Source organism: Serratia sp. X10 (assembly GCF_017811775.1).
In the GTDB taxonomy this organism is placed as follows: Bacteria; Pseudomonadota; Gammaproteobacteria; order Enterobacterales; family Enterobacteriaceae; genus Serratia; species Serratia ureilytica.
Genome location: NZ_JAEIOH010000004.1, coordinates 400,471 through 458,141 on the forward strand (window position 1 = coordinate 400,471; position 57,671 = coordinate 458,141).

Sequence of the window (57,671 nt, forward strand, 5' to 3'; positions counted from 1 at the left end):
GATTATTCGTACTGCCAAAAAGGGCAAAAAAACCTTCATTTTGCATGACGGCCCTCCGTATGCGAACGGCAGCATTCACATTGGTCACTCGGTTAACAAGATTCTCAAAGACATTATCATCAAGTCGAAAGGGATGGCCGGCTTCGACTCGCCTTATGTGCCGGGTTGGGATTGCCACGGCCTGCCTATCGAACTGAAGGTTGAGCAGCTGTACGGCAAACCGGGCGAGAAGCTGACGGCGGCCGAGTTTCGCCAGAAGTGCCGCGAATACGCGGCCGAGCAGGTTGAAGGCCAGAAGAAGGACTTCATCCGCCTGGGCGTGCTGGGCGATTGGGATCGTCCCTACCTGACCATGGACTTCAAAACCGAAGCCAACATCATCCGCGCGCTGGGCAAGATCATCAGCAACGGGCACCTGCTGAAAGGCGCCAAGCCGGTTCACTGGTGCACCGACTGCGGCTCGTCGCTGGCGGAAGCGGAAGTGGAGTATTACGACAAGACTTCGCCGTCGATCGACGTGTCCTTCCATGCGGCCGACGCGGCTGCCGTGGCGGCCAAGTTCGGCGTGAGCCACTTCAACGGCGCCATTTCGCTGGTTATCTGGACCACCACGCCGTGGACCTTGCCGGCCAACCGCGCGATCTCGCTGCACCCGGACTTCACCTATCAACTGGTGCAGGTTGACGGCCAGTGCCTGATCCTGGCGGCCGAACTGGTGGAAAGCGTGATGAAACGCGCCGGCATCACCGAGTGGACGGTGCTGGGCAGCTGCAAAGGCGCCGATCTGGAGCTGCTGCGCTTCAAACACCCGTTCATGGACTTCGACGTGCCGGCAATCCTCGGCGAGCATGTGACCCTGGACGCCGGTACCGGTGCGGTGCACACTGCGCCGGGCCACGGTCCGGACGACTTCGTGATCGGCCAGAAATACGGCCTGGAAGTGGCCAACCCGGTAGGGCCGAACGGCTGCTACCTGACCGGCACCTACCCGCTGCTGGACGGCAAGTTCGTCTTCAAGGCCAACGATCTGATCGTCGATCTGCTGCGCGAGAAAGGCGCGCTGCTGCACGTCGAGAAGTTCCTGCACAGCTATCCGTGCTGCTGGCGCCACAAGACGCCAATCATCTTCCGCGCCACGCCGCAATGGTTCATCAGCATGGATCAGAAAGGCCTGCGTCAGCAGTCGCTGGAAGAGATCAAGGGCGTGCAGTGGATCCCGGATTGGGGCCAGGCGCGCATCGAAATGATGGTCGCCAACCGCCCGGACTGGTGCATCTCGCGTCAGCGCACCTGGGGCGTGCCGATGTCGCTGTTCGTGCACAAAGAGACCGAGCAGCTGCACCCGCGCAGCGTTGAGCTGATGGAAGAAGTGGCCAAGCGCGTCGAGCAAGACGGCATTCAGGCCTGGTGGGATCTGGACGCGGCCGACATCCTCGGCGCGGAAGCCGCCGACTACGTGAAAGTGCCGGATACGCTGGACGTGTGGTTCGATTCCGGTTCTACCCACGCCTCCGTTGTCGACGTGCGCCCTGAATTCAACGGCCACGGCGCTGACATGTATCTGGAAGGCTCCGACCAACACCGCGGCTGGTTCATGTCATCGCTGATGATTTCCACCGCGATGAAGGGCAAGGCGCCGTACAAGGAAGTGCTGACCCACGGCTTCACCGTCGACGGCCAGGGCCGCAAGATGTCCAAGTCGATCGGCAACACCGTCAGCCCGCAGGACGTGATGAACAAGCTGGGCGGCGACATTCTGCGTCTGTGGGTGGCGTCGACCGATTACACCGGCGAGATCGCGGTGTCCGACGAGATCCTCAAGCGTTCCGCCGACTCTTACCGCCGCATCCGCAACACCGCGCGCTTCCTGCTGGCCAACCTGAACGGGTTCGAGCCAAGCACCGATTGCGTGGCGCCGGAAGACATGGTGGTGCTGGATCGCTGGGCGGTCGGCCGCGCGCTGGCGGCGCAGCAGGATATCGAGCAGGCTTATGCCAACTACGATTTCCACGAAGTGGTGCAGCGCCTGATGCAGTTCTGTTCGGTCGAGATGGGCTCCTTCTACCTGGATATCATCAAGGATCGTCAGTACACCGCCAAGAGCGACAGCGTCGCCCGCCGCAGCTGCCAGACCGCGCTGTATCACATCGTCGAAGCGCTGGTGCGCTGGATGGCGCCGATCATGTCGTTCACCGCAGATGAGATCTGGGGCTTCATGCCGGGCAAACGCGCGCAGTACGTGTTCACCGAAGAGTGGTACGACGGCCTGTTCGGGCTGGCGGAAGGCGAGCCGATGAACGACGCTTTCTGGGCTGAGCTGCTGAAAGTGCGCGGCGAAGTGAACAAGGTGCTGGAGCAGGCGCGTGCGGACAAACGCCTCGGCGGTTCGCTGGAAGCGGCGGTGACGCTGTATGCCGACAGCGAGTTGGCGGCGCGTCTGAACAGCCTGCAGGATGAGCTGCGCTTTGTGCTGCTGACCTCTGCGGCAAGCGTTGCGCCATTGGCGGAGGCGCCGGCCGACGCGCAGGCCTCCGAGCTGCTGAAAGGGCTGAAGATCGCCTTCAGCACGGCGCCGGGTGAGAAGTGCCCGCGCTGCTGGCATTACACCACCGATATCGGCCTGGTGGCGGAGCATGCAGACATCTGCGGCCGCTGTGTGAGCAACGTCGCCGGTGACGGCGAGAAGCGTAACTTTGCCTGAGAACTTGCGCCTGATGAGTAAACCAATTTGTTCGACCGGCCTGCGTTGGCTGTGGGTTGTAGTGGCGGTGCTGGCGCTGGATTTCGGCAGCAAACAGTGGATCCTCGCTAACTTTACGCTGGGCCAGTCCCAGCCGTTGATCCCGTCGTTCAACCTGTTTTACGCGCGCAACTACGGCGCCGCGTTCAGCTTCCTGGCCGACCATGGCGGCTGGCAGCGCTGGTTCTTCGCCGGCATCGCCATCGCCATTGTCGCGGTGCTGCTGGTGATGATGTACCGCAGCGCGGCGCAGCAGAAGCTGAACAACATCGCCTACGCCTTTATCATCGGCGGGGCGTTGGGCAACCTGTTCGATCGCCTGTGGCACGGTTTCGTGGTCGATTTCATCGACTTTTACGTCGGTGACTGGCACTACCCGACCTTCAATCTGGCGGACAGCTTTATCTGCGTGGGCGCGGCGATGATCGTGCTGGAAGGTTTCCTGTCGCCGGCGAACAAAGGCGCAAAGAGCAAAGGTGAGTAATATGACGGCTCAGGTTATCAGTGACAGCGCGGTGCTGGTTCACTTTACGCTGAAACTGGAAGACGGTTCGACCGCTGAATCCACCCGCAGCAGCGGCAAACCGGCGCTGTTCCGCCTGGGTGACGGCAGCCTGTCGGCGCCGCTGGAAGAGCAGCTGCTCGGCCTGCGCGCGGGCGACAAGCGCGCCTTTACCCTGCAGCCGGAAGCGGCGTTCGGCGCGGAGAACCCGGATCTGGTCCAGTTCTTCTCGCGCCGCGACTTCGCGGAAACCGGCGTGCCGGACGTGGGCACCATCATGCTGTTTACCGCGATTGACGGCAGCGAAATGCCGGGCGTGGTGCGCGCGGTGGCGGAAGATTCGATCACCGTCGATTTCAACCATCCGCTGGCGGGCCATCCGGTGACCTTCGACATCGAAGTGCTGGAAATCGATCCGCAGCAGGAGGAGACGCATGCAAATATTGCTGGCTAACCCGCGCGGCTTCTGCGCCGGGGTTGATCGTGCGATCAGCATCGTGGAACGCGCGCTGGAGCTGTATGGCGCGCCGATCTACGTACGGCATGAAGTGGTGCACAACCGCTACGTGGTCGACAGCCTGCGTGAGCGTGGCGCCGTGTTTATCGAAGAGATCGCCGAAGTGCCGGACGGCTCTATCCTGATCTTCTCGGCGCACGGCGTGTCTCAAGCCGTGCGCGCCGAAGCCAAGGCGCGCGATCTGACCATGCTGTTCGACGCCACCTGTCCGCTGGTGACCAAGGTGCATATGGAAGTGGCGCGCGCCAGCCGCCGCGGCACCGAAGCGATTCTGATCGGCCATGCCGGGCACCCGGAGGTGGAAGGCACCATGGGCCAGTACAGCAACCCGCAGGGCGGCATGTACCTGGTCGAATCGCCGGAAGACGTGTGGAAGCTGCAGGTGAAAGACGAAAACAACCTGTGCTTCATGACGCAGACCACGCTGTCGGTTGATGATACCTCGGACGTGATCGACGCGCTGCGTCAGCGCTTCCCGAGCATTATCGGTCCGCGCAAGGATGACATTTGCTACGCCACCACCAACCGTCAGGAAGCGGTGCGTAACCTGGCCGGCGATGCGGACGTGGTGCTGGTGGTGGGGTCGAAGAACTCTTCCAACTCCAACCGTCTGGCCGAACTGGCGCAGCGCGTGGGCAAACCGGCTTATCTGATCGATTCGGCGGCGGATATTCAGGAAAGTTGGCTGAGCGAAGCGCGCAACATCGGCGTCACCGCCGGCGCTTCGGCGCCGGACGTGCTGGTGCAGGAGGTGATCTCTCGCCTGAAAGCGCTGGGCGGCGTCGACGTGCATGAAATCAGCGGGCGTGAAGAGAACATCGTGTTCGAAGTGCCGAAAGAGCTGCGCGTGGACGTCCGGCAGATTGACTGAGGTGCGTGAGTGAATGACAACGGGGAGCTTAGGCTTCCCGTTTTTTTTGGAATGCCAACGGCATTAAAAATAAAATGCTGAGCATATTCAAATTTTCTGCTAACTAAAGCCAAATTTATTCTGAGTATTTGAAATAGCGGTGGCGTTATTAATTATATAGGCTGAATGAAGTCATTAAATAGAATATCATTAGTCTGCAATCTAAATAGGGCCTGGTGTCGTTAACGTGATTACAATAATTACAATAGTGGTCTTGCAGATGTTTCTTATTTTATTCTTGTCGAATCTGTTCTAGGTCGTTTAATCCTTTCTCCTTTAAATAGAGCTTCATATGCTCCAGCAATCGCCGGACTTTTAATGGCTGGATCTCCCGTCGCGGCATAATGGCATAGCAATTAATTTCCGGTAATCGCCAGTCGGGCAATATTTCAATCAGCTCGCCGCTGCGCAACTCTCGCTCGACGTTGGCGAAGAAATTGCGAATGATGCCTTTGCCGGTCAGCGCCAGCTCCTTCATCGCCATGCCGCTGTTGGTGAACAGTCGCCCGGTCATGCGCATGCGGTGCTCGCCGCCGTCGCGATGGATCAGGCGAACAAACTGCGGATTGCCGAGCGGCGTAAAGGTGACCCAGTGATGTTGCGTCAGCGCCTGCGGCGAATCCGGCACTCCGTAGTTCGCCAGGTAGGCCGGGGAGGCGCACAGCACTTCGCGGCAGCGCGCCAGCCGCGTGGAGACGTAGCTGGAGTCAGCCAGCGCGCCGCCGCGTATCGCCAGATCGATGCGTTGCGCGATGAGGTCTATTCTCTCATCGTGGATTTCCAACCGCAGCGTGATGCGCGGGTGTTCGTCGAGGAAGCTCTGCAGCGCCGGCACCAGATAATGGGTGGCGAATTCGGTCGAGGTGGCGACGCGCAGTTCACCGACCAGCTCACCGCGCAGCGCGGCGATCCGCTGTTGCCCGCGCTCGGCGGCGTGGATCATCAGCAGACAATCTTCATAAAAGCACAATCCGGCTTCGGTCAGGCTCAATGAGCGCGTCGACCGCAACAGTAATTGAATACCCAGATGTTCCTCCAGCTGGCGAATATGCTGGCTGACGGCCGATGTTGTCATGCCCAATTCTTTTGCCGCCATGCTGAATGCGCCACAATCGACCACTTTTGAGAAAATGGCCATGCGTTTTAAAATATTGCTCATAGTTTGTTAAGCACAACTTAACCTAGATTGTGAGTTATACGGGCTAATAATATAGCACCATCTTTCCTATATTGCCTGAAGCATATAAACGCCGGGCTGATTATTATTTTGCATGCGCTTTATCTCTTTTTGATAAATCTTATTGCGCTTGCCAATAATACACCCGCGCCACATCGCAACAGGAGCTCATTGTGGATAGCGCACAGAAAAAAGAAGAAATAGCATTAAAAATCCTACGTGAATTATTGCAATATCGACGTCGCCTCATCGCCGACGATGCTTCTCTGGCTGAAGAGGAGCGGCAGGTCACTCAGGTGCAATTGCCGCGCATTCGGGCATTCATTGAAAACGACCAGCGCATCGAATTCGTGCTGCCGGCTTTTCCGACCAAGTCACCCAACACCAACAAGGTGATCGGTGCGGTGCCGGATATGGCGGAGCGGCTGTCGCTGATCTTCCTCAACTCGCTGTGCCAGCGCATTCAACTCTATTACCCGCCGGGCGCGCATATCGTTATCTGTTCCGACGGCCATGTGTTCGGCGATCTGATCCGCGTCAGCGACGAAGCGATCAACCATTATCAACGCGAGATTGAAAGCCTGCTGCATGAAGTGGGCGCAACCCACCTGAGCGTGTTCAACCTCGGCGATGTCAAAGGCCTGGCGGAGCATACCGATGACTACGATCTGCTGCGCCGGCTGTTGGTGGACGGTTATGCCGAATCGGAAGAGGCGATCAAGCGCCAGCTGATGCAGGACGAGCAGGGATTAATGCTGTATCGCGCCATCACGCGCTTCTTGTATGAAGACAGCCTCCTACCGGGCTACAGCGGTTCCAACGCCGCGCTGCAAAAAGACGCCAAACGGCGCGCCTGTGGCGTTATCCAGCGCAGCTGGGCCTGGGGCAACCTGCTGGCCCAGCATTTCCCGGCGGCGATCCGCCTGTCGATTCACCCGCAGCCGGCCGACAGCCTGAAGATAGGCATCCACATGATGCCGACCAAAGACGACTGGCTGACGCCGTGGCATGGCGTGGCGGCCAACGTGAACGGCCAGTTCGTGCTGATGAAGCGTAAAGACGCGCAGAGCCTGGACGGCGAGCTGGTTGAGATCCGCGGCACGCCGAGCCATTACCTGATCGAACAACCTCAGATGGCCTGAGGCCGCTGCAGGCCTTGCGCCCGAAATTCTGACGGGCGCCTTTTTGACGGCACGTTGCCGTGTGAGCAGCACATTCGATGCAAGGAGAATCACCATGAACAACCAACCGCTTAATTGCCACATTCAACCGAACACCCCGTTCGGCGCGATCCTGACGCCGCAGCATCCGGGGCAAAAGGTCAGCGAGCTGCCGGTGGCGGCGCTGCGAGCGCTGGCGCAGGAGCACCACTTGCTGGTGCTGCGCGGATTCGACTCCGGTTTCAGCGAGCCGGAAGTCCTGACTCGCTATGCCGAACAGTGGGGCGAGATCATGATGTGGCCGTTCGGTGCGGTGCTGGACGTGAAGGAACATCCGGACGCCAAGGATCATATCTTCGACAGCAGCTATGTCCCGCTACATTGGGATGGCATGTATAAGCCGACCATCCCCGAGTTCCAGTTATTCCACTGCGTGGCGGCGCCGGCGTCGGACGAAGGCGGATGCACCACCTTCGTCGACACCACGCGCTTGCTGGCCAATGCGGACGAAGCGTTGCTGGAGCAGTGGCTGTCGGTGTCTATCACCTACCGCATCAAGCAGGTGGTGCATTACGGCGGCGAAGTCTGTTCGCCGCTGGTGGTACAGCACCCGAACGGCAGAGGATTGATCATGCGCTACAATGAACCGCCGACGGAGGGAAAAAAATTCCTCAACCAGCACGCGCTGGAATATCACGGCGTGCCGGCGCAGCAGCAGGAACAGTTCCACCGTACTCTGCAGCAGCACCTGTACGATCCGCGTCACTATTATGCCCACCAGTGGCAACAGGGTGACGTGGTGGTCGCGGACAACTTCTCGCTGCTGCACGGTCGCGAGGGCTTTACCGCCCGTTCCGCGCGTCATTTGCAGCGCGTGCATATTCAAAGCAATCCGGTGTGCGCCAATCTGGCGCTGAAGCCGGCCAACGCAGAAGCTTAAAAGGAGCATTATGGCAAGGATACTGATGGCGGCGGTCGCCACTCCGGGGCACGTCTACCCGATGTTAGCCATCGCTCGCCACCTGATCGCCCAAGGGCATCAGGTGAGGGTGATGACCGGCGCGCTGTTCCGCGAACGCGCCGCAGCGGCTGGGGCGAGCTTCGTGCCGTTCGACGCGCAGGTGGACTTCGACTATCGCCACCTGGAGGCGCATTTCCCCGAGCGCGCCGCGCTGCCGCCGGGCAATGCGCAGATGGCGCTGGCGCTGAAAGATTTCTTCGCCGCGCCGATCCCACTGTTGGATCGTCAGCTGCGTGCGGCCATAGCCGCCGAAAAGACCGATCTGCTGATGGTGGAGAACTGCTTCTACGGCGTGCTGCCGCTGCTGCAGTCCGCCGAACGGCCGCCGGTCTTCGGGATCGGCGTCACGCCGCTGTCGTATTCTTCGCGCGACGCCATTTTCTATGGCCCGCGCATCCCGCCGGCGCTGCTGCCGCGGGCGCTGACCCGCGAGCAATTGGTGGATGAAGTGACGCGGGTGTTGCTTGATGAGGTGCAGCAAAGCTTTGATGCCGCGCTGGTGCAAGCGGGCGGGCGGCCGCTGAATCGCCCGTTTACCGATGCGCTGATCGGCGGCTGCGAGCGTTTCCTGCAGTTGGCCACCACGGCGCTGGAATATGAGCGCGACGACCTGCCGAGCGGCGTGCGCTTCGTAGGGCCGCTGCGCAGCGGTGGTCAACCGGCCGCAGAAGAGGCGCTGTGGGAGGAGGACGATCGTCGGCCGCTGGTGATCGTGTCTCAGGGCACGCTGGCCAATGTCGATCTGCATCAGCTGATCGTGCCGACGCTGCAGGCATTGGCGCATCTGCCGGTGCGGGTGTTGGCCACCACCGGCGGGCGGGCGACCGAAGGGCTGATGGACGCGTTGCCGGACAACGCCCGAGTGCGGGCGTTCATCTCCTTCGAACACTGGTTGCCGCAGGCGGCGCTCTTGATCACCAACGGCGGTTACGGCTCGATCAACTATGCGCTGGACAGCGGCGTGCCGCTGATTGTCGCCGGCACCGGCGAGGACAAGCTGGAGGCGGCCGCGCGCGTGGTGGCCGCCGGTTGCGGCATCAGCCTGCATACCAGCACGCCAAGCGCGGAACAAATACTGGCGGCAGCGACGCGCATTCTGCAACAGCCGATCTATCGCCGGCGCGCGGCGCTGGTGCAGGAGGACTATGCTCGCCACGATGCGCTGACGGCGATAGCCAACGAAGTGGCCGCCATTACCGCTTGACCCCGCCGCACTCCGTTCCTCAGGCGCCGTTTTCGGCGCCTTTTTTCTGCATTTTCTTGCAATGAAAACTGCATGATTATGTACAATCGTCACAGGCCGCCAAATCGGTTGAATGTTAATCTCACGACAGCGCCGCTGATGAAAGAAGCGCAATATCATAATTTTCTAATTATGAAATGAATCCTCTGGCGGCGCCGCAGCGGGGCAGTTACCCTGAATCGATAGGTTAATGGGATACGCGTTACATCAAGAAGAGAGCAAGCATGAAAGATTCACAAATCCGCATTGCGATTGCGGGCACCGGCGGCCGGATGGGCCGTCAATTGATCCAGGCGGTGCAGCAGGCGGAAGGCGTGGTGTTGGGGGCGGCGCTGTCGCGCCCGGGATCGAGCCTGGTCGGCGTTGATGCCGGCGAGCTGGCGGGCATCGGCGCGCTGGGCGTCAAAGTGAGTGACAGTCTGGATAAAGTGGCGAGCGAGTTCGATATTTTGATCGACTTCACCCGCCCTGAAAGCACCCTGGGCTACCTGGAATTTTGCGTGGCGCACCATAAGGCGATGGTGATCGGCACCACCGGCTTTGATGACGCCGGCAAACAGGCGATCCGCGATGCGGCGCAGCATATCGGCATCGTGTTCGCCGCCAACTTCAGCGTCGGCGTCAATCTGGTGCTGAAACTGCTGGAGAAGGCCGCGCAGGTCATGGGCGACTATACCGATATCGAAATCGTTGAGGCGCACCACCGGCACAAAGTGGATGCGCCGTCGGGCACGGCGTTGGCCATGGGCGAAGCGATTGCCGGCGCGCTGGGGCGCGATCTGAAAAGCTGCGCGGTCTATGCGCGCGAAGGCCATACCGGCGAGCGCGATCCGAAGAGCATCGGCTTTGCCACCATTCGCGCCGGCGACATCGTCGGCGAGCACACCGCGATGTTCGCCGACATCGGCGAGCGGGTGGAAATCACCCACAAGGCCTCCAGCCGCATGACTTTCGCCAGCGGCGCGGTGCGCGCGGCTTCCTGGCTGCAGAGTCGGGATAAAGGTCTGTTTGATATGCGTGACGTGCTGAGTTTGGACCGGATATAACTAAACTGAATACCATCGTGATGTGGTTGTGTTGATCATAATGCTATGATAATAGGGCAATAATTTTATTGTCCTTTTTTTTAACATGATAAATATCGGTTTGATGTTGTTTCCTTGTCAAAGCTGGTGTTTGTTTGTGTTTATCTTGCTAATTATCTGCTTTTTTTCCACCGCCGGCTTTTTTAGCGTCTTTTTTGGCTCATTCCGACGCCGTTTTCCGTCATTCCTCCCCGCAACCGTTTTCCAGCCCCGGTTTTCTGTGTTTTTATAGCCGCTCAAGCCGCTTGGGCATCGAGAACTGCAAAAATAAAACAAAAAATGGCGGTTTGGGTAGACAAGCGGAACACTCATCATTAAAATGCGCCCAATTTGCCAAAAATTGGCCTCGCGGACGGTTTTTGCATTGATTTAGATCGCGATATCTGAATTAATATGCAAATATTGTGATTGATTATTCCTCGGAGGATGTTTTGATAAAGTCAGCGCTATTGGTTCTGGAAGACGGAACCCAATTCCACGGTCGGGCCATCGGGGCAGAGGGAACGGCAGTGGGGGAAGTGGTCTTCAATACGTCGATGACCGGTTATCAAGAAATCCTCACTGATCCTTCCTATTCCCGCCAGATCGTTACTCTTACTTATCCTCATATCGGCAATGTCGGCACCAATGCTTCCGACGAAGAATCCTCCGCAGTACACGCCCAAGGCCTCGTCATTCGTGACCTCCCGCTGATCGCCAGCAACTACCGCAGTGAAGAAAGCCTGTCCGACTACCTCAAGCGTCACAACATCGTGGCGATCGCCGATATCGATACTCGTAAATTGACCCGCCTGCTGCGCGAGAAGGGCGCCCAGAACGGCTGCATCGTCGCCGCCGATACGCCGGACGCCGCGCTGGCTCTGGCCAAGGCGCAAGGTTTCCCGGGGTTGAAGGGCATGGATCTGGCGAAAGAAGTCACCACTCAAGAGGCCTACAGCTGGCAGCAAGGCAGCTGGACGCTTGAAGGCGATCTGCCGGAAGCCAAGACCGCCGCGGAACTGCCGTTCCACGTGGTGGCTTACGACTACGGCGCCAAGCGCAACATCCTGCGCATGCTGGTGGATCGCGGCTGCCGCCTGACCGTGGTGCCGGCGCAGACCCCGGCCGACGAGGTGCTGAAAATGAATCCGGACGGCATCTTCCTGTCCAACGGCCCGGGCGACCCGGAGCCGTGCGACTACGCCATCGCCGCCATCAAACAGTTCCTGGAAACCGACATTCCGGTGTTCGGCATCTGTCTGGGTCACCAGCTGCTGGCGCTGGCCAGCGGGGCGAAAACCATGAAGATGAAGCTCGGCCACCACGGCGGCAACCACCCGGTGAAGGATCTGGACAACAACACGGTGATGATCACCGCGCAGAACCACGGCTTCGCCGTCGATGAAAACGACCTGCCGGCGAATCTGCGCGTGACGCACAAATCGCTGTTCGACCACACGGTGCAGGGCATTCACCGCACCGACAAGGCGGCGTTCAGCTTCCAGGGGCACCCGGAAGCCAGCCCAGGCCCGCACGACGCCGCGCCGCTGTTCGATCACTTTATCGAACTGATTGAGACTTACCGTTCTAACGCCAAATAATCAGGAGCAGTAAAAAATGCCAAAACGTACAGACATAAAAAGCATCCTGATCCTCGGCGCTGGCCCGATTGTTATCGGCCAGGCATGTGAGTTCGACTACTCGGGCGCCCAGGCGTGTAAAGCGCTGCGCGAAGAGGGCTACCGCGTCATTCTGGTCAACTCCAACCCGGCGACCATCATGACCGACCCGGAAATGGCCGATGCGACCTACATTGAGCCGATCCACTGGGAAGTGGTGCGCAAGATCATCGAAAAAGAGCGTCCGGATGCGGTGTTGCCGACCATGGGCGGCCAGACGGCGCTGAACTGCGCGCTGGAGCTGGAGCGTCAGGGCGTGCTGGCCGAGTTCGGCGTCACCATGATCGGCGCCACCGCCGATGCCATCGACAAGGCCGAAGACCGCCGCCGTTTCGATGTGGCGATGAAGAAAATCGGTTTGGATACCGCGCGTTCCGGCATCGCGCACACCATGGAAGAAGCGCTGGCGGTAGCCGCTGACGTCGGCTTCCCGTGCATCATCCGTCCTTCCTTTACCATGGGCGGCACCGGCGGCGGCATCGCCTACAACCGCGAAGAGTTCGAAGAGATCTGCGAACGCGGTCTGGACCTGTCGCCGACCAACGAGCTGCTGATCGACGAATCGCTGATCGGTTGGAAAGAGTACGAGATGGAAGTGGTGCGTGATAAGAACGACAACTGCATCATCGTCTGCTCCATCGAAAACTTCGACGCCATGGGCATCCACACCGGCGACTCGATCACCGTTGCGCCGGCTCAGACCCTGACCGACAAGGAATACCAAATCATGCGCAACGCCTCGATGGCGGTGCTGCGTGAGATCGGCGTTGAAACCGGCGGCTCCAACGTGCAGTTCTCGGTTAACCCGAAAACCGGCCGCCTGATCGTCATCGAGATGAACCCGCGCGTGTCGCGCTCTTCGGCGCTGGCGTCGAAAGCCACCGGCTTCCCGATCGCCAAGATCGCCGCTAAACTGGCGGTGGGCTATACCCTCGATGAGCTGATGAACGACATCACCGGCGGCCGCACCCCGGCGTCGTTCGAGCCGTCCATCGACTACGTCGTGACCAAGATCCCGCGCTTCAACTTCGAGAAGTTCGCCGGCGCCAACGATCGCCTGACCACCCAGATGAAGTCGGTCGGCGAAGTGATGGCCATCGGCCGCACCCAACAGGAGTCGCTGCAGAAAGCGCTGCGCGGCCTGGAAGTGGGCGCCACCGGCTTCGATCCGAAAGTGAGCCTGGACGATCCGGAAGCGCTGACCAAAATCCGCCGCGAGCTGAAAGACGCCGGTTCCGATCGCATCTGGTACATCGCCGACGCCTTCCGCGCCGGTCTGTCGGTCGACGGCGTCTTCAACCTGACCAACGTCGATCGCTGGTTCCTGGTGCAGATTGAAGAGCTGGTGCGCCTGGAAGAGCAGGTAGCCGAAGCGGGCATCAACGGCCTGGACAAAGACTTCCTGCGCACTCTGAAGCGCAAAGGCTTCGCCGATGCACGTCTGGCCAAGCTGGCCGGCGTCGCCGAGAGCGAAATTCGCAAGCTGCGCCACAGCCACGGCCTGCACCCGGTGTACAAGCGCGTGGATACCTGCGCGGCGGAATTCGCTACCGACACCGCCTACATGTACTCCACCTATGAAGAAGAGTGCGAGTCCAACCCGACCAACGACCGGCCGAAAGTGATGGTGCTGGGCGGTGGGCCGAACCGTATCGGTCAGGGCATCGAGTTCGACTACTGCTGCGTGCACGCTTCGCTGGCGCTGCGTGAAGACGGCTACGAGACCATCATGGTCAACTGCAACCCGGAAACCGTCTCCACCGACTACGACACCTCGGACCGCCTGTACTTTGAGCCGGTGACCCTGGAAGACGTGCTGGAAATCGTGCGCATCGAGAAACCGAAAGGCGTTATCGTGCAGTACGGCGGCCAGACCCCGCTGAAGCTGGCGCGCGAGCTGGAAGCCGCAGGCGTGCCGATCATCGGCACCAGCCCGGACGCCATCGACCGTGCCGAAGACCGCGAACGCTTCCAGCAGGCGGTCAACCGCCTGGGCCTGAAGCAGCCGGCCAACGCCACCGTCACCGCCATCGAGCAGGCGGTCGAGAAGGCGGCGGGCATCGGTTATCCGCTGGTGGTGCGTCCTTCCTACGTGCTGGGCGGCCGGGCGATGGAAATCGTCTATGACGAAACCGACCTGCGCCGCTATTTCCAGACCGCGGTCAGCGTGTCCAACGATGCGCCGGTGTTGCTGGATCGCTTCCTGGACGATGCGGTGGAAGTGGACGTCGATGCTATCTGCGACGGCGAGCGCGTGCTGATTGGCGGCATCATGGAGCACATCGAGCAGGCGGGCGTGCACTCCGGCGACTCCGCGTGTTCGCTGCCGGCGTATACCCTGAGCCAGGAAATTCAGGACGTGATGCGTCGCCAGGTGGAGAAACTGGCGTTCGAGCTGCAGGTGCGCGGCCTGATGAACGTGCAGTTCGCGGTGAAGGACAACGAAGTTTACCTGATTGAAGTCAACCCGCGCGCCGCGCGTACCGTGCCGTTCGTGTCCAAAGCGACCGGCGTGCCGCTGGCCAAAGTGGCCGCGCGCGTGATGGCGGGCAAAACGCTGGTTGAACAGGGCGTGACCGAAGAGATCATCCCGCCGTACTACTCGGTGAAAGAAGTGGTGCTGCCGTTCAACAAATTCCCGGGCGTCGACCCGATTTTGGGGCCGGAAATGCGCTCTACCGGGGAAGTGATGGGCGTGGGCCGCACCTTCGCGGAAGCCTTCTCCAAAGCGATGCTGGGCAGCAACTCGGGCATGAAGAAACAGGGCCGCGCGCTGCTGTCGGTGCGCGAAGGCGACAAGGCTCGCGTGGTCGATTTGGCCGCCAGTCTGCTGAAGCAGGGCTTCGAGCTGGACGCGACCCACGGCACAGCGGTGGTGCTGGGCGAAGCGGGCATCAACCCGCGCCTGGTCAACAAAGTGCACGAAGGGCGTCCGCACATTCAGGATCGTATCAAGAACGGCGAGTACACTTACATCGTCAACACCACGGCAGGCCGTCAGGCGATTGAGGACTCCAAGCTGATTCGCCGCAGCGCCCTGCAGTACAAGGTGCACTACGACACCACGCTGAACGGCGGCTTCGCCACCGCGATGGCGCTGAAAGCGGATCCGACCGAGCAGGTTACATCGGTGCAGGAAATGCACGCGCGTATCGGTAAGTAACCGCGCGAGAATGCCTACGCCAGGGCGCTGCAGATGCAGCGCCCTTTTTTATTCAGTGAATTTGTAGGCTGGCGTTAAAAATTTCCGCTATCAATCAGTGGGCAAACTGTCACTCTGTGTGATTGGTATATGCTTGGTGTATTGGCAAGGAACGAAGGAACGACGATAACAATGATTCTGATAATTTATGCTCACCCGTATCCCCGGCATTCGCATGCCAATCACCGCCTGCTGCAGGCGGTGAGGGATCTTCCCGAGGTGGAGGTGCGCTCGCTGTATGAGCTGTACCCCGATTTCAATATCGATATCAACGCCGAACAACAGGCGCTGGAGCGCGCCGACATGGTGGTGCTGCAGCATCCGATGCAGTGGTACAGCTTCCCGCCGCTGTTGAAGCTGTGGATTGACAAAGTGCTGGAGCACGGCTGGGCCTATGGCCACGATGGCAACGCGCTGGTGGGGAAAGACTGTCTGTGGGCGGTGACCAGCGGCGGTGACGAGCACCATTTCGAACTGGGCGATTTTCCCAACTTCGCCGCGCTGGCGCAGCCGCTGCAGGCCACGGCGATCTATTGCGGCATGAACTGGCAGCCGTACTTCGCCCTGCACAACACCTTTACCTGCAATGAACCGGCGCTGATCGCCGCCGGCGAAGCCTACCGGCAGCGGTTGGTCGACTACCTGATGGAACATGCCGAAGCGGAAACCCGGGAGGCCAGCCATGGATAACCACCACATGATGATCGAGGGGCTGATCTATCTCGGTTCCGCCGCGCTGTTCGTGCCGATTGCGGTGCGCCTGGGGCTGGGTTCGGTGCTCGGTTACCTGATCGCCGGCTGCATTATCGGCCCCTGGGGGCTGAAGCTGGTGTCGGATGCCGAGTCGATCCTGACCTTCGCCGAGATCGGCGTGGTGCTGATGCTGTTTATCATCGGTCTGGAGCTGGATCCCAAACGGCTGTGGACGCTGCGCGCCTCGGTTTTCGGCGGCGGCAGCATTCAGATGGTGGGCTGCGGCCTGGCGCTGAGCGCCTTCTGCTACTTCCTCGGCCTCAACTGGAAGGTGGCGCTGCTGATCGGTTTGACGCTGGCGCTCTCATCGACCGCCATCGCCATGCAGGCGATGAGCGAACGCAATTTGACGCCGTCGCCGATCGGCCGCAGCGCGTTTGCGGTGCTGCTGTTCCAGGATATTGCGGCGATCCCGCTGGTGGCGATGATCCCGCTGCTGGCCAGCAGCGGCGCCAGCACGACGCTGGGCGCTTTCGTACTGTCGGCGGCCAAAGTGGTGGGTGCGTTGACGATGGTGGTGCTGCTTGGCCGCTACGTCACCCGCCCGCTGCTGCACTTCGTCGCCCGTTCGGGCATGCGCGAGGTGTTCAGCGCTGTGGCGCTATTCCTGGTGTTCGGCTTTGGCATCCTGCTGGAGATGGCCGGGTTGTCGATGGCGATGGGGGCGTTCCTCGCCGGGGTGCTGTTGGCGAGCTCGGAATACCGCCACGCGCTGGAGAGCGATATTCAGCCGTTCAAAGGGTTGCTGCTGGGGCTGTTTTTCATCGGCGTTGGCATGTCGATCGACTTCGGCACGCTGTTCCATCATCCGTTGCTGATCGCCTCGTTGCTGCTGGGCTTTATGCTGATCAAGGCGGCGTTGCTGTGGCTGATCGGCCCGCTGCTCGGGGTGCCGAAGCGCCAGCGCGGCCTGTTCGCCATTCTGTTGGGGCAGGGCAGTGAGTTCGCCTTCGTGATCTTCAGCGCCGCGCAGCTGGCCGGCGTCTTGCCGGTTGAATGGGCCAAGTCGCTGACGCTGGCGGTGGCGCTGTCGATGGCGGCCACCCCGCTGCTGTTGGTGATCGCCGCGCAGCTGGAAAAAAATGCGCCGAAAGAGGATCGCCCGGCTGATGTCATTGATGACGAGAACGCCAGCGTGATCATCGCCGGCTTCGGCCGTTTCGGCCAGATCGCCGGTCGTCTGCTGTTGGCCAACGGCGTGCACACCGTGGTACTGGATCACGATCCGGACCATATCGAAACGCTGCGTAAATTCGACACCAAGGTGTTCTACGGCGACGCCACGCGCGCCGATCTGCTGGAGGCGGCCGGCGCCGCTCACGCCAAGGTGCTGATCAACGCCATCGACGATGTGGAGGACAGCCTGGCGTTAACCGAGCTGGCCAGGCAGCACTTCCCGCATCTGAAAGTGGTGGCGCGGGCGCGCGACGTCGATCATTGGTATCAGTTGCGGCAGCTGGGGGTGGAAAAACCGGAGCGCGAAACCTTCGAAAGCTCGCTGCGCGTCGGCCGTGAAACGCTGGAGCTGCTGGGGCTGGACGCCTATGAGGCGCGCGAGAAAGCGGATACTTTCCGTCGCTATAACCTGAAGATGCTGGAAGATACGCTGGATAATTACCAGGATACCGAGTTCCGTATCGCCAGCCTGCAGCGGGCCAAGGAGATGCTCAGCGCGGCCATCGAGCAGGATCAGAATCGGCTGGCGCGGGTACAGCAGACCGGCTGGCGCGGCAGTATCGACGGCAAGGCGCCGGAAGACGAAGTGGTGGAAGCCAAAGGATAAGGGGAGGGGCGCCGTGATGGCGCCCCTTTTTTGCTTAGCTCAGTGCGACCTTGATGCCTAAGGCGATCAACATGCCGCCCAGCAATTTGTCGACGATCTTCTGCGTCTTTTCCAGCCCGCGGCGCACCGGCCCGCTCTGGATCAAAAACACCAGCAGCGGCCACCAGATCACCGACAGGCCGAGAATAATCCCCGCGTACCACAGCTTGTCACCCAGACCGGAATCGATCTGCAACACCTGGGTGAAGACCGCCAGGAAGAACAGGGTGGCTTTCGGGTTCAGCAGGTTGCACAGGTAGCCTTGCGCAAAGGCGCTCTTCAGGCTGACCTGCTGCTGCGGCAGATTGCTGACGTTCATTTTGCCGCCGCCGCGCGACAGCAGCGCCTGGATGCCGATCCACACCAGATAGACCGCCCCGGCGTATTTCAGCAGGTTGAACAGCCACGGCGTGGTGGTGATCACCACCGCCAGCCCGGCGACGCAGTAAGACATGTGGGTGGCGACGCCGCAAATCACGCCGAAAGCGGTCATCATGGCGGCCAGACGCGGGTAGCGGGCGGCGTTTTTGATCACCAGGAAAAAATCCGGGCCGGGGGAAAGCATGCCGAGGGCGGCAATGCCGGCGACGAACAGTGAAGTTTCAAGCATGGGAGGCGTCTCGCGCAAAAGGCAGCATGTTGGCGATAATAACGCCGCTTCCTCTGATGCGCATCAACCCAATGAGGTATTGTTAGGCTCTATGATAATAATTCATCTATCGCCAGCGACGGAGCACCATGCAGCAGACTACCGCCACAGACAGGCCGGAACCGCACCGGCAACAGCGTGAAATCACCCGCTTGTGCATTCAATGCGCGCTGCTGCTGTTGCAGCACGGCGCCGAGAGCACGGTGGTGGAGCAGTTGTCCACCCGCCTGGGGTTGGCGCTGGGGATGGACAGCGTGGAAAGTTCAATCTCCGCCAATGCGGTAGTGTTGACCACCCTCAGCCACGGCGCCTGCCTGACCACCACCCGCAAGAATGTCGATCGCGGCATCAATATGCAGGTGGTGACGGAAGTGCAGCATATCGTGATCCTCGCCGAGCACCGCCTGGCGGATGCGCACGACGTGGCGCGGCGCTTCGAAAAGATCCGGCCGCTGCGCTATCCGCGCTGGCTGGTGGTGCTGATGGTGGGATTGTCCTGCGGGTGTTTCAGCATGCTCAACGGCGGCGGCGGCGACGCCTTCCTGGTGACCTTTATCGCCAGCGGCGCGGCGATGCTGGTGCGCCAGATCCTCACCGCCCGCCATATGAATCCGCTGATCAATTTTTGCCTGACGGCGTTTGTCGCTACGTCGATATCCGGGCTGCTGCTGCGCCTGCCGGTGTTTAAAGAGACCTCGAGCGTGGCGATGGCCGCCAGCGTGCTGCTGCTGGTGCCGGGCTTCCCGCTGATCAACGCGGTGGCCGACATGTTCAAGGGGCACGTCAACACCGGGCTGGCGCGCTGGGCGATGGCCAGCCTGTTGACGTTGGCGACCTGTATCGGCGTGGTGATGGCGATGTCGCTGTGGGATCTGCGGGGGTGGTCATGAGTCTGCTGTGGGCATTGTTACAGGAGATGCTGTTGGCGGCGGTGCCGGCGCTGGGCTTCGCCATGGTGTTCAACGTGCCGCTGCGCGCGCTGCGCTATTGCGCGTTGCTCGGGGCAATCGGGCGCGGCTCGCGCATGCTGATGATGCACGTGGGCATGAACATCGAGTGGGCGTCGCTGCTGGCGGCGATCCTGATCGGCATCATCGGTATCTATTGGTCGCGCTGGCTGTTGGCGCACCCGAAGGTGTTCACCGTGGCGGCGGTGATCCCGATGTTCCCCGGCATTTCCGCTTATACCGCGATGATCACGGTGGTGGAGATCTCGCATCTGGGCTACAGCGAGGCTTTGATGGAGACCATGATCACCAACTTCCTCAAGGCCAGTTTCATCGTCGGCGCGTTGTCGATCGGCCTGTCGTTACCGGGCCTGTGGTTGTACCGCAAACGCCCCGGCGTGTGAAATTCCCCGGCAAAAGAACGTTGGTTATTAGATATGCTGATAAGAGCTATCTTATATATTCATCTTGCTTGATTAGCCTATCGACGGCACTCAGGCCTTTACGTATAGTGTCACCAATTTTGCTGCCTACACAGGGTTAAACAATGATTATCAGCCTGATCGCTGCCTTGGCGGCGGATCGCGTTATTGGCATGGAAAACGCCATGCCGTGGCACCTGCCGGCGGACCTTGCGTGGTTTAAACGCAACACGTTGAATAAGCCGGTTATTATGGGCCGCAAGACCTTCGAGTCCATCGGCCGCCCGCTGCCGGGCCGCCACAATATCGTTTTGAGCAGCCGCCCGGGCAATGCCGCCGGGGTGACCTGGGTGACCTCGCTGGATGAGGCGCTGGCTGCCGCGGGTGAGGTGGAAGAAGTGATGGTGATCGGCGGTGGGCGCATCTATACCCAGTTGCTGCCGCGCGCCGATCGCCTGTACCTGACGCACATCGACGCCGAAGTCGGCGGCGATACCCACTTCCCGGATTACGAGCCGGACGAGTGGGAAACCACGTTCAGCGAATTCCACGACGCCGACGATCTGAACTCGCACAGCTACTGCTTCGAAATCCTGCAGCGCCGCTGATCTCAGCGCGTTAGCCAGTCATCCCCGGGGGCGCAAGCAATTGCGCCCCCGGTCTTTTTGCGCCGGTCATTCGTAACCTTTCCGTCACATTACCTGATTAGTATGAAGCCCAACTCCGAGCGCCACGGCAACTCTGGTGAATTTTGACCGCGGCGCCATAACTAAAAAGGTAACCACGTTATGACCAAGCAAATTGAGCAATTAGACGCCGACCGCCTGATCGATCCCACTCGCCGCAAGCTGCTGCTCGGCAGCGCCGGCGCCGTCGGCCTGGCCGGTTTTCTCGGCGGCGGCATCTGGTCGGTCTCCGCCGAGGCGTTAGCCGAGGATCTGCCGCCGAACACGCTGCTGGGCTTCCGGGGCATCGCCGCCTCTACCGCCGATGAAGTGACGATAGCGCCAGGCTACCGCGCCGAGGTGCTGATCTCCTGGGGCGAGCCGCTGGTGGACGGCGCGCCGGCCTTCGATCCGCAGGGCAACAACAGCGCCGCCGATCAGGAAAAACAGTTTGGCGACAACAACGATGGCATGAGCTTCTTCCCTATCGATGACAATCACGGCGTGATGGCCATCAATAACGAATACGTTAACGAGCAGTACCTGTTCGCCCACGGCGGCGCCAAGGCCACCAGCCTGGAAGAGGTGCGCAAATCGCAGGCGGCGCACGGCGTCTCCATTGTCGCGGTCAAGCGGGTCGGCGACGGCCAGCGCTGGGAGGTGGAGCGCCCGTCGCGCTATAACCGCCGCATCACCGCCAACAGCGAGATGCAATTCAGCGGCCCGGCCGCCGGACATCCGCTGTTGCAGACCGCCGCCGATCCGAGCGGCCGCAAGGTGCTGGGCACCTTCGGCAACTGCGCCAACGGCAAGACGCCGTGGGGCACCTACCTGACCTGCGAGGAAAACTTCGACACCTATTTCGGCACCCGTCAGGCCGATTATCGAACCACGCCGGAACAGAAGCGCTACACGCTGAAGGTCAGCGAACCGGAACGCAACTGGCCGGACTATGACGAGCGTTTTGATGTGGCGAAGAATCCCAACGAATTCAACCGCCACGGCTGGATTGTCGAGATCGATCCGTTGAATCCGACCTCGACGCCCATCAAGCACACTGCGCTCGGCCGTTTCAAACATGAAAACGCGGCGGTGACCGTGGCCAAAGACGGCCGCCTGGTGGTGTATATGGGCGACGACGAGCGTGGCGAACATATCTATAAGTACGTCTCCAAAGGCGTGGTCGACGCCGCCAATCCGGCCAACAATCGCACGCTGCTGGACGAGGGGACGCTATACGTGGCGCAGTTCGACGGCGATGAAGCCGGCACGCCGCTGAAGGGCAAAGGGCGCTGGATTGCGCTTGAGTTCGGCAAGAACGGCCTGACGCCGGAGAACGGTTTCCGCGATGAGGCCGAAGTGCTGATCTTCGCCCGCAAGGCGGCGCAGCAGGTCGGCGCCACCAAAATGGATCGCCCGGAGTGGATCGCGGTGAACCCGCATGACGGGCGCGCGTACTGCACGCTGACCAACAACAGCAAGCGCGGCGAGGAAGGGATGCCGTTGAACGCCGCCAACCCGCGACCGAACAATATCTACGGCCAAATCATTCGCTGGGACGAGGGCGGCGACGCCACCGCCGACGTCTTCGCCTGGGACATCTATGCGCTGTGCGGCAACCCGATTGCCCACCCCGAAGGCGTCAACCGCGGCACGCCGAACATCACGGCGGAAAACACCTTCAACAGCCCGGACGGGCTGGGTTTCGATCGCGCCGGCCGTCTGTGGATCCTCACCGATGGCAAATACAGCAACAAGGGCGACTACGTCGGGCAGGGCAACAACCAGATGCTGGTGGGCGATCCGGTCAGCGGTGAGATCCGCCGTTTCATGGTGGGGCCGAAGTCCTGCGAACTGACCGGCATCACCTTCACCCCGGACTACAAGACGATGTTCGTCAACGTACAGCATCCCGGAGAAGAAGGCGATTCGCACTTCCCGAACAACAGCCCGCGCCCGCGTTCTTCGGTGTTGATGATCACGCGTGAAGATGGCGGAGTGATTGGGGCGTAAGGCGGCAATACAGAACAAAGGCGGCCACCGGGCCGCCTTTATCGTTTCAGGATGCGGCTAATCTGCCGGCGTGGTCAGGCGCTTCGCCGCGATTGGCGGGTTGCGTGAAGTAACGGCGGTCTTCCCAGCGCAGCATCGTCAGATCGCCGCCCCAGCAGCAGCCGGTATCCAGCCCGATCACGCCCTCCGGCGTGCCCTTGCCTTCCAGCGAGGCCCAGTGGCCGAAGATGATGGTGTATTCCGGGTCCACCAGGCGCGGCAGCTCGAACCACGGTTTCAGCGGCGCCGGCGCGCTGCCCGGCGCATCTTTGCAGATCATGTCGAGCTGGCCGTTGGGGAAGCAGTAGCGCATGCGCGTCAGCGCATTAGTGCTGAAACGCAGGCGCGCCAGGCCGCTCAGCTCCGGCGCCCAGTTGTTCGGCATGTCGCCGTACATGGCGTCGAGGAACAGCGGATAGCTGTCGCTGCTCAATACCGCCTCCACTTCGCGCGCGCACATTTTCGCGGTGTCGATGTCCCACTGCGGGGTGATGCCGGCGTGGGCCATCACCAGCTTTTGCTCATCATCCACCTGCAGCACCGGTTGGCGGCGCAGCCAGTTGATCAGCTCGTCGGCGTCCGGCGCTTCCAGCAGCGGCGTGATGCGATCTTTGGGTTTGTTGCGGCTGATGCCGGCGTAAACCGCCAGCAGGTGCAGATCGTGGTTGCCCAGCACCATGCGCACCGCCGGGCCGAGCGAGCGCACATAGCGCAGCACGTCCAGCGAGGCGGGGCCGCGCGCCACCAGATCGCCGGTCAGCCACAGTTGATCGCGCTCGGGATCGAACGCAACCTGAGCCAGCAGCGACTTCAGTTCATCGAAACAGCCGTGAACGTCGCCGATAAGGTATGTCGACATAATTAATGGATCAGCGTTGGAATGGCTAAGCGGAACACGGGAATAGCGGTGCGGAACGGCTGACCCTGATGGTCAACCATTTCGTAATGGCCTTCCATGGTGCCCAGCGGCGTTTCCAGAATGGCGCCGCTGGTGTACTGAAACTCTCCACCGGGCGGAATGACGGGCTGTTCGCCGATCACGCCTTCGCCCTGGACTTCGGTTTGGCGGCCGTTGCTGTTGGTGATCAGCCAGTAACGGCCCAGCAGTTGCACGTTGGTCCGCCCCAGATTGCGGATGGTAATGGTATAGGCGAAGACGTAACGCTCTTCTTCAGGGATCGACTGTGATTCCACATAGATGCTCTGAACCTGAATACACACGCGGGGCGAATCAATCATGACAACAACTCCTTATTGCTGCGGCGCCGGATTGGCTGACAGCCAGTTCGCCAGCTTGCAGTACTGCGCCACAGAAATATTCTCTGCTCTGAGCGAAGGATCGACGCCCAGCTCCGTCAGCTGCTCCGGCGTGAACAGATCGCCCAGGCTATTGCGGATGGTTTTCCGCCGCTGGTTGAACGCCTGCGTGGTGATGCGGCTCAGCATGCGCACGTCGCCCACCGGGTTCGGCAGCTCGGTGTGCGGAACCAGGCGCACCACGGCGGAATCGACCTTCGGCGGCGGCGCGAACGCGGTCGGCGGCACTTCCAGCACCGGGATGACGTTGCAGTAGTACTGCGCCATCACGGTCAAACGCCCGTAGGCCTTGCTGTTCGGGCCAGCCACCAGACGGTTGACCACCTCTTTCTGCAACATAAAGTGCATGTCGCGGATTGCCTGAGTATAGCTGAAAAGGTGGAACATCAGCGGCGTCGAAATATTGTACGGCAGGTTACCAAATACGCGCAGCGGTTGGCCAGCCTCCTCGGCCAGTTCGGCGAAATTCACCGTCATGGCGTCCTGCTGGCGGATGGTCAGCTTGTCTTTCAGCTGCGGGTGATTCTCCAGCCGAGTGGCCAGATCGCGGTCCAGTTCGATCACCGTCATGCGGTCCATGCGCGCGCCGACCGGTTCGGTCAAGGCGCCGAGGCCGGGGCCGATCTCGACCACCGCTTCGCCCGGCTGCGGGTGAATGGCGGAGACAATGCTATCGATGACAAACTGATCGGTTAAAAAGTTTTGTCCAAAGCGTTTGCGGGCAAAGTGCCCTTGGTGGACTCTGTTATTCATTACAATTAATTATCATTTTAATGGCGAGATTCAGGGCCGTTTGGAAACTGCCGACATCGGCGGTGCCGGTGCCGGCCAGTTCCAGAGCGGTACCGTGGTCGACCGAGGTGCGTATGAAAGGCAAACCGAGGGTGATATTCACCGCGCGGCCGAACCCTTGGTATTTTAGCACCGGCAGCCCCTGATCGTGATACATCGCCAGCACCGCATCGGCATCTTGCAGATATTTGGGCTGGAACAGGGTGTCCGCCGGCAGCGGGCCGACAAGATGGATACCGTCAGCGCGCAGCGCGTCGAGCGCCGGGATGATGGTGTCTATCTCTTCGCGCCCCATATGGCCGCCTTCCCCGGCGTGGGGATTCAGACCGCAGACGTAAATGTGCGGCTGGGCGATGCCAAATTTGGTTTTCAGATCGTGGTCGAGGATGCGAATGACTTCGAACAGGCTCTGCTGCGTGATGGCGCCCGGCACCGCCAGCAGCGGCAGGTGGGTGGTCGCCAGCGCCACGCGCAGCTCTTCGGTCGCGAGCATCATCACCACGCGATCGCAGCGGCTGCGATCGGCAAAGAATTCGGTATGGCCGATAAACGGCACGCCGGCGTCGTTGATCACGCCCTTGTTCACCGGGCCGGTGATCAAGGCGGCAAACTCGCCGTTCAGGCAGCCGTCGCAGGCGCGCGCCAGGGTTTCCACCACGTAAGCGCTGTTGCTGACGTTCAGTTCACCGGCGGTGACCGGCTGAGCGAGCGACACCGGCAGCACGGTCAGCGTGCCGGCGCGTTGCGCCTCGGCCGGCTGCTGCGGCTGGTAGTCGCGCAGCGTCAGCGGCAGGCCCAAACGCTTGGCGCGCTCAAGCAACAGGGCCGGATCGGCGCACACCACCAGCTCAACAGGCCAATCCTGTTGCGCCAGGGCGGCTACCAAATCCGGCCCCACCCCGGCGGGTTCGCCGGGGGTAATGACGACGCGTTTATTGCTGCGCATCGCTGCCATCGAGGATCTTCACGTAAGCCTGGGCGCGCTGTTCCTGCATCCAGGTCTGCGCCTCTTCGGCGAACTTACGGTTGAACAGCATGCGGTAAGCGCGATCTTTCTGCGCGGCGTCGGTCTTATCCACCTGACGGGTATCCAGCAGCTGAATCAGGTGCCAACCGAAGGAAGAGTGCACCGGCGCGCTGATCTCACCTTTGCTCAGCTTCAGCAACGCATCGCGGAAGGCGGGATCGTAGATGTCCGGGGAAGCCCAGCCCAGATCGCCGCCCTGCATGGCGGAACCCGGATCCTGCGACAGCTGTTTGGCTTCGTCGGCGAATTTGGCGCGGCCGCTCTTGATCGCTTCCGCGACGGATTGCAGCTTGGCGCGCGCCTGGTCGTCGGTCAGCACCACCGAAGGTTTCAGCAGGATGTGACGGGCGTGCACTTCGGTGACCGACACCGACTGGCTGGCGCCGCGGATGTCGTTGACTTTCAGGATGTGGAAGCCGACGCCGGAACGGATTGGGCCGACGACGTCGCCTTTCTTGGCGCTCACCAGGCGTTCAGCGAACAGGGTCGGGATCTCTTGCAGCTTGCCCCAGCCCATGTTGCCGCCTTTCAGCGCCTGAGAGTCGGCGGAGTAAGTGATCGCCAGCTTGCCGAAGTCGGCGCCGCTGTTGATCTCGCCCACCAGGCGTTTGGCCAGCTCTTCGGCTTTGTCGACCTGCTGCTGCGACGGGTTCTCCGGCAGCGGGATCAGGATGTGGCTGATGTTCATTTCGGTGTCGCTGCCGTTCTGCGCGCCCACCTGTTTGGCCAGCGCGTCCACTTCCTGCGGCAGGATGGTGACGCGGCGGCGCACTTCGTTGTTGCGCACTTCGGAGATCAGCATCTCTTTGCGGATCTGCGCACGGTAGGTGTTGTAGTTCAGCCCTTCGTACGACAGGCGGCTGCGCAGCTGATCGACGCTCATGCGGTTCTGCGCGGCGATGTTGGCGATCGCTTTGTCCAGATCGGCGTCGGAGACGGTGATGCCCATTTTCTTGGCCATCTGCAGCTGGATGTTATCCATGATCAGACGTTCGATGATCTGATGGCGCAGCGTCTTGTCGTCCGGCAGTTGCTGACCGGCCTGCTGGGCGTTGAGCTTCACCGACTGCAACAGTCCGTTGACGTCGCTTTCGAGTACCACGCCGTTATCCACGACGGCGGCGACTTTATCCACTTCTTGGGGTGCTGCGAACGCGGCATTGGCGCAAACCACCAATCCGAGAATAAGCGTTCTCCAGTTCTTCATACATTTCCCATTATGTAATCCGCAAATGCGGGTGAAAGTTCTCGTTTTCAAAGTGTTGCAAAGCGTCAGAATGCGCGCTGATACGGCAGAATGCCGGAGCGCAGCATTTCTGCGGAGCCGAGACTATGATCGCTGCTCAGGCCGCGCAGTTCGACGTTGAACGAAACTCTGTTGTCGTAAACGCTGGTATTGTTGCTGTTGTTCCAGTCGGTGATCTTGCGCTCGTAGCCCAGCGTCACCGCCCAGCAGCAGGTGTTGTACTTCAGCCCCACCAGCTGATCGGCGGATTGTTTGGCGCGGGTGTCGTAGTAGTACGCCCCGACCACCGCCCAACGATCGGCGATCGGCCAGCTGCCGGTGATGCCCACCTGCGAGATGCCGTCCTGGAAGGCCGGAACCGTTTTGGTGTTCAACGCCGTCTGGATATATTCCGGCGTAGCGTAACGGTAGTTCAGCTGCACCACGCGCTCGGCGTCCTGGCGGTATTCCACCACGCCGTTGCCCAGCGAGACGCTGTTCAAACGGGTGTCGTACTGCAGGCCGCCGCGCAGGCCCCAACGATCGTCGATTTTCCAATAGGTATCGCCGGCCCAGGCCACGCTGCCGGTATCGTCGTTGTTGTCGTATCCCGTCACCTGATCGCCGGTGCGTGAACGGCTGAAGTAGTAGATTTGACCCACGGAAGCGTTAAAACGTTCCACCAGCGCGTCATCATAAATGCGCGTGGTCACACCGGTAGAGACGCGGTTCTGCGAAGCGATGCGATCCAGGCCGCTGTAGGTGCGGTCGCGGAACAGACCGGAATAGTCGGTCTGCAGCAGCGTAGTGTCGTAGGTGTAGATGTTGCTCTGGTCGCGGTACGGCACGTACAGGTACTGCACGCGCGGCTCCAGCGTCTGGGTGGCGCCTTCGGCCCAGATCATCGGCCGCTCGAACACCAGCTTGCCGTCGACCTTGAACTGCGGCAGTACGCGGTTGACCGAATCATCGAGCTCCGGCGCGGCAGCGTTTTTGCGGCTCTGGTAGTTGGCGGCGAAACCGTCAGGAATATCCTGCTGGTAATGGGTCGCCATCAGCTTGGCTTCGGTGTTCAGGCTGGCCCAGCCGTTGGTCAGCGGCAGGTTGAGCGTTGGCTCCATATGCAGACGGGTGGCGTCCGGGCTGTATGGGTTGACGCTGGTGAACTTGGCCGCCTGGCCGTAAATATGGAAATCGAACGGGCCGAGATCGTTCTTGTAGTAGTTCAGATCCAGCTGCGGCTGGACTTTATACGAGTCCGACTGTGAGCGATCGGTATCGTCGTAAATCTGGAACTGCTTGGAGCTCAGCGTGGCGTTCCAGTTCTCGTTGGCGTAGCCGAGGCTGAATTTCTGCGTGGCGTAGCCGTCGGTGGTGGAGCCGTATTTTGAGTCCAGATCGGTGAAGTACTTGGAATCGCTGACCTTGGTGTAATCGACGTTGAAGCGCCACACCTGATCCATGACGCCGTTGTGGTTCCAGTAGAACAGCCAGCGTTTGTTGTCGTCATGATCTTTGCCGTATTCCTTGTCGTCCGGCAACCAGTCGAACTCCATCAGGCCGAGGCCCGGCTGCACCAGATAACGGAACTCGGTCTGCCACTGCAAGCCGCGCTTGGACATATAGTGCGGGGTGATGGTGGCGTCGTAGTTCGGCGCGATGTTCCAGTAGTACGGCAACATGAACTCGAAGCCGTTGTTGCTGCCGTACTTGGCGTTCGGGATCAGGAAGCCGGAACGGCGCTTGTCGCCGACCGGCAGCTGCAGGTACGGGCTGTAGAACACCGGCACGCCGCCGATGCGGAAGCGGGCGTTCCATATTTCCGCCACCTGCTCTTCGCGATCGTGGATCACTTCGGAACCGACCACGCTCCAGCTGTCGTCGCCTGGCAGACAGGAGGTAAAGGTGCCGTTTTCCAGGATGGTGTAACGGTTGGCGCCGCGCATTTTCATCTTGTCGGCGTCGCCGCGCCCCTGACGGCCTACCATCTGGTAGTCGCCTTCATAGACGTCGGTATCTTTGGTATTCAGGTTAGACCAGGCCTTCGGGCCTTTCAGTTTGATCTGATTGTCGCTGTAGTGCACGTCGCCGGTGGCGGTGACGGTACGAACCGGTTCCGTCTGGCCGGGGTTTTGCGTCTGATTCAGCTCAACTTCTTTGGCGGTCAGGGTGCTGTTGCCCTGCTCGATATGCACGTTGCCGCTGAACAGGGCGCTTTTCGGGTAGTCGGCGCGCGAGTCATCGGCATTGATGGTCACCGGCTGGCTGTTCGGATCGCCGCTGACCAAAGGCTTGTCGTAAACAGGAACGCCAAGCATGCATTGCTCGGCCAGATCAGCCAGCGCATGCTGACTGTAGAGTGCCGTCCAAATCATCGTGGCCAGCAGTGTTGGGAAACTTTTTTTCATACGCGGTTTTGGTGTTCCGTCATCAGAGGCGTCGTGTCCGGCAAACGGTCAGAGACTATATTACTCATCTGCGTTGCGCTAGTGCTAAATCCAGCCGTTTACTTGCGTCGTCGTTAGGCGCAAAGATAAATGACAGGTATGATAATCCAAATTCTAGGAAAAATCGCCTGCGCCCTTTCCTGAAACGGAGGAGAGCGGGCGGCTTTCGGCATGATAATTGAGGAGTATATGCAGTATTGGGGAAAACTGCTCGGCGTCATCGTTGCCATCTGGTCTGGCGCGGGATTCTGGGGTGTAGTTCTGGGGCTGATTATCGGTCATATGATCGATACGGCGCGCAGCAACAAGCGCAGCCGGGGGTTTTTCACCGACCAGCAAACGCGGCAAACGCTGTTTTTCCGCACCACTTTTCAGGTGATGGGCCACCTGACCAAATCCAAAGGACGCGTCACCGAGGCGGATATCCAGATCGCCAGCTTGTTCATGGATCGCCTGCAGCTGCACGGCGAAGCGCGCACTGCTGCGCAGCAGGCGTTCCGCGAGGGCAAACAGAGCCAGTTCCCGCTGCGTGAGACGCTGCAGCAGTTCCGCAGCATCTGTTTCGGCCGCTTCGATCTGATTCGGATGTTTCTGGAAATTCAGATTCAGGCGGCGTTCGCCGACGGCTCGCTGCACCCGAACGAACGTCAGGTGCTGTATGTCATCGCCGAAGAGCTGGGCATTTCGCGCGCGCAGTTCGATCAGTTCCTCAGCATGATGGAGGGCGGGCGTCAGTTCGGCGGCGGTCAGCAGGGCGGGTATTCGCAGGGCGGTTATCAGCAGGCTCAGCGCGGCCCGACGCTCGACGATGCGTGCAAGGTGCTCGGCGTGCGCAGCAGCGACGATGCCGCCACCATCAAACGCGCCTACCGCAAGCTGATGAGCGAACACCATCCGGATAAGCTGGTGGCGAAAGGCTTGCCGCCGGAGATGATGGAAATGGCCAAGCAGAAAGCGCAGGAGATCCAGGCGGCGTACGACCTGATCAAACGCGAGAAAGGTTTTAAATAAGCGATGAAAGCGGGCCCGGCATGCCGGGCCCGTTTAACATGGGGTTCAGAAATCCGGCTCGGCGCGAAAGTGCATCTGCGTCTGGAAGGCGGGGTGGGTGATGCGCAACTCTTGCGCATGCAGCTGCAATCGCGGCGCCATCGCCTTGGCCTCCGGCGGGGCGTAGAAACCGTCGCCGAGGATCGGGTGTCCCAGCGCCAGCATGTGCACCCGCAGCTGATGTGAGCGGCCGGTGATCGGCGTCAGCTTCACGCGCGTGCTGCCATCGGCGTCGCGCGACAGCACCAGATATTCCGTTTGCGCCGCTTTGCCGGTGTCAAAACACACCTTTTGCAGCGGCCGGTTCGGCCAGTCGCAGATTAGCGGCAAATCCACCAACCCTTCGTCATGTTCCATATGCCCCCAAACGCGGGCGATATAGGATTTCTTCGGTTCGCGTTCGCGGAACTGACGCTTCAGCTCACGCTCGGCGGCCTTGTTGAGCGCCACCACGATCACCCCGCTGGTGGCCATATCCAGCCGGTGCACCGATTCGGCGGCCGGATGATCGGCCTGAATGCGGGTCATCAGGCTGTCTTTGTTTTCCGGCGCGCGGCCGGGCACCGACAGCAAGCCGCTGGGCTTGTTGACCACCATGATGTGTTCATCCTGATACAGGATGTGCAGCGGGTCCTGCGGGGGATTGTAGGGTTCCATCTTGGCTCCGCGAAAAGGGCCGAACGGGGAGACGGCTGCCTCCCCGCGTCGCGCCGGTTACTGGTGGGTGACCACCACCAGACGAATGGCGTCGAGACGCCAGCCGGCTTCATTGAGGTTGGCCAGCACCTGACGGCGGTTGAACTCCAGCGTCTCGACTTCGTCGTCGCGGATGTTTGGGTTGACCGCCTTCAGCGCTTCCAGACGCGCCAGCTCGGCGCTCAGCTTGTCGTCCGCCTCTTGCTTCGCCTGTTCGATAAGCGTGCGCGCCTGCGCTTCCACCAGGCTTTCCGCCTGCTGCAGCATGGCGTGCACGTCTTGCTGCACGGCGTTGACCAGCTTACTGGAGGTGTGACGGTTGACCGCGTTCAACTGGCGGTTGAAGCTTTCGAACTCGACCTGCGCCGCCAGGTTGGTGCCCTTGCGGTCCATCAGCATGCGGATCGGCGTCGGCGGCAGGAAGCGGGTCAGCTGCAGGTGCTTCGGCGCCTGGGCTTCCACCACGTACACCAGCTCAACCAGCAAGGTGCCGACCGGCAACGCTTTGTTTTTCAACAGGGACACCGCACAGCTGCCGGTATCGCCGGACAGGATAAGATCCAGGCCGTTGCGGATGATCGGGTGTTCCCAGCTGACGAACTGCGCGTCTTCGCGCGACAGCGCCTGATCGCGATCGAAGGTGACGGTGCAGCCGTCCTGTGGCAGGCCCGGGAAGTCCGGCACCAGCATATGGTCGGACGGCGTGAGCACGATCAGGTTGTCGCTGCGATCTTCCTGATTGATGCCGACGATGTCGAACAGGTTGAGCGCGAAGCCCACCAGGTTGACGTCGTTATCTTGCTCGGCGATGGCGGCGGCCAGCGCCTGGGCTTTGTCGCCGCCGTTGGAGTGCATCTCCAGCAGACGGTCGCGGCCTTGTTCCAGCTGCGCTTTCAACTGGTCATGCTGCTGGCGGCAGGCGTGGATGAATTCGTCCAGGCCTTCCTGCTCGGTCGGCGCGGCCAGATAGCCGATCAACTGCTCGTAGCAGCTGTCGTAGATGGTGCGGCCGGTCGGGCAGGTGTGTTCGAAGGCGTCGAGCCCTTCGTGGAACCAGCGGCCCAGCACCGCCTGTGCGGTGTGCTCCAGGTAAGGCACCATGATTTGGATATCGTGCATCTGGCCGATACGGTCCAGACGGCCGATGCGCTGTTCCAGCAGATCCGGGTTGAACGGCAGATCGAACATCACCAGTTGGCTGGCGAACTGGAAGTTGCGGCCTTCGGAACCGATCTCGGAACACAGCAGCACCTGCGCGCCTTCCTCTTCGGAGGCGAAGTAGGCGGCGGCGCGGTCGCGCTCGATGATCGACAGCCCTTCGTGGAACACCGCGGCGCGGATCGCTTCACGCTCGCGCAGCACCTGCTCCAGCTGCAGCGCGGTGTCGGCTTTGGCGCAGATCACCAGCACTTTTTCGTTGCGGTTGGCCAGCAGGTAATCCAGCAGCCACTCGACGCGTGGGTCGAAGTTCCACCAGGTGGCGTTTTCGCCTTCGAATTCCTGATAGATTTGCTCCGGGTACAGCATGTCGCGCGCGCGCGCCTCGACGGACTTTTTGGCGCCCATGATGCCGGAGACTTTGATCGCGGTCTGATACTGGGTTGGCAACGGCAGCTTGATCTGGTGCAGGTTGCGGTGCGGGAAGCCCTTCACGCCGTTGCGGGTGTTGCGGAACAGCACGCGGCTGGTGCCGTGGCGATCCATCAGCATCGAAACTAGCTCCTGGCGCGCCTGCTCGGCGTTGTCGCCTTCGCTGTTGGCCGCTTTGAGCAGCGGTTCGATGTCCTGCTCGTCGATCAGCTCGCCCAGCAGGTTCAGCTTGTCGTCGGCCAGGCGTTCACCGCTGAGCAGCAGGGTGACGGCGTCGGCCACCGGACGGTATTTCTGCTGTTCGGCGACGAACTCGCCGTAGTCGTGGAAACGGTTCGGATCGAGCAGGCGCAGGCGCGCAAAGTGGCTCTGTTGGCCCAGCTGTTCCGGGGTGGCGGTCAGCAGCAGCACGCCGGGGATATGCTCGGCCAGCTGTTCGATCACCTGATATTCGCGGCTCGGCGCTTCTTCACTCCAGGCCAGGTGGTGCGCTTCATCGACCACCAGCAGATCCCACTGGGCGTCCGCCAGCTCTTCCAGGCGCTGCTTGTTGCGGCGCACGAAGTCCAGCGAGCAGATCACCAGCTGTTCGGTCTCGAACGGGTTGCTGCTGTCGAGCTTGGCTTCGGCGTAGCGGCTGTCGTCGAACAGCGAGAAGTAGAGGTTGAAGCGGCGCATCATCTCCACCAGCCACTGGTGCTGCAGCGTTTCCGGCACCACGATCAGCACGCGCTCGGCGCGGCCCGCCAGCAGTTGTTGGTGGATGATCATGCCGGCTTCGATGGTTTTGCCGAGGCCGACTTCGTCCGCCAGCAGAACGCGCGGCGCATGGCGCTGGCCGACTTCATGAGCGATGTGCAGCTGGTGCGGGATCAGGCTGGCGCGCATGCCGCGCAGGCCGGCGAACGGCAGGCGATACTGCTCGCTCTGGTATTTGCGGGCGCGAAAACGCAGCGCGAAACGATCCATGCGGTCGATTTGGCCGGCGAACAGGCGATCCTGCGGCTTGCTGAAGGTCAGTTTGCTGTCCAGCAGCACTTCGCGCATCGCCACGCCGCTTTCCTGGGTGTCCAGGCGGGTGCCGATATAGGTCAACAGACCGTTTTCCTCTTTCACCTCTTCCACCTGCAGCTGCCATCCCTCGTGGCTGCTGACGGTATCGCCCGGGTTGAACATCACGCGGGTGATCGGCGAATCGTTTCTGGCATAGAGGCGGTTTTCACCGGTGGCGGGGAAAAGCAGGGTAATCATGCGCGCATCCAGCGCCACGACGGTGCCCAGTCCTAATTCGCTTTCCGTGTCGCTGATCCAGCGTTGACCAAGAGTAAAAGGCATATATTGTCGGCTCGATTCTTTGTAAGTAAGTCTTGTTACCGGGCGGGAAGGGCCGCGGCACCTGTACTGAACGTCAGCTAATCCCGGTTTGTTTTAAATTTGGCGGGCAATAGCCGTTCACGCCATGCAGACGTCGCGAGACGGCAGGGCTAAGCGTGGTTCAGTTTTGGGAAGGGCGCTATGGTAATGGAAGGCGGCGCGTTCGTCACCTGCAAAACCGGATGATTTTTCTTAACCTGGCGCAATCTCAAAACAGCCCCATCTGCCCGGTGACCAGCGTGGTGAAGTCGTCGTGCAAGAAAGGGAGTATAGCGTCTGCCACCGGTTGCAGCTGACGTTCGAGGTAGTGCTGATAATCGATGGGCGAATGGCGGGTTTCCAGCGGTTCCGGCCCGGCGACGGTCATCACGTAGCTGATCCAGCCGCCGTTCTGATACTGCAGCGGCCGCCCCTGACTGCGGTTGTAGTCGTCGGCGATGCGCGCGGCGCGGGCGTGCGGCGGCACGTTGCGCTGATAGTCGTCGAGCTTTCTGCGCAGCCGTTTGCGGTACACCAGTTGATCGTCGAAGTCGCCGTTCAGGGTTTTGCCGACGTAGTCGCGCACATAGTCCTGGTAGGGCTGTTGTTTGAAGATGCGCTGATAGAGCTGCTGCTGGAACTGCTGCGCCAGCGGCGTCCAGTCGGTGCGCACCGTTTCCAGGCCTTTGTACACCATCTCTTCCTGGCCGTCGGCGCGCGCGATCAGGCCGGCGTAGCGTTTTTTGCTGCCCTGCTCGGCGCCGCGAATGGTCGGCATCAGGAAGCGGGAATAGTGGGTTTCGAACTCCAGCTCCAGCGCGTTCTCCAGCCCGAACTGCTGCTGCAGATGCTGCTGCCACCAGGCGTTGACCCGTTGCACCAGCGCCCGGCCGATCTGCGCCGCCTGTTGTTCGTCATGCGGCTGTTTCAGCCAGACGAAGGTGGAGTCGGTGTCGCCGTAAATCACCTGATAGCCTTCGGCTTCGATCAGCTCGCGGGTTTGGCGCATGATCTCGTGGCCGCGCAGGGTGATCGACGACGCCAGCCGCGGATCGAAGAAGCGGCAGCCGCTCGATCCCAGCACGCCGTACAGCGCGTTCATGATGATCTTCAGCGCCTGCGACAGGGGCTTGTTGTGCTGGCGTTTGGCGGCCTCGCGCCCCTGCCAGATCTGCTCAACGATCGCCGGCAGGCAGTGTTTTCTGCGCGAGAAGCGGGCGTTGCGAAAGCCGGGCACCGAGTCGGCGTCATTTGGGTGGCGCATGCCTTCCACCAACCCGACGGGATCGATCAAGAAGGTGCGGATGATCGACGGGTACAGGCTTTTATAGTCCAGTACCAACACCGAATCGTACAGGCCGGGCCGGGAATCCATCACAAAGCCGCCGGGGCTGTGTTCCTCCGGCTGTTCGCCGAGGTTGGGGGCGACAAAGCCCAGGCGATGCATGCGCGGCATATAGAGGTGGCTGAAGGCCGCCACCGATCCGCCGCTGCGATCGGCCGCCAGCCCGGTGACGGTGGCGCGCTCCAGCAGGAAGTTGAGCAGGTCGGCCTTGGCGAAAATCCGCGTCACCAGCTCGCAGTCCTTCAGGTTGTAGCGGGCCAGCGCCGGCTTGTCTTCGGCGAAGCGCCGGTCGATCTCCGCCATGCGTTGATAAGGATTGTCGATCGCCTTGCCTTCGCCCAGCAGTTCCTGCGAAACGTATTCCAGGCTGAAGGAGGGAAAGTTCCAGGTGGCGGATTTCAGCGCTTCGATGCCGTCGATGATCAGCCGGCCGGCGGCGGCGGCGAAAAAATGGTTCTGTTTGAAGCCGTGCTCACGCCACTCCAGCAGGTTGCCGCCGCGCCCCAGCCGCAGCGGGATCTGGTAGCGCTCGGCGTGCTTTTGCAGCACCCGCAGATCGAACTGTACCAGGTTCCAGCCGATGATGGCGTCGGGATCGTGACGCTCCAGCCAGGCGTTCAGTCGTTCCAGCAACTGAGGGCGGCTGGCGCAGTATTCCAGATTGAAATCCAGCGGCTCATCGCCGCCGTTGGCCGGCCCCAGCATGTAGACCTGCCGCTGGCCGCAGCCTTCCAGCGCGATGGAGTAAAGTTCGCCGTGGGCGGTAGTCTCGATATCCAGCGATACCAGTTTGAGCGTTGGGCGGTACTCCGGCGCCGGCTTCATCTGGCCGTTGAGCAACAGGCCGCCGCCGTTGGGGCTGCCGTTGAACCACACCGGCGCGGTGATGAAGCGTTCCATCAGGTAGCGCTCCGGGGGGCGAATGTCGGCTTCATAGACCGCAACGCCGCCTTCCCGCAGCAGTTTTTCCAGCTTGATGAGCTGACGGTGCTGGCGGCAGTACAGCCCCAGCATCGGGCGGTGATGAAAATCCGTCAGCGCCAGCGGTTTCAGTTCCACCTGCCGTTCTTCGCGCAGCAGCAGTTCCGCGCGCGGCCTTTGTTCGGCGGGGATAAACGCCACCGAGGTTTGCGGCGGCAGACGCAGCTGGCGCGGGCCCGCGTCGGTCGCCAGCCAAAATTCGACCTCGGTGCCGGCGGGCGTGTCGCGCCAGTGGCGAGTGAGCAGGAACCCCTGTTGCAGTGCTGTCATAACCCCTTCGTTTTCCGCCGGGCGGCGTGTGCGACGTTCAGCGTGATGTCGGTTTTGGCGCTAATATAGATAAATTACAGTATGGGTTTTTATACAGTGATTGTCCATCGCCGTGCGGCGTTGCCAAATACGCATACAATTCATCGATTGACTCGCCAGCGGCGGCGCTGGAAAATCCTCGGCCCCGTTTGGCCCGAATAATCCACAGAGGTGTAATGGAAGCCTATTTACAAGATTTGATCACCCAGTCACTGGCTTTCACTCTGATGGTCGTTCTGCTGGTCGCTTTTCTGGAGTCGTTGGCGCTGGTGGGGCTGCTGTTGCCCGGCACGGTGATGATGGCCAGCATCGGCGCGCTGATCGGCAGCGGCAAGGTGGATTTTTACTACGCCTGGGCGGCGGGCATCGTCGGCTGCCTGCTCGGCGATTGGATCTCCTATTTCGTCGGCCGCGCCTTTAAGGGGCCTTTGCATCGCTGGTCGTTTCTGAAGAAGAACAAAGCGCTGCTCGACAAAACCGAACATGCCTTGCACCAGCACAGTATGGCGACCATTTTGATCGGTCGCTTCGTTGGCCCGACGCGCCCGCTGGTGCCGATGGTGGCCGGCATGCTCGATTTGCCGCCGTACAAGTTTGCGTTGCCGAACATCATCGGTTGCCTGACCTGGCCGCCGGTCTATTTCTTCCCCGGCATTCTGGCGGGGGTGGCGATCGATATCCCCGCCGACGCCAACAGCGCGACGTTCAAGTGGCTGTTGCTCGCGGCGGCGCTGCTGGTCTGGCTGGCGGTGTGGCTAAGCTGGCGCTGGTGGCGCGAGGGTAAGCGCAGCGCCGATCGGCTGAGCCGTTGGCTGACGCCGCTGCGGCTGCGCGTGGTGTGTGGATTGAGTTGGCTGGCGGCGTTGGCGGTCGGCTATTTGCTGAGCCAACAGCCGCTGATGCCGTTGTACCGGCATCTGTTGTGGCAGGTGCTGTCCGGGCAATGATTGCGGGGGCATTAGCCCCCGTTCTCCTTACTGGAAGAACGCTTCCAGCTGTTCAAATACCCGCACGTCTTCGCTGTGGCGCTTCACCCGCAGCACGTCTTCCAGCTTTTCCACCTGGCTTATCATTTGTTCCAGCCGCTGATCGTCGGCGACCAATAGCCAAATGCGGCTCTGTTGGCCGTCCTTCAACGGCAGACATAAAATGCCTTCGACGTTGAACGCGCGGCGAGCGAACAGCCCGCAAACGTGCGACATCACGCCGGGATGGTTGCGCACCGCCAGCTCCAGGATCACCTGGGGTTTATCTTGTGGTTGCAGCATGGCTTATTCTCCAATCATGTCGATGTTGGCGGCGCCCGGCGGCACCATCGGGAACACTTTTTCATTGATATCGATCAGCGCGTGGATCAGGCAGGGACCCGGACGTTGGATCGCCTCGGCCAGCGCCGCCTGCGGATCTTCCGCGGCGTTCAGATCGCAGGTATCCAGCCCGAATCCGGCGGCGATTTTCAGGAAGTCGGTACGCTTCGGATAGGCGGCGGCGAAGATGCGCTGCTGGTAGAACAGGGTTTGCTGCTGGTGCACCAGCCCCAATGCCTGGTTGTTCATCAAAATGATTTTCACGTCCAAATCGTGCTCGACCGCGGTGGCCATTTCCTGAATGTTCATCATCAGGCTGCCGTCGCCGGAGAAGCACAGCACTTTACGTTCGGGCTCCGCCAACGCCGCGCCGATCGCCGCCGGCAAACCGAAGCCCATGGTGCCCAGGCCGCCCGACGTCAGCCACTGGCGCGGCCGGCTCAGTGGATAGGCCTGCGCTACCCACATCTGATGCTGACCCACGTCGGTGGTGATGATGGCGCTGTCGTCCACGCAGCGCGCGGCGGCCAGCACCAGGCCGTAATGGCTCAGCGGATCGTCGGCGTTCGGCATGTTGAACGGGAATTCGCGCTTCAGGTCGTTGACGGTGTTCAGCCACGCGCTGCGCGGCTGCGTGTCGATCTGCGGCAGCAGCTGTTGCAGCACCTGGCCGACGTCGGCATGGATCGCCACGTTGGCCTGTTTGACCTTGCCCAGCTCGGCGCGGTCGATATCCACATGAATGATGGCGGCGTTAGGGCAGAACTGCTCGGTTTTGCCGATCGCCCGATCGTCGAAGCGCGCGCCCAGCACGATCAGCAGATCGGCCTCCTGCAGAATGAAGTTGGTGCTGCGCGCCGCGTGCATGCCCAGCATGCCCAGCGACAGCGGGTGTTCCACCGGCATCGCGCCCAGCGCCATCAGCGTCATGGTGGTGGGCAGACCGGCGCGCTCGGCCAGCTCCAGCGCCTGCCGGTGAGCGTCGGCGCAGATGATGCCGCCGCCCAGGTAGAGGATGGGGCGTTTCGCCTGATTGATCATCGCGGCGGCCTGCGAAACCAGCGCCGGATCGAAGCTCGGGGAGGCGTCCGGTACGGCGATCGGCGGCAACTCTTCCAGGGTGATGGTGGCGGTCTGCACGTCTTTCGGCACATCGATCCAGACCGGGCCGGGACGGCCGGACTCGGCGATGCGGAACGCGTCGCCAATCACCTGCGGCAGCTCGCGGATATCGCGCACCAGATGGTTGTGCTTGGTGATCGGGATGGAAATGCCGTAGGTATCCACTTCCTGGAAGGCGTCGGTGCCGATCATCGAGGAAGGCACCTGCCCGGTGATGCACACCAGCGGAATGGAGTCGAGCTTGGCATCGGCGATGGCGGTGACCAGGTTGGTGGCGCCCGGCCCGCTGGAGGCGATGCACACCGCCGCTTTGCCGTTGGCGCGCGCCATGCCTTGCGCCATAAAGCCCGCGCCCTGTTCGTGGCGCGCCAGCACGTGGTGAATGCGGGTGCTTTGGCTCAGCGCGTCATACAGCGGCAGCGCGGCGCCGCCAGGGATGCCGGCGACGGTGGTGATGCCCTGACGCTCCAGCAGATGAACGATCAATTGTGCGCCGGTAAAGCTGGTGCCCGGTTGAGGCGTGCCCGAAGTTGCCATGTTCCTGTCCTTTCTCAAGGCCGGTGAGCTTTTCTGGGCAGGGTGCTAAAACAAGAAACCCCGCCCGGTTTGCGCCGGCGGGGTTTGGGAATCGATGCGTTGATTCGGACCCTACGGCGCATTGCCGACGACCACCACCACACGCACGACGACCACCGCGGCTGGTAGCGCGGTAACTAGTAGGGTCGAAGTCAGCGAGGATGCGATCACAGGGAACCTTATCATCAGTAAAAAAAAGTCAGGTTTTTATAAAAACACAGGCGCAAAATTCGCACAACAGGTTTATTGGCGCAGCATAAAAAACGCGCGTCAGATCACGCTTTACACGAAATGCCCAGCACGCGCGCTTCCGGTGCGCTGCCGTCCAGCAGGGCCTGCGTCGGGCCGTCGTAGTAGATGCGGCCGTCGACCACCAGCAGCGTGCGCGGCGCGATGCGCGCGGCGTCGTCGAGGTTGTGCGACACCATCAGCAGCGTCAGGTCGCGCTGTTCGCACACCGTCTGCAGCAGCTGCAGCATCTCGTTGCGCAGCGCCGGATCGAGCGCCGAGAAGGGCTCGTCGAGCAACAGGATCGGCCGTTGGCGAATCAAACAGCGCGCCAGCGCGGCGCGCTGACGCTGACCGCCGGAAAGCTGCGCTGGCAGGCGATCCAGGTGTTCTTCCAGGCCGACCTGACGGGCGATGTGTTCTCGCTGTTGACGCTGCTGCGCAGTCAAGCGCAGACCGGGATCCAACCCCAACCCGATGTTCTGCGCCACCGTCAGGTGCGCGAACAGGTTGTTTTCCTGAAACAGCATCGACACCGGCCGTTTGGCCGGCGGCGTGGCGGTGTGATCTTCGCCGTTCAGCAGCAGCCGGCCGCTGGCCGCCGGCAGAAAACCGGCGATCAGGCTCAGCAGGGTGCTTTTACCGGCGCCGCTGGGGCCGAGCACCGCGACGCGCTCGCCCGGCTGGATGCGCAGATCAAAGCGCATCGGCAGGTGTTCATACAGATAGGTCAGTTTTTCAAGCGTCAGCATGGCGGCCCGGTAAGCGTTCAATCAGGGTAAACAGCAGGAAGCACAGCAGCAGCAACAGCAGCGCGGTCACCGCTCCGTCCTGGCTGCGGTAGGCGCCAATCTGCTGATACAGGTAAAAAGGCAGGGTACGGAAATGCTCGTTGCCAAACAAGGCGACCACGCCGAAATCGCCGATCGACAGCACGCAGGCGAAGGCCAGCGCCTGCGCCAGCGGGCGGCGCAGGGCGCGCAGTTCAATCAGCCGCAGCCGTCGCCAGCCGCGGATATCCAGCGACAGGCACAGCGGGTTGTAACGTTCGGCGAGATCGCGCATCGGGTTCTCCAATACCTTCAGCGCATAGGGCACCGCCATCAGCGCATTGGTGAGGATCACCAGCGCATAGGGCGACTGCGGCAGCCCGATCGTATCGCTCAGCAGCAGGAAGAAGCCGGTGGCCAGCACGATGCCCGGCATCGCCAGGATCACCATGCCGCTCAGCTCCAGCGCCTGGCCGCCGCGCAGGTGCTGCCGTAGCTTCAGCTCGCGGCTGCTCCACAGCAGCATTATCGTGAGCGCCACGCACAGCGCTCCGGCGCCAAGGGCGATGCGCAGCGACGTGAACAGCGCCTGCCACAGCACCGGCTGGCGCAGCACGCTGACGATAGCCTGATTGGCGCCGTCGGCGATCACCGCCAGCAGAGGCGGCAGCAGCAGCAACAGCGCGGCGGCGATCAGCAGAAAATCGCTGATGCGCCGCCACAGGCTGTCTTCCGGGTTGCGCCAGCGCTGGGCGTGGGTATGCCCTACCGGCAATGCCTGGCTCAGGCGTTGGCTGATCAGCACCAGCCCCAGACAACAGCCCAGTTGGATCAGCGCCAGCAGGGCGGCGCGGCCCAGATCGTAGTCGTAACTCAGCGCCTGGTAGATCGCCAGCTCGATGGTGGTGGCCTGCGGCCCGCCGCCCAGTGACAGCACGGTGGCGAAGCTGGCGAAGCACAGCATGAAGATCAGCGCGCCGCTCGGCAGGATTTGGCGGCGCAGCGCCGGCCATTCGACGAAGCGGAACTGCTGCCAGCCGTTCATGCCCAACTGGGCGGCCAGCTGGCGCTGCTCCACCGGAATGTTCTCCAGCGCCTGCAGCAACAGGCGGGTGGCCAGCGGCAGGTTAAAGAACAGGTGCGCCAGCAGAATGCCCTGCAGACCGTAGGGTGAGAAATCATACTCGACGCCCAGCCAGCCGCACAGCGTCGCCAGCCAGCCCTGGCGCCCATAGACGCTGAGCAGGCCGAACACCGCCACCAGCACCGGCAGCACCAGCGTCATGGCGCACAGCCGCAGCAGCAGTCGTCGGCCGGGGAAATGACGCCGATAGAGCGCGCGCGCCAGCAGAATGGCGGGCAGCACCGAAATCAGCGCCGACAGCAGCGCCTGCAGGAAAGTGAAGCGCACCACGTGCCACAGGTAGCTGTCCTGCCACAGGCCGCGCCAGTCGCTGTCCGGCGCGTGACGCCACAGCGAGCCCATCGCCAGCGCGGCGACCAGCAGGATCATGCCGGCGGCCAGCAGCCCCGGCAAGAGCCCGCGGGGGATCAGCGGCTGACGGCGGTTTGCCATGCCCGGATCCAGCCGCCGCGTTGTGTGGCCACCTCTTCGGCGCTGTATTGCAGCGCGGTATGCGGCACGTTCATCTGTTCAAAGCCGACGGGCAGCGGGGTGTTGATCACCGGGTACATCCAGTTGCCGGTCGGGATGGTGTTCTGGAACGCCGGCGTCACCATGAACTGCATGAAACGCTCCGCCAGCTCAGGCTGTTTGGCGGCCTTCAGTTTGCCGGCCACTTCCACCTGCAGGTAGTGGCCTTCGCTGAACGTGGCGGCGGCGTAGCGGTCTTTTTTCTCGGCGATCAGATGATAGGCGGGGGAGGTGGTGTAGCTGAGCACCAGATCGCCTTCGCCTTTCAGGAACAGGCCGTAGGCTTCGCTCCAGCCTTTGGTGACGGTCACGGTCTTTTTCGCCAACTGCTGCCAGGCGGCCGGCGCCTTGTCGCCATACACTTTTTGCATCCACAGCAGCAGGCCGAGGCCCGGCGTGCTGGTGCGCGGATCTTCGTAGATCACCTTCCAGTCACGATCGCTGCTGACCAGCTCCTGCAGGCTTTTCGGCGGGTTCTTCAGTTTTTCCTTGTCGTAGACGAAGGCGAAATACCCGTAGTCGTAAGGCACGAAGGTCGCGTCCTGCCAGCCGCCCGGCACCGTCAGTTTGGCGGTGTCCACGCCGCTCGGCGCGAACAGGCCGGTTTGCTGCGCCGCCTGCAGCAGGTTGTTGTCCAGTCCCAGCACCACGTCGGCGGCGCTGTTCTTGCCTTCCATGCGCAGGCGGTTCAGCAGTGAGACGCCGTCTTCCAGCGCCACGAACTTCAGCTCACAGTCGCACTCGGCTTCGAAGGCTTTTTTCACCGCCGGGCCTGGGCCCCAGTCGGCGGCGAAGGAATCGTAGGTGTAAACCGTCAGCGTCGGCTTGGCGAACACCGGCGCGGCGCACAGCAGCAATAAGCAGGGCAGATATTTTTTGACCACGTTGCACTCCTGAAAAATAAGGGGGCAAGGGCATCTGAGGGGGCGAGGCGGCGTCGCCGGTTCGCTGGGCTCAAATCCCTCCGCCGGTATTGACCGGATCAGGTTCGACGGGTGTGCTCTCAGCGGAAAATCGGGCTTATCACGCGGCCCGACTCTCCGCACCCCGTTGAGACGGCGCTATTGTAAAGATTAACCGACCCGGGCGAAAGGCGCTTATGCCTCCGGCGGGGCAAACCAGGCTGACTTGAAGTCGAACCAGCCGAGGGTGTTCATTCGCACGCCGCGCATGCTGCGCTGGCCGTGCAGCTGCAGCCAGTGGTGGAACAGCGGATGCAGTTGGTGATTGCTGACCAGGCGCTGGCAGAACTCCGCCAGCGGCAGACGGTTGGCGCGCCACAGCGCCGCATCCTGCGCCAGGTCCTCGCTCATGCAATGCTGCATCAGCGGCAGCTCGTACAGCGTGGCGAACAGCGAAAACTCCAGCGGCAGATAGAAGTTGGCGCTGCCGAGCCACAGATCGCTGCGCGCGTCGCCCTGGTGCCAGGTGGCGTAATCCACGCTTTGCACGATCAGGCGGATGCCGTGCTGCGCCAGCAGCGGCTCGATCGCCTGGCGGATGGCGTGGAACTCTGAATGCTCATTGAAGTGGGTCATCGTCAGTTCGGTCAGCCCCGCCGGTTTGGGCTGCTGCGCCAGCGCGCGGTTGTGGTGCCAGCGCGGCAGCAGGCCGTACGCCGGCGACCAATAGCGCTGGTAGAGCGGCCCGGCGTGGCTCAGCAGCGAAATGGGGTTGATCAATTCGCACAGCCAGCTGCGCATGGCGGGATCGGCCGCCAAGGGAGAGCGCTGATCGAACAGCAGGAAGTAGCAGCCTTCTTCCAGCCGGCTTTCCAGCTCGCTGTTGCCGGTTTCATCGCCCTGCAGCTGTACGCCGGAGTGCACCAGTTCTTCGGAGAATTCCGGCAGCACCCAGATGTTGACCTCATCGATCAGCGCCCGGTAGCCGAAATAGTCGTCGAAGGCGTGGATCTTCATCTGGCTGGGAAGGTTGCGCACCACGCGGTAGGGGCCGGTGCCGATCGGATGGCGGGTGAAGTCCGGCAGATCGCGCCATTCGCGCGGCAGGATCATGGCGTGCACGCTGCCCAGCAGCCAGGGCAGCCAGTGGTCGGGGCTGCGCAGATGCACGTCGACAACGAACGGTGTCGGCGAGGTGACGCTTTCGATATGCGAGAACAGCGGTTGCGAGGTCAGACGCGAAAGCGAGCTGATGACGTCCGCCATCTCCAGCTCGCGGCCATGATGAAAATGGATCGCCGGGCGCAGGTAAAAACGCCAGTGCAGCGGCGTCAGCGCCTGCCAATGGTGGGATAGATCGGATTCGAGTTCCCCGTTTTCCTCATTTATGCGCGTCAGGCCGTTGAAGATCTGACGTGCCAAATGGGTCTCGGAACGCCGCAGCGCCGAGCCGGGCAGCAGGTTGTACAACTGCCGATAGTAGAGCACCCGCAGGATATGTTTCCCCTGACGGAAGCTGCGGCCCAGCTGCGACAGCAGCATTTGGCGCACCACGTTTTTGTCGCCTACCAGTTGCACCAACTGATCGATGCGATCCTGCTCCAGCAGCTCCTCGGCCCGCTGTTGCTGCAGCGCCAGGCCGGTGTAATGGAAGGTTAGCCGCGAACGCTTGCCGCGTCCCGACTCCGCCTGCCAGGTGAGCCAGCCCTCCCGCTGCATGGCGCTCAACAGGGAGCGCACGTGGCGCCGCGAACAGCTCAGCGCCTCCGCCAGCGCCTGCAGCGTGGTGTCGGTGGTTTCACCGTGGCAGCGCTGCCACAGACGGATGAACTGCTGCTGCAATCTGGACGTGGACATAAAAGAGGAACACTCCTGTCTCAACTCGTCAATTTTTCTTTCCCTATATTACGCTGATACTTTTCATCAATGAAAGGGGAGGGCGTAATCATGAAAGCTTTCTTATCCAAATCGTTCTATCAACGCTATTTCAGTGCGGTGCGTCGGCAGCACGCCGACTGGCTGAACGTGGTGCCCGAGCAGGCGCGGCTGGCAATATTGGCGCACCTGACACAATGGGATATCAAAGAGATGAGCGACAAGCAGTATCGCGAGCACCTGTAAGGCGCTGCGGCATAAAAGTTTCTGAGTAATGGTGCTGTTTCACCAGCCAGTGGGTCGCCCCACTGGTTTTTTTATTTGCGGTTAGGGCGATGGACTTGCATTTTCCTCGCCGTGACCTAAGGTTTTTGCTTCTGCTTTGGGATCAGGGAAGAGGATATGGAACGCCTGAGACGGTTATCACTGCGCATCAACCCCATCTTTGCCGCCTTCCTGCTGATCGCTTTTCTCTCCGGCATCGCCGGCGCGTTGCTGACGCCGACGCTCAGCCTGTTTCTGACCACCGAGGTCAAAGTGCGGCCGCTGTGGGTCGGGCTGTTTTACACCGCCAACGCGGTGGCCGGCATCGTCGTCAGTTTCCTGCTGGCCAAACGTTCCGACACCCGCGGCGATCGGCGCAGGCTGATCCTGCTGTGCTGCCTGATGGCGGTCGGCAACTGCCTGCTGTTCGCTTTCAACCGCGACTACCTGACGCTGATCACCGCCGGGGTGTTGATGTCCGCGGTTGCCAACACCGCCATGCCGCAGATCTTCGCGCTGGCGCGGGAATACGCCGACAGCGAGGCGCGTGAAGTGGTGATGTTCAGTTCGGTGATGCGCGCCCAGCTTTCGCTGGCGTGGGTGATAGGCCCGCCGCTGTCGTTTGCGCTGGCGCTGAATTACGGCTTTACCGTGATGTTCCTGATCGCCGCCGCCACCTTCGCCATCTGCGTGCTGCTGGTCAGGTTCATGCTGCCTTCGGTGCCGCGCGCGGCGGACGGCGACGGGCTGCGGGACGGCGCATCCGCGCCGATTGCGCCCGCCAGCGCCTGGCGCAATCGCGACGTGCGTCTGCTGTTCATCGCCTCGATGCTGATGTGGACCTGCAACACCATGTATATCATCGACATGCCGCTGTATATTACCGCCGATCTCGGCCTGCCTGAGGGGCTGGCCGGGGTGTTGATGGGCACCGCCGCCGGGCTGGAGATCCCGGCGATGCTGCTGGCCGGTTACTACGTCAAACGTTTCGGCAAGCGCAACATGATGCTGCTGGCGGTGGCGGCGGGCGTGCTGTTTTACCTCGGGCTGACGGTGCTGGCGACCAAGCCGACCCTGATCGCGTTGCAGCTGCTCAACGCGGTGTTTATCGGCATCGTCGCCGGTATCGGCATGCTCTATTTTCAAGATTTGATGCCGGGCCGACCGGGCGCCGCCACCACGCTGTTCACCAACAGCATCTCGACCGGGGTGATCCTGGCCGGGGTGCTGCAGGGCGCGCTAGTGGAGAACCTCGGTCATGGCTCGGTGTATTGGATGGCGGCGCTGCTGGCGCTGGCGGCGCTCTGGATGAGCGCCAAAGTGCGTGAAGTGTGAGGTCAAACGACGGCATTCTTGATGCAAGTCATTGAGAAGGCTGAAGCGGACGCCCAAGCTGAAGGCATATGGAGCGCGATCGTTGCGTCCACGCCCGTCTCGCTATTGAGATGCCGCCTTGTTGTTTAGAACAGTGGGAACGTTATGGATAAACTCACACCGCTCAAACCGCTTCCTTCCCTGTGCGCCCTTGCCGCCACGCTGATCATCTGGTTCCTCATTCCCGTGCCGGAGGGCGTTGCGCCCAACGCCTGGCAGCTGCTGGCGTTATTTATCGGCACCATCATCGCCATCATCGGCAAGGCGATGCCGATCGGCGCAGTCTCGGTGATCGCCATCGCCCTGGTGGCGGTGACCGGCGTCACCAACCCCGGCAAGCCGGGCGCCGCGCTGGACGACGCGCTCAGCGGTTTTTCCAACCAGCTGATCTGGCTGATCGGCTTTTCTATCATGATCTCCCTCAGCCTGAACAAAACCGGGCTGGGCGCGCGCATCGGCTACTACTTTATCTCGCTGTTCGGTAAAAAAACGCTCGGCATCGCCTACGCATTGACGTTGGCGGAAACCACCCTGGCACCGGTGACGCCGAGCAACACCGCGCGCGGCGGCGGCATCATTCACCCGATCATGAAATCGATCGCCGACAGCTTTGGTTCCAAACCCGAGCTCAATACCTCCGGCAAGATAGGCCGCTATCTGTCGCTGGTGAACTACAACATTAACCCGGTCACCTCGGCGATGTTTATCACCGCCACTGCGCCTAACCCGCTGATTGTCAGCCTGATCGCCAAAGGCACCCACGGCAGCTTCGAACTGTCCTGGTCGATGTGGGCGATCGCCGCCCTGGTGCCGGGGTTGTGTTCGCTGATCGTGATGCCGCTGGTCATTTATCTGCTGTACCCACCGGAGGTGAAAAGCACCCCGGATGCGCCGCGTTTCGCCCGCGAAAAGCTGCAGGCGCTGGGGCCGGTGACGCTGCCGGAGAAAATTACTCTCGGGGTGTTCGCGCTGCTGTTGGTGCTGTGGGCCGGCATTCCGGCGATGATCTTCGGCCCGGCGCTGGCGGTCAATCCTACCACCGCTGCGCTGATCGGCCTGGCGGTGCTGCTGGCTACCGGGGTGCTAAGCTGGGAGGATGTGCTGAAGCATAAAGGGGCCTGGGATACCGTCGTATGGTTCTCGGCGCTGGTGATGATGGCCAGTTTCCTCGGCAAGCTGGGGCTTATCGGCTGGCTGTCGCAGACCGTCGGCAACGGCATCGACCATATGGGCATGAGCTGGGTGGGCGGCACGATCTTGCTGACCCTCATTTATCTGTATTCTCACTATTTCTTCGCCAGCACCACCGCACACGTAACGGCGATGTTCGCCGCCTTCTTCGCTGCCGGCATCGCGCTCGGCGCGCCACCGGCGCTGCTGGGCCTGATCCTGGCGTTCTCTTCTTCGCTGATGATGTCGCTGACGCATTACGGCACCGGCACCGCGCCGATCATCTTTGGCTCCGGCTACGTGACGCTGGGGGAGTGGTGGAAAGCGGGATGGGTGATGAGTGTAATTAACCTGCTGATCTGGATAGTGATCGGCGGCGCATGGTGGAAGCTGCTGGGCTACTGGTGAGGAAAAAATTCACCCGCCGGGCGGCGGGTGAAGGGGATTAATTCAGAAACGCCGGCTGCTGCGCTTCGTAGCGGGAGATGTCCGCTTCGTGCTGCAGCGTCAGGCCGATGCTGTCCAGCCCGTTGATCATGCAGTGGCGGCGGAAGCTGTCGATTTCGAACGGATAGCTTTTGCCGCCGGCGTTGACCGTCTGGTTCTCCAGATTCACCACGAACTCCGTGCCCTCGTTGGCGTCCACCAGTTTGAACAGCTCGTCCACCTGCTGCTCGCTCAGCGTCACCGGCAACAGCTGGTTGTTGAACGAGTTGCCGTAGAAGATATCGGCGAAGCTCGGCGCGATCACCACTTTGAAACCGTAGTCGGTCAGCGCCCAAGGGGCGTGTTCGCGCGAGGAGCCGCAGCCGAAGTTTTCACGCGCCAACAGGATGCTGGCGCCTTTATAGCGCGGTTTGTTCAGCACGAACTCCGGGTTCGGTTGCTGGCCGGCGTCGTCGAGGAAGCGCCAGTCGTTGAACAGGTGCTGGCCGAAACCGGTGCGGGTCACCTTCTGTAAAAACTGCTTGGGAATAATGGCGTCGGTGTCGACGTTGGCCGCATCCAAAGGCACCACTAAGCCGGTATGTTGAGTAAATTTAGCCACGTTAGCCCCTTAGTGAATATCACGGATGTCGGCGAAGTGACCGGCGACGGCGGCCGCGGCGGCCATCGCCGGGCTGACCAGGTGGGTGCGCCCACCGCGGCCCTGACGCCCTTCAAAGTTACGGTTGCTGGTGGACGCGCAGCGCTCGCCCGGATTCAGGCGGTCGTTGTTCATCGCCAGGCACATCGAGCAACCCGGCAAACGCCATTCGAAACCGGCTTCGATAAAGATTTTGTCCAACCCTTCGGCTTCCGCCTGGGCCTTCACCGGGCCGGAGCCTGGCACCACGATGGCCTGCACGCCGCTGGCGACCTTGCGCCCCTTGGCGATAGCCGCCGCCGCGCGCAGATCTTCGATGCGCGAGTTGGTGCAGGAGCCGATGAACACTTTGTCGATCGGCACCTCGGTCAATTTGATGCCCGGTTTCAAATCCATGTAGGCCAACGCTTTCTCGGCGGAGGCGCGCTCGACCGGATCGCTGAACGATTCCGGTGCCGGGATCGCCTGATTGACGGCGATCACCTGGCCGGGGTTGGTGCCCCAGGTGACCTGCGGCGCGATCTCTTCGGCGCGCAGCGTCACCACGGTCTCGAACTGGGCGTCAGCGTCGGACTTCAGCGTGCGCCAGTAAGCGACCGCCTGCTCCCAGTTTTCACCGGTCGGTGCGAACTGACGCCCCTTCAGGTAAGCGAAGGTGGTGTCGTCCGGCGCGACCAACCCGGCTTTGGCGCCCATTTCGATCGCCATGTTGCACAGGGTCATGCGGCCTTCCATGCTCAATGCCTCGATCGCCTTGCCGCAGAACTCCACCACGTGGCCGGTGCCGCCGGCGCTGCCGGTTTTGCCGATCACCGCCAGCACGATGTCTTTGGCGGTAATGCCCTCGGCGGCATCGCCGGTGACCTCAATCTTCATGGTTTTGGCCCGGCCCTGCTTCAGGGTCTGGGTCGCCAACACGTGCTCCACTTCGGAGGTGCCGATGCCGAACGCCAGCGAGCCGAAGGCGCCGTGGGTCGCGGTGTGTGAATCGCCGCAGACGATGGTCATGCCCGGCAGCGTCATGCCTTGCTCCGGCCCGATCACGTGCACGATGCCCTGGAACGGGTGGTTCAGGTCATACAGCGAAACGCCGAATTCCGCGCAGTTCTTGATCAGCTCCTGCATCTGGATGCGCGCCATCTCGCCGCTGGCGTTGATGTCTTTGGTCTGGGTCGATACGTTGTGATCCATGGTGGCGAAGGTTTTGCCGGGCTGGCGCACCTTTCGGCCCATGGCGCGCAGGCCGTCGAACGCCTGCGGCGACGTGACTTCGTGCACCAGGTGACGGTCGATATACAGTAACGGCGTCTCGTTCGGCGCTTCGTGCACCACGTGGGCGTCATACAATTTCTGGTATAAGGTCTTGGCCATGTTATGCCCCCTGAGCTACAAAGCGAGCGATGATGTCGCCCATTTCATCGGTGCTGACGGCTTTGCCGTCACCGGCCAGATCGGCGGTGCGGTAGCCCTGTTCCAACGCCTGGTTGATGGCGCGCTCCACGGCGTCGGCCGCTTCATCGGCGCCCAGGCTGTAACGCAGCAGCAGGGTAGCGGACAGGATCTGCGCAATCGGGTTGGCGATGCCTTTGCCGGCGATATCCGGCGCGGATCCGCCCGCCGGTTCGTACAGGCCGAAGCCTTGCTCGTTCAGGCTGGCGGACGGCAGCATGCCCATCGAGCCGGTGATCATCGCGCACTCGTCGGACAGGATGTCGCCGAACAGGTTGGAACACAGCAGCACGTCGAACTGGGACGGATCCTTGATCAGCTGCATGGTGGCGTTGTCGATATACATGTGCGACAGCGACACGTCCGGGTAATCCTTGGCGACCTGATTGACCACTTCACGCCACAAGATGGAGCTTTGCAGCACGTTGGCCTTGTCGATCGACGTCACCTTGTGGCGGCGCTTGCGGGCGGATTCGAAGGCGATGCGCGCGATGCGTTCAATCTCGAAACGGTGATACACCTCGGTGTCGAAGGCGCGCTCCTGCATGCCCTGGCCTTCGCGGCCCTTCGGCTGGCCGAAATAGATGCCGCCGGTCAGTTCGCGCACGCACAGAATATCGAAGCCGCGGGCGGCGATATCGGCGCGCAGCGGGCAGAACGCCTCCAACCCTTGATACAGGCGGGCCGGGCGCAGGTTGCTGAACAGTTTGAAGTGCTTGCGCAGCGGCAACAGCGCGCCGCGTTCCGGCTGCTCGGCCGGCGGCAGGTGTTCCCATTTCGGGCCGCCCACCGAGCCGAACAGGATGGCGTCGGCCTGCTCGCAGCCGGCGACGGTCGCCGCCGGCAACGGGCTGCCGTGGCGATCGATGGCGATGCCGCCGACGTCGTACTCGGCGGTGGTGATGCGAATGTCAAAGCGTTGACGCACCGCGTCCAACACTTTGCGCGCCTGAGCCATTACTTCCGGGCCGATGCCGTCTCCGGGCAAGACGGCAATGTGATAAGTCTTCGTCATGTTCACACCGTTTCCTGATTATTTTGATGTTTGTTTTGCTGCAGACGCTGTTTTTCTTTTTCTACCTGCTGTGAGCGCCAAATATTGTTCAACACGTGCACCATCGCCTTGGCGGAGGATTCGACGATGTCGGTCGCCAGACCCACGCCATGGAAACGGCGGCCGTTATAAGAGACGACGATATCCACCTGACCCAGCGCATCGCGCCCATGGCCTTTGGCGGTCAACTGGTACTTCACCAGTTCGATCGGGTAATCGGTGATGCGATTGATCGCCTGATAGACCGCATCGACCGGGCCGTTGCCGGTGGCGGCTTCGGCTTTCTCTTCGCCGCCGCAGATCAGTTTCACCGAGGCGGTGGCCATGATGCTGCTGCCGGACTGCACGCTGAAGTAACCCAGGCTGAAGTGCTCCGGCTCTTCCTGTTGTTTGTTGATGAAGGCCAGCGCCTCCAGGTCATAGTCGAACACCTGGCCTTTTTTGTCGGCCAGTTTCAGGAAGGCGGCGTACAGGGTATCCAGGTTGTAGTCCTGTTCCTGGTAGCCCATCTCTTCCATGCGGTGTTTCACCGCCGCGCGGCCGGAGCGGGAAGTCAGGTTCAACTGCACGTCTTTCAGGCCGATCGACTGCGGGGTCATGATTTCGTAGTTTTCGCGGTTCTTCAGCACGCCGTCCTGGTGAATGCCGGAGGAATGAGCGAAGGCGTTGGAGCCGACGATCGCCTTGTTGGCCGGGATCGGCATGTTGCACAGCTGGCTGACGATCTGGCTGGTGCGGAAGATTTCCTGATGATTGATGTTGGTGTGCACGTTCATGATGTCCTGGCGCACCTTAATCGCCATGATCACCTCTTCCAGCGAACAGTTGCCGGCGCGCTCACCGATGCCGTTCAGGGTGCCTTCCACCTGACGGGCGCCGGCCTGGACCGCGGCAATGGAGTTGCCGACCGCCATGCCCAAATCGTCGTGGCAGTGTACGGAGATGATGGCTTTGTCGATGTTCGGCACGCGGTCATACAAGGTGGTGATGATGCCGCCGAACTGGTTCGGCGTGGTGTAGCCGACGGTGTCCGGGATATTGATGGTGGTGGCGCCGGCGTTGATGGCGGCTTCGACCACGCGGCACAGATTGTCGATCGGCGTGCGGCCGGCGTCTTCGCACGAGAACTCCACGTCGTCGGTATAGTTGCGGGCGCGTTTGACCGAGCGCACCGCCATCTCCAATACTTCGTCGAACGAGCGCTTCAGCTTCGATTCGATGTGCAGGGTGGAGGTGGCCAGGAACACGTGGATACGGAACGCTTCAGCGACGCGCAACGCTTCGGCGGCCACGTCAATGTCTTTGTCCACGCAGCGGGCCAGGCCGCAGACGCGACTGTTCTTGATCTGGCGAGCGATGGTTTGCACCGATTCGAAATCGCCCGGCGAAGAGACCGGGAAGCCGACTTCCATCACGTCAACGCCCATTCTTTCCAGCGCCAGCGCAATCTGAATCTTCTCTTTTACGCTCAGACTGGCCTGCAATGCCTGTTCGCCATCACGCAGCGTGGTATCGAAAATAATGACTTGTTGGCTCATCGGTGCATTCCTTATCGTGTTGATTTCACGCTAAGCGGGCAAAAAAAAACCCGCGCAGTAGCGCGGGTTTCTTATGGGTGATCGGCTGAGTCAGCTCCGAACTTCGTCCACAGGCATACCGCGCAAACAAGATGCGTTGAGTAGTAGGCCTAGTAGACGGTGAGTACGGATCATAAGGGTTCAGCTTCTCTTAAATTGGGTGTCTGCCTAATTTGATACGTGATTGGCCAGGCGATGTCAACACCTGATTGAATGCGGGGACAATGCACCGGCTACGCATCCAAACAGAGGATCATTCGGTAAAAATGTGGCGCCATAGAGAAAAAATGGGAGCAGTTTGCGCGCTGCTTAGCATAAACGAATCGAATATATACTGCGCTAATTGCTTCTGGATTTTGTTGGGTTAAGATTTGTGATGAAAAAATAAGGAGGATTAATCACGGGAGGAAACAAAATAACATTTTTAATGCGAATGATTTAAATTGAATTCATATGATTAATTGATTGTTTTAGTCATAATATAACAAAATAATGCGGTTTTACACAAAGTGATTGATGTTTTTAGATGGTTTGATTGCTTATGATGTGTTTTTATAGTTTGTCTCATACAGTGCGGTTACGTTGTTTAATTGTATTAATCATTGTGAATACCTAATTATTAGTACCACTCAGGTGGCATTCTTCCTGCTGACGGTAGAAGTGACTGATATGCATTCCATATATGACTTAAATCGTGTCGATAACACGAGGTTTTTTATCGGCTGATGACGGTAATGGCAGGATTTGTCGTGCAAAGATAAGACAATGCGGCGTTTCATTGTTTGTCGAGCATAAGGATTAGATTATCTACACAGGATTTAGTGGAGTGAAATATGGCTGAATATGATTCAGAAATCGCCATGGTCAAAGAGCCGGCGGACATCCATTTGCGCAGCGTCGATCTTAATTTGCTGACGGTGTTTGACGCCGTGATGCAAATGCAAAATATTACGCGAGCCGCTAATTCGTTAGGGATGTCGCAGCCGGCGGTGAGCAACGCGGTAGCACGTCTGAAGGTGATGTTCAACGACGAGCTGTTCGTGCGCTGCGGGCGCGGGATCCAGCCCACTATGCGTGCCAGGCAGCTGTTCGGGCCGGTGCGGCAAGCGCTGCAGCTGGTGCAAAATGAGTTGCCGGGATCTGAGTTTGAGCCGCTGACCAGCACGCGAGCGTTCTCCCTGTCCCTGTGCAGTCCGCTCGATTTGCGTCTGGGCGCCGGGATAATCAATCACGTCAAACAGATAGCGCCGCAGCTTAACCTGCAAATAAAGTCATACATTAACAATAATATTGAACATCAATTGCGATATCAGGATGTTGAATTTGTCATCGGCTACAGCCGTTTCGAGTCGGCGGAGTTTCGCAGCCTGGCGATGTTCGACGACGAATTAGTGCTGGCGGTTGCGCAGGCGCACCCGCGAATAGAGGAGGAGGTGACGCCGGAACACATGTTGGCCGAACAGCACGCGGCGGTTTCCCTGGAAAGTTTTGGATCGTTCAGTAAACCTTTCTATTTAGAAGAACCGATGTTGCGCGCCGTGACACAACAGTGCACGGATCTCTACAGCGTGTTGAATATGGTGTCGCAAACGGAAATGGTGGCGATTGCGCCCGCCTGGTTGGTGCGGCAACAGACGGAGGCGTTGAAAATAAAGGCGGTTCCTTTGTGCGCCAATCACAATAAAGCGACCTGCTATCTTTCCTGGCATGAATCTTCCGAACGGGATAAAGGGCACCAGTGGATGAAGTCCGTCCTGATTGAGGCGGGTAACCCAAAGTAAAGCGATAAAAAATGGGGATATATAAAGATAATATTCAACTGAGCGTTTTTTTCTCATGATAAAAACTAAGAACTATCTGGGTTTTTATTAAGATGTTTCTTGGTTTTGCGGCGATTAAATAACTTATTTTCAGGGTGAGTTGGTTCGTTTACCAAAAATAATTAATATGAATTAATATTCTGATTTTTACTTTAAGACTGGTATTTTAAACTAACTCGATGCGGCGGCCCGGATGGGCCGCGTTTTATTGCCGCCAGCAAACCTTTTCCTTCCCGTTCTGTCCAACCTATGAAAGCGCGAAAGCCGGCCTGAGTTTTGGCTCACACTTCTACGCTGAAATCGCTTTTCCCCCTGCCTGAGAGTAGGTAGACTGCGCGGAAAAAAGTAAACACGTGTAAGCTGAGATGAGGGCCGTAAGGCGTCGTTCAGGCTTAACTGTATGATTCATTTCAGGCTTAGAGCACTATGATCACTAATCTGCTGCAATACCATTTGATCCATCGTATACAGCATCAAATCACCCACCGAGCCGATCGCACAGCTTTTCGCCAATGGTCGCCCAACGGCGAGTTTCAACTGACCTGGGAAGAGGCCGCCGTTCGCATCGATCGCATTGCCGCCGGGCTGTTGGCCCTGGGGGCCGAAGTGCAAGAGCGCATCGGCATTTTCGCCAATAACGGCATGGCCTGGTCGCTGGCCGATCTCGCGATTCTCCACCTGCGCGGCGTCAGCGTGCCGCTCTATTCCACCAATACGCCGGCGCAGGCGGCCTTCGTCATCAACGACGCTGACATTCGCATACTGTTCGTCGGCGAACAGGCGCAGTTGGATGCGGCCATCGCGCTGCGCGGCGTTTGCCCACAGCTGCGCCATATTATCGTGTTTGACCAAGATGCCGACCTGCGCGGCTGCGAGATAGCGCGACACCTGAGCGCCTTCGAGCATGCCGCCGATCCGGCGGCGTTTATCGCTCAACGTCGGCAGCGCATTGAAGAGTGCGACCTGCAGGACCTCTTCACCCTGATCTATACCTCGGGCACCACCGGCGAGCCGAAAGGGGTGATGCTGGATTACCGCAACCTGGCGGCGCAGCTCTACCTGCATGATGAGAGACTGACGGTCGGCGAAGAGGATGTGTCGCTAAGTTTCCTGCCGCTGTCGCATGTGTTCGAGCGTGCCTGGAGCTTCTTTGTCATGCATTCCGGCGCGCAGAACGTCTTCCTGCCGAACACCGACTGGGTGCGGGAAGCGATGGGGCAGGTTCGCCCGACGCTGATGTGCGCGGTACCGCGTTTCTACGAGAAGATTTTCAGCGCGGTGCATGAAAAAGTGGCGCGCGCCCCTTGGCTGCGCCGCGCGCTGTTCCACTGGGCGATCGTCTGCGGGGAGCGCAAGTTCCTTCAGGAGCGGGCCGGCAAACCGTTGGGCAAACTGTTCGAACTCTCTCATCGCTGGGCCGACAAGCTGGTATTGAGCAAGCTGCGCGGCATCCTCGGCGGGCGGGTGCGCTTCCTGCCGGCGGCGGGCGCCAAGCTGGATGACAATGTGATCCTGTTTTTCCAGGCGATGGGCGTCAACATCAAGTACGGCTATGGCATGACCGAAACCTGTGCGACCGTGTCCTGCTGGGAAGAAGGGCATTTCCGCTTCGGCTCTATCGGCAAACCGCTGCCGGAGGTCGAGGTGCGCATCGGTGAAGAAAATGAAATCCAGGTGCGCGGGCCGATCGTGATGCGCGGCTATTTCAACAAACCGTTGGAAACCGCCGCTACCTTTACCGCAGACGGCTGGCTGAAAACCGGCGACGCCGGGGCGATCGATGAAGAGGGCAATCTGTTCATCACCGAGCGCCTTAAGGATTTGATGAAAACCTCCGGCGGCAAATACATCGCGCCGCAGATGCTGGAAGGCACGCTGGCGCAGGACCGCTTTATCGAGCAGGTGGCGATCATCGCCGATGCGCGCAAGTTCGTTTCCGCGCTGATCGTGCCGTGCTTTGAGTCGCTGGAAGAGTACGCGAAGTCAGTCAACCTGAAGTATCAGGATCGCCTGGAGCTGCTGCGCAACGGTGAAATCCTCGAGATGTTCGAAAAGCGTCTGCGCGAGATGCAAAAGGAGCTGGCGCGCTTCGAACAGGTGAAGAAGTTCACGCTGCTGCCGGCGGCCTTTTCCATGGAGTTGGGGGAGCTGACGCCAACGCTCAAACTGCGCCGCAAAGTGATCCTGCAGCGCTATCAGCGTGAAATCGACTCCATGTACCAGGAACAGCCCTGAGGCCGCCGCCGGACCGCGCGTTCGGCGAAAAAAACGGCATATTCTTCGCCTGATTTAGTTCTGTAATTTCCCCTCTGTTCGAAACAATGCCTAGCCTGACCCCCCTGGGGCTAGCGCATTGTTTTTATAAAGTCGCGATATCCAGCCGCTTGGCAATAACCCCGCCGCCGTTAAGCCATTTTGCCGTTTGCCTGCCCCATATTCTGACGTTATGTTAATTCGATAGTGACAACCCATAAAATTTAGGGGCATTGCCCCGCAGCAGGCGCTACGTTCCGGCGCCAGAGAAGAATAAGCAAGCCTGGAGGCAAACCCATGGAGATGTTGTCAGGAGCCGAGATGGTCGTCCGATCGTTGATCGATCAGGGCGTTAAACATGTATTCGGCTACCCCGGCGGGGCGGTGCTCGATATCTACGACGCCCTGCATACGGTCGGAGGGATCGATCATATTCTGGTGCGCCACGAGCAAGGGGCGGTGCACATGGCCGACGGTTACGCGCGCGCCACCGGCGAAGTGGGCGTGGTGCTGGTGACGTCCGGCCCCGGCG

Annotated in this window: 47 protein-coding genes and 1 riboswitch (2 of these 48 only partly in view); of the genes, 25 read left to right on the top strand and 22 right to left on the bottom strand. The window is 60.8% G+C overall.

Features of this window, described 5'->3' with window-relative positions:
* The 4 genes in view from ileS to ispH are tightly spaced (at most 13 nt apart) and all read left to right on the top strand, a layout consistent with a single transcriptional unit that may run on beyond the window.
* Nucleotides 1-2,701, top strand: the 3' portion of a protein-coding gene (gene ileS, locus J9788_RS16205) for an isoleucine--tRNA ligase (RefSeq protein ID WP_044029714.1). The gene continues 116 nt to the left of window position 1, outside the view; 2,701 of the gene's 2,817 nt are visible here — the last part of the coding sequence; the start codon falls outside the window, past its left edge; it ends in the stop codon at nt 2,699-2,701.
* A gap of 13 nt (nt 2,702-2,714) precedes the next feature.
* Entirely contained in the window at nt 2,715-3,224 is a 510-nt protein-coding gene (gene lspA, locus J9788_RS16210) for a signal peptidase II (RefSeq protein ID WP_025301524.1), read from the top strand.
* A 1-nt stretch (nt 3,225) separates the two neighbouring features.
* Entirely contained in the window at nt 3,226-3,696 is a 471-nt protein-coding gene (gene fkpB, locus J9788_RS16215; protein WP_016929135.1) for an FKBP-type peptidyl-prolyl cis-trans isomerase, read from the top strand.
* Nucleotides 3,677-4,630 (top strand): 4-hydroxy-3-methylbut-2-enyl diphosphate reductase, encoded by a 954-nt coding sequence (gene ispH / locus J9788_RS16220; RefSeq protein WP_033641819.1) that lies wholly within the window; start codon nt 3,677-3,679, stop codon nt 4,628-4,630. Before fkpB ends, ispH begins: the two co-directional genes overlap by 20 nt.
* A 271-nt stretch (nt 4,631-4,901) precedes the next feature.
* On the opposite strand, the gene J9788_RS16225 is transcribed toward ispH, so the two are convergent.
* Nucleotides 4,902-5,828 carry a LysR family transcriptional regulator gene (locus tag J9788_RS16225; RefSeq protein ID WP_033641820.1) on the bottom strand — a complete coding sequence of 309 codons (927 nt, stop codon included), beginning with the start codon at nt 5,826-5,828 and terminating at the stop codon, nt 4,902-4,904.
* A gap of 191 nt (nt 5,829-6,019) precedes the next feature.
* Here J9788_RS16225 and pvcA point away from each other — a divergent pair, with 191 nt between their 5' ends.
* The 8 genes from pvcA (at nt 6,020) to kefC (ending at nt 17,751) form a co-directional block, all read left to right on the top strand.
* Nucleotides 6,020-6,988: an L-tyrosine isonitrile synthase gene (pvcA, locus tag J9788_RS16230; protein WP_046898102.1), complete on the top strand. Its 969-nt coding sequence runs from the start codon at nt 6,020-6,022 to the stop codon at nt 6,986-6,988.
* A 94-nt stretch (nt 6,989-7,082) separates the two neighbouring features.
* Nucleotides 7,083-7,946 (top strand): TauD/TfdA family dioxygenase, encoded by an 864-nt coding sequence (locus tag J9788_RS16235; RefSeq protein WP_182265273.1) that lies wholly within the window; start codon nt 7,083-7,085, stop codon nt 7,944-7,946.
* 25 nt (nt 7,947-7,971) lie between these two features.
* Complete coding sequence (locus J9788_RS16240; RefSeq protein ID WP_182265312.1) at nt 7,972-9,231, top strand: glycosyltransferase; 1,260 nt, start codon at nt 7,972-7,974, stop codon at nt 9,229-9,231.
* A 263-nt stretch (nt 9,232-9,494) separates the two neighbouring features.
* On the top strand, nt 9,495-10,316 hold the full coding sequence (dapB, locus tag J9788_RS16245) for a 4-hydroxy-tetrahydrodipicolinate reductase (protein WP_182265274.1): 822 nt from the start codon (nt 9,495-9,497) through the stop codon (nt 10,314-10,316).
* A gap of 470 nt (nt 10,317-10,786) precedes the next feature.
* Nucleotides 10,787-11,935, top strand: coding sequence for a glutamine-hydrolyzing carbamoyl-phosphate synthase small subunit (carA, locus tag J9788_RS16250; RefSeq protein ID WP_072056070.1), 1,149 nt, complete (start codon nt 10,787-10,789; stop codon nt 11,933-11,935).
* Nucleotides 11,936-11,951: 16 nt separating this feature from the next.
* Nucleotides 11,952-15,176, top strand: coding sequence for a carbamoyl-phosphate synthase large subunit (gene carB / locus J9788_RS16255; RefSeq protein WP_025301533.1), 3,225 nt, complete (start codon nt 11,952-11,954; stop codon nt 15,174-15,176).
* A gap of 171 nt (nt 15,177-15,347) precedes the next feature.
* Nucleotides 15,348-15,905, top strand: coding sequence for a glutathione-regulated potassium-efflux system oxidoreductase KefF (kefF, locus tag J9788_RS16260; RefSeq protein ID WP_033641826.1), 558 nt, complete (start codon nt 15,348-15,350; stop codon nt 15,903-15,905).
* The gene (gene kefC, locus J9788_RS16265; RefSeq protein WP_046898105.1) at nt 15,898-17,751 is read left to right on the top strand and encodes a glutathione-regulated potassium-efflux system protein KefC; all 1,854 of its coding nucleotides are present in this window, start codon (nt 15,898-15,900) and stop codon (nt 17,749-17,751) included. The genes kefF and kefC overlap by 8 nt, the downstream gene beginning before the upstream one ends.
* A gap of 34 nt (nt 17,752-17,785) precedes the next feature.
* Here kefC and J9788_RS16270 read toward each other — a convergent pair whose 3' ends face one another.
* Nucleotides 17,786-18,400, bottom strand: a complete 615-nt coding sequence (locus tag J9788_RS16270) for a LysE family translocator (protein ID WP_015376619.1) — start codon at nt 18,398-18,400, stop codon at nt 17,786-17,788.
* Between the two features lie 128 nt (nt 18,401-18,528).
* On the opposite strand from J9788_RS16270, the gene J9788_RS16275 reads away from it, so the two are divergent.
* The 5 genes from J9788_RS16275 (at nt 18,529) to J9788_RS16290 (ending at nt 22,486) form a co-directional block, all read left to right on the top strand.
* Entirely contained in the window at nt 18,529-19,329 is an 801-nt protein-coding gene (locus tag J9788_RS16275) for a threonine/serine exporter ThrE family protein (RefSeq protein ID WP_182265275.1), read from the top strand.
* Nucleotides 19,326-19,790 carry a threonine/serine exporter gene (locus tag J9788_RS16280; protein WP_033651687.1) on the top strand — a complete coding sequence of 155 codons (465 nt, stop codon included), beginning with the start codon at nt 19,326-19,328 and terminating at the stop codon, nt 19,788-19,790. The genes J9788_RS16275 and J9788_RS16280 overlap by 4 nt, the downstream gene beginning before the upstream one ends.
* 143 nt (nt 19,791-19,933) lie before the next feature.
* Nucleotides 19,934-20,416 (top strand): type 3 dihydrofolate reductase, encoded by a 483-nt coding sequence (folA, locus tag J9788_RS16285; RefSeq protein ID WP_033637073.1) that lies wholly within the window; start codon nt 19,934-19,936, stop codon nt 20,414-20,416.
* A 223-nt stretch (nt 20,417-20,639) separates the two neighbouring features.
* Entirely contained in the window at nt 20,640-20,738 is a 99-nt protein-coding gene (locus J9788_RS25270; protein WP_225735559.1) for an MYXO-CTERM sorting domain-containing protein, read from the top strand.
* Between the two features lie 65 nt (nt 20,739-20,803).
* Nucleotides 20,804-22,486: a PhoX family phosphatase gene (locus tag J9788_RS16290; protein ID WP_351131594.1), complete on the top strand. Its 1,683-nt coding sequence runs from the start codon at nt 20,804-20,806 to the stop codon at nt 22,484-22,486.
* 46 nt (nt 22,487-22,532) lie between these two features.
* On the opposite strand, the gene apaH is transcribed toward J9788_RS16290, so the two are convergent.
* The 6 genes from apaH to lptD form a co-directional block, all read right to left on the bottom strand.
* On the bottom strand, nt 22,533-23,384 hold the full coding sequence (gene apaH / locus J9788_RS16295) for a bis(5'-nucleosyl)-tetraphosphatase (symmetrical) ApaH (RefSeq protein ID WP_033641832.1): 852 nt from the start codon (nt 23,382-23,384) through the stop codon (nt 22,533-22,535).
* Between the two features lie 2 nt (nt 23,385-23,386).
* Entirely contained in the window at nt 23,387-23,764 is a 378-nt protein-coding gene (apaG, locus tag J9788_RS16300; RefSeq protein ID WP_015376624.1) for a Co2+/Mg2+ efflux protein ApaG, read from the bottom strand.
* 12 nt (nt 23,765-23,776) lie between these two features.
* Nucleotides 23,777-24,595, bottom strand: a complete 819-nt coding sequence (gene rsmA / locus J9788_RS16305) for a 16S rRNA (adenine(1518)-N(6)/adenine(1519)-N(6))-dimethyltransferase RsmA (RefSeq protein WP_033641833.1) — start codon at nt 24,593-24,595, stop codon at nt 23,777-23,779.
* Complete coding sequence (gene pdxA, locus J9788_RS16310; RefSeq protein ID WP_046898195.1) at nt 24,588-25,580, bottom strand: 4-hydroxythreonine-4-phosphate dehydrogenase PdxA; 993 nt, start codon at nt 25,578-25,580, stop codon at nt 24,588-24,590. The genes rsmA and pdxA overlap by 8 nt, the downstream gene beginning before the upstream one ends.
* A complete protein-coding gene (surA, locus tag J9788_RS16315) occupies nt 25,567-26,868 on the bottom strand; it encodes a peptidylprolyl isomerase SurA (RefSeq protein WP_033641834.1) in 1,302 nt (433 codons plus the stop codon). Before surA ends, pdxA begins: the two co-directional genes overlap by 14 nt.
* 65 nt (nt 26,869-26,933) lie before the next feature.
* Nucleotides 26,934-29,294, bottom strand: coding sequence for an LPS assembly protein LptD (gene lptD / locus J9788_RS16320; RefSeq protein WP_182265276.1), 2,361 nt, complete (start codon nt 29,292-29,294; stop codon nt 26,934-26,936).
* Nucleotides 29,295-29,522: 228 nt separating this feature from the next.
* Here lptD and djlA point away from each other — a divergent pair, with 228 nt between their 5' ends.
* The gene (djlA, locus tag J9788_RS16325; RefSeq protein ID WP_025301546.1) at nt 29,523-30,344 is read left to right on the top strand and encodes a co-chaperone DjlA; all 822 of its coding nucleotides are present in this window, start codon (nt 29,523-29,525) and stop codon (nt 30,342-30,344) included.
* 45 nt (nt 30,345-30,389) lie between these two features.
* On the opposite strand, the gene rluA is transcribed toward djlA, so the two are convergent.
* From rluA to J9788_RS16340, 3 genes are all read right to left on the bottom strand, one after another.
* The gene (gene rluA, locus J9788_RS16330) at nt 30,390-31,040 is read right to left on the bottom strand and encodes a bifunctional tRNA pseudouridine(32) synthase/23S rRNA pseudouridine(746) synthase RluA (RefSeq protein ID WP_046898110.1); all 651 of its coding nucleotides are present in this window, start codon (nt 31,038-31,040) and stop codon (nt 30,390-30,392) included.
* 57 nt (nt 31,041-31,097) lie between these two features.
* Nucleotides 31,098-34,004 (bottom strand): RNA polymerase-associated protein RapA, encoded by a 2,907-nt coding sequence (rapA, locus tag J9788_RS16335; RefSeq protein WP_046898111.1) that lies wholly within the window; start codon nt 34,002-34,004, stop codon nt 31,098-31,100.
* A 247-nt stretch (nt 34,005-34,251) separates the two neighbouring features.
* Nucleotides 34,252-36,618 carry a DNA polymerase II gene (locus tag J9788_RS16340; RefSeq protein WP_182265277.1) on the bottom strand — a complete coding sequence of 789 codons (2,367 nt, stop codon included), beginning with the start codon at nt 36,616-36,618 and terminating at the stop codon, nt 34,252-34,254.
* Nucleotides 36,619-36,833: 215 nt separating this feature from the next.
* Between J9788_RS16340 and J9788_RS16345 the strand changes: the two genes are divergently transcribed.
* Nucleotides 36,834-37,604: a DedA family protein gene (locus J9788_RS16345; protein WP_182265278.1), complete on the top strand. Its 771-nt coding sequence runs from the start codon at nt 36,834-36,836 to the stop codon at nt 37,602-37,604.
* A gap of 27 nt (nt 37,605-37,631) precedes the next feature.
* On the opposite strand, the gene ilvN is transcribed toward J9788_RS16345, so the two are convergent.
* The 7 genes from ilvN to sgrR all read right to left on the bottom strand — a co-directional run bounded on the left by ilvN (nt 37,632) and on the right by sgrR (nt 45,073).
* Nucleotides 37,632-37,925 (bottom strand): acetolactate synthase small subunit, encoded by a 294-nt coding sequence (ilvN, locus tag J9788_RS16350; RefSeq protein WP_033641839.1) that lies wholly within the window; start codon nt 37,923-37,925, stop codon nt 37,632-37,634.
* 3 nt (nt 37,926-37,928) lie between these two features.
* Nucleotides 37,929-39,623 (bottom strand): acetolactate synthase large subunit, encoded by a 1,695-nt coding sequence (ilvB, locus tag J9788_RS16355; protein WP_182265279.1) that lies wholly within the window; start codon nt 39,621-39,623, stop codon nt 37,929-37,931.
* Nucleotides 39,624-39,734: 111 nt separating this feature from the next.
* Nucleotides 39,735-39,848: an ilvB operon leader peptide IvbL gene (gene ivbL / locus J9788_RS16360; RefSeq protein WP_154747116.1), complete on the bottom strand. Its 114-nt coding sequence runs from the start codon at nt 39,846-39,848 to the stop codon at nt 39,735-39,737.
* A gap of 89 nt (nt 39,849-39,937) precedes the next feature.
* Nucleotides 39,938-40,642 carry a thiamine ABC transporter ATP-binding protein ThiQ gene (thiQ, locus tag J9788_RS16365; protein ID WP_182265280.1) on the bottom strand — a complete coding sequence of 235 codons (705 nt, stop codon included), beginning with the start codon at nt 40,640-40,642 and terminating at the stop codon, nt 39,938-39,940.
* A complete protein-coding gene (thiP, locus tag J9788_RS16370) occupies nt 40,629-42,236 on the bottom strand; it encodes a thiamine/thiamine pyrophosphate ABC transporter permease ThiP (protein WP_182265281.1) in 1,608 nt (535 codons plus the stop codon). The genes thiQ and thiP overlap by 14 nt, the downstream gene beginning before the upstream one ends.
* Nucleotides 42,212-43,198, bottom strand: a complete 987-nt coding sequence (gene thiB / locus J9788_RS16375; protein WP_042783680.1) for a thiamine ABC transporter substrate binding subunit — start codon at nt 43,196-43,198, stop codon at nt 42,212-42,214. The genes thiP and thiB overlap by 25 nt, the downstream gene beginning before the upstream one ends.
* Nucleotides 43,199-43,255: 57 nt before the next feature.
* A riboswitch (TPP riboswitch) is annotated at nt 43,256-43,374 on the bottom strand.
* Between the two features lie 37 nt (nt 43,375-43,411).
* A complete protein-coding gene (gene sgrR / locus J9788_RS16380) occupies nt 43,412-45,073 on the bottom strand; it encodes an HTH-type transcriptional regulator SgrR (protein ID WP_046898117.1) in 1,662 nt (553 codons plus the stop codon).
* Between the two features lie 90 nt (nt 45,074-45,163).
* On the opposite strand from sgrR, the gene sgrT reads away from it, so the two are divergent.
* From sgrT to J9788_RS16395, 3 genes are all read left to right on the top strand, one after another.
* Nucleotides 45,164-45,337 carry a glucose uptake inhibitor SgrT gene (gene sgrT, locus J9788_RS16385; protein ID WP_071845093.1) on the top strand — a complete coding sequence of 58 codons (174 nt, stop codon included), beginning with the start codon at nt 45,164-45,166 and terminating at the stop codon, nt 45,335-45,337.
* Between the two features lie 156 nt (nt 45,338-45,493).
* Complete coding sequence (locus J9788_RS16390) at nt 45,494-46,690, top strand: sugar efflux transporter (protein WP_182265282.1); 1,197 nt, start codon at nt 45,494-45,496, stop codon at nt 46,688-46,690.
* Between the two features lie 144 nt (nt 46,691-46,834).
* Complete coding sequence (locus tag J9788_RS16395) at nt 46,835-48,307, top strand: DASS family sodium-coupled anion symporter (protein ID WP_182265283.1); 1,473 nt, start codon at nt 46,835-46,837, stop codon at nt 48,305-48,307.
* Nucleotides 48,308-48,344: 37 nt separating this feature from the next.
* On the opposite strand, the gene leuD is transcribed toward J9788_RS16395, so the two are convergent.
* Genes leuD through leuA form a run of 4 tightly spaced genes read right to left on the bottom strand, consistent with a single transcriptional unit; the run spans nt 48,345 to nt 53,027 of the window.
* On the bottom strand, nt 48,345-48,947 hold the full coding sequence (leuD, locus tag J9788_RS16400; RefSeq protein WP_182265284.1) for a 3-isopropylmalate dehydratase small subunit: 603 nt from the start codon (nt 48,945-48,947) through the stop codon (nt 48,345-48,347).
* A 9-nt stretch (nt 48,948-48,956) separates the two neighbouring features.
* A complete protein-coding gene (leuC, locus tag J9788_RS16405; protein WP_182265285.1) occupies nt 48,957-50,357 on the bottom strand; it encodes a 3-isopropylmalate dehydratase large subunit in 1,401 nt (466 codons plus the stop codon).
* A 1-nt stretch (nt 50,358) separates the two neighbouring features.
* Nucleotides 50,359-51,450 (bottom strand): 3-isopropylmalate dehydrogenase, encoded by a 1,092-nt coding sequence (leuB, locus tag J9788_RS16410; RefSeq protein WP_025159635.1) that lies wholly within the window; start codon nt 51,448-51,450, stop codon nt 50,359-50,361.
* 2 nt (nt 51,451-51,452) lie between these two features.
* A complete protein-coding gene (gene leuA, locus J9788_RS16415; protein WP_004932820.1) occupies nt 51,453-53,027 on the bottom strand; it encodes a 2-isopropylmalate synthase in 1,575 nt (524 codons plus the stop codon).
* 872 nt (nt 53,028-53,899) lie between these two features.
* On the opposite strand from leuA, the gene leuO reads away from it, so the two are divergent.
* The 3 genes from leuO to ilvI all read left to right on the top strand — a co-directional run.
* A complete protein-coding gene (gene leuO, locus J9788_RS16425; RefSeq protein WP_046898119.1) occupies nt 53,900-54,847 on the top strand; it encodes a transcriptional regulator LeuO in 948 nt (315 codons plus the stop codon).
* A 465-nt stretch (nt 54,848-55,312) separates the two neighbouring features.
* Nucleotides 55,313-57,121, top strand: a complete 1,809-nt coding sequence (locus J9788_RS16430; protein ID WP_046898120.1) for a long-chain fatty acid--CoA ligase — start codon at nt 55,313-55,315, stop codon at nt 57,119-57,121.
* Between the two features lie 315 nt (nt 57,122-57,436).
* Nucleotides 57,437-57,671, top strand: the beginning of a protein-coding gene (gene ilvI / locus J9788_RS16435) for an acetolactate synthase 3 large subunit (RefSeq protein WP_046898121.1). It continues 1,484 nt past the right edge of the window; the window shows 235 of its 1,719 coding nt (coding positions 1-235); its start codon is at nt 57,437-57,439; its stop codon lies off the right edge, out of view.

Coding starts and splice junctions, on each gene's coding strand:
- lspA (WP_025301524.1), top strand. CDS start 2,715: ATGAGTAAACCAATTTGTTCGACCGGCCTGCGTTGGCTGTGGGTTGTA.
- fkpB (WP_016929135.1), top strand. CDS start 3,226: ATGACGGCTCAGGTTATCAGTGACAGCGCGGTGCTGGTTCACTTTACG.
- ispH (WP_033641819.1), top strand. CDS start 3,677: ATGCAAATATTGCTGGCTAACCCGCGCGGCTTCTGCGCCGGGGTTGAT.
- J9788_RS16225 (WP_033641820.1), bottom strand. CDS start 5,828: ATGAGCAATATTTTAAAACGCATGGCCATTTTCTCAAAAGTGGTCGAT.
- J9788_RS16235 (WP_182265273.1), top strand. CDS start 7,083: ATGAACAACCAACCGCTTAATTGCCACATTCAACCGAACACCCCGTTC.
- J9788_RS16240 (WP_182265312.1), top strand. CDS start 7,972: ATGGCGGCGGTCGCCACTCCGGGGCACGTCTACCCGATGTTAGCCATC.
- dapB (WP_182265274.1), top strand. CDS start 9,495: ATGAAAGATTCACAAATCCGCATTGCGATTGCGGGCACCGGCGGCCGG.
- carB (WP_025301533.1), top strand. CDS start 11,952: ATGCCAAAACGTACAGACATAAAAAGCATCCTGATCCTCGGCGCTGGC.
- kefF (WP_033641826.1), top strand. CDS start 15,348: ATGATTCTGATAATTTATGCTCACCCGTATCCCCGGCATTCGCATGCC.
- kefC (WP_046898105.1), top strand. CDS start 15,898: ATGGATAACCACCACATGATGATCGAGGGGCTGATCTATCTCGGTTCC.
- J9788_RS16270 (WP_015376619.1), bottom strand. CDS start 18,400: ATGCTTGAAACTTCACTGTTCGTCGCCGGCATTGCCGCCCTCGGCATG.
- J9788_RS16275 (WP_182265275.1), top strand. CDS start 18,529: ATGCAGCAGACTACCGCCACAGACAGGCCGGAACCGCACCGGCAACAG.
- J9788_RS16280 (WP_033651687.1), top strand. CDS start 19,326: ATGAGTCTGCTGTGGGCATTGTTACAGGAGATGCTGTTGGCGGCGGTG.
- folA (WP_033637073.1), top strand. CDS start 19,934: ATGATTATCAGCCTGATCGCTGCCTTGGCGGCGGATCGCGTTATTGGC.
- apaH (WP_033641832.1), bottom strand. CDS start 23,384: ATGTCGACATACCTTATCGGCGACGTTCACGGCTGTTTCGATGAACTG.
- apaG (WP_015376624.1), bottom strand. CDS start 23,764: ATGATTGATTCGCCCCGCGTGTGTATTCAGGTTCAGAGCATCTATGTG.
- rsmA (WP_033641833.1), bottom strand. CDS start 24,595: ATGAATAACAGAGTCCACCAAGGGCACTTTGCCCGCAAACGCTTTGGA.
- pdxA (WP_046898195.1), bottom strand. CDS start 25,580: ATGCGCAGCAATAAACGCGTCGTCATTACCCCCGGCGAACCCGCCGGG.
- surA (WP_033641834.1), bottom strand. CDS start 26,868: ATGAAGAACTGGAGAACGCTTATTCTCGGATTGGTGGTTTGCGCCAAT.
- lptD (WP_182265276.1), bottom strand. CDS start 29,294: ATGAAAAAAAGTTTCCCAACACTGCTGGCCACGATGATTTGGACGGCA.
- djlA (WP_025301546.1), top strand. CDS start 29,523: ATGCAGTATTGGGGAAAACTGCTCGGCGTCATCGTTGCCATCTGGTCT.
- rluA (WP_046898110.1), bottom strand. CDS start 31,040: ATGGAACCCTACAATCCCCCGCAGGACCCGCTGCACATCCTGTATCAG.
- rapA (WP_046898111.1), bottom strand. CDS start 34,004: ATGCCTTTTACTCTTGGTCAACGCTGGATCAGCGACACGGAAAGCGAA.
- J9788_RS16340 (WP_182265277.1), bottom strand. CDS start 36,618: ATGACAGCACTGCAACAGGGGTTCCTGCTCACTCGCCACTGGCGCGAC.
- J9788_RS16345 (WP_182265278.1), top strand. CDS start 36,834: ATGGAAGCCTATTTACAAGATTTGATCACCCAGTCACTGGCTTTCACT.
- ilvN (WP_033641839.1), bottom strand. CDS start 37,925: ATGCTGCAACCACAAGATAAACCCCAGGTGATCCTGGAGCTGGCGGTG.
- ilvB (WP_182265279.1), bottom strand. CDS start 39,623: ATGGCAACTTCGGGCACGCCTCAACCGGGCACCAGCTTTACCGGCGCA.
- ivbL (WP_154747116.1), bottom strand. CDS start 39,848: ATGATAAGGTTCCCTGTGATCGCATCCTCGCTGACTTCGACCCTACTA.
- thiQ (WP_182265280.1), bottom strand. CDS start 40,642: ATGCTGACGCTTGAAAAACTGACCTATCTGTATGAACACCTGCCGATG.
- thiP (WP_182265281.1), bottom strand. CDS start 42,236: ATGGCAAACCGCCGTCAGCCGCTGATCCCCCGCGGGCTCTTGCCGGGG.
- sgrR (WP_046898117.1), bottom strand. CDS start 45,073: ATGTCCACGTCCAGATTGCAGCAGCAGTTCATCCGTCTGTGGCAGCGC.
- sgrT (WP_071845093.1), top strand. CDS start 45,164: ATGAAAGCTTTCTTATCCAAATCGTTCTATCAACGCTATTTCAGTGCG.
- J9788_RS16390 (WP_182265282.1), top strand. CDS start 45,494: ATGGAACGCCTGAGACGGTTATCACTGCGCATCAACCCCATCTTTGCC.
- J9788_RS16395 (WP_182265283.1), top strand. CDS start 46,835: ATGGATAAACTCACACCGCTCAAACCGCTTCCTTCCCTGTGCGCCCTT.
- leuC (WP_182265285.1), bottom strand. CDS start 50,357: ATGGCCAAGACCTTATACCAGAAATTGTATGACGCCCACGTGGTGCAC.
- leuB (WP_025159635.1), bottom strand. CDS start 51,450: ATGACGAAGACTTATCACATTGCCGTCTTGCCCGGAGACGGCATCGGC.
- leuA (WP_004932820.1), bottom strand. CDS start 53,027: ATGAGCCAACAAGTCATTATTTTCGATACCACGCTGCGTGATGGCGAA.
- leuO (WP_046898119.1), top strand. CDS start 53,900: ATGGCTGAATATGATTCAGAAATCGCCATGGTCAAAGAGCCGGCGGAC.
- J9788_RS16430 (WP_046898120.1), top strand. CDS start 55,313: ATGATCACTAATCTGCTGCAATACCATTTGATCCATCGTATACAGCAT.